Source organism: Helicobacter cynogastricus (genome assembly GCF_900197855.1).
Lineage (GTDB): Bacteria > Campylobacterota > Campylobacteria > Campylobacterales > Helicobacteraceae > Helicobacter > Helicobacter cynogastricus.
In genome coordinates this window covers 1-44373 of record NZ_FZMQ01000009.1, presented here as the reverse complement: position 1 = coordinate 44373, position 44373 = coordinate 1, and the positions used below count along the sequence as shown (strand labels likewise).

Annotated in this window: 41 protein-coding genes and 1 rRNA gene; 15 read left to right on the top strand and 27 right to left on the bottom strand. The window is 44.2% G+C overall.

All coding sequences use genetic code 11. The features are described from left to right. Positions 1–1852: ribosomal RNA gene (locus tag C6H00_RS05100) — 23S ribosomal RNA — on the bottom strand; the annotation flags it as partial. A 364-nt stretch (positions 1853–2216) separates the two neighbouring features. On the opposite strand from C6H00_RS05100, the gene C6H00_RS05095 reads away from it, so the two are divergent. Genes C6H00_RS05095 through C6H00_RS05070 form a run of 6 tightly spaced genes read left to right on the top strand, consistent with a single transcriptional unit; the run spans position 2217 to position 8816 of the window. Next, positions 2217–3635 carry a 4Fe-4S binding protein gene (locus tag C6H00_RS05095; RefSeq protein WP_104749940.1) on the top strand — a complete coding sequence of 473 codons (1419 nt, stop codon included), beginning with the start codon at positions 2217–2219 and terminating at the stop codon, positions 3633–3635. 2 nt (positions 3636–3637) lie between these two features. Beyond that, on the top strand, positions 3638–4240 hold the full coding sequence (locus C6H00_RS05090; protein WP_324728552.1) for a molecular chaperone TorD family protein: 603 nt from the start codon (positions 3638–3640) through the stop codon (positions 4238–4240). 9 nt (positions 4241–4249) lie between these two features. Beyond that, a complete protein-coding gene (locus tag C6H00_RS05085) occupies positions 4250–4459 on the top strand; it encodes a hypothetical protein (protein WP_104749938.1) in 210 nt (69 codons plus the stop codon). A gap of 18 nt (positions 4460–4477) precedes the next feature. Continuing rightward, positions 4478–7288 (top strand): formate dehydrogenase subunit alpha, encoded by a 2811-nt coding sequence (locus C6H00_RS05080; protein ID WP_104749937.1) that lies wholly within the window; start codon positions 4478–4480, stop codon positions 7286–7288. A 1-nt stretch (position 7289) separates the two neighbouring features. Beyond that, positions 7290–7931, top strand: a complete 642-nt coding sequence (gene fdh3B, locus C6H00_RS05075; RefSeq protein WP_104749936.1) for a formate dehydrogenase FDH3 subunit beta — start codon at positions 7290–7292, stop codon at positions 7929–7931. Positions 7932–7940: 9 nt separating this feature from the next. Beyond that, a complete protein-coding gene (locus C6H00_RS05070) occupies positions 7941–8816 on the top strand; it encodes a formate dehydrogenase subunit gamma (protein WP_104749935.1) in 876 nt (291 codons plus the stop codon). A 41-nt stretch (positions 8817–8857) separates the two neighbouring features. Here the strand turns inward: C6H00_RS05070 and C6H00_RS05065 are convergent, their stop codons facing one another. Next, positions 8858–10084 (bottom strand): hypothetical protein, encoded by a 1227-nt coding sequence (locus C6H00_RS05065; RefSeq protein WP_104749934.1) that lies wholly within the window; start codon positions 10082–10084, stop codon positions 8858–8860. A gap of 74 nt (positions 10085–10158) precedes the next feature. Between C6H00_RS05065 and C6H00_RS05060 the strand changes: the two genes are divergently transcribed. Further along, on the top strand, positions 10159–10377 hold the full coding sequence (locus tag C6H00_RS05060) for a YdcH family protein (RefSeq protein WP_104749933.1): 219 nt from the start codon (positions 10159–10161) through the stop codon (positions 10375–10377). Here the strand turns inward: C6H00_RS05060 and C6H00_RS05055 are convergent. From C6H00_RS05055 to hemH, 12 genes are all read right to left on the bottom strand, one after another. Next, the gene (locus C6H00_RS05055) at positions 10374–11204 is read right to left on the bottom strand and encodes a J domain-containing protein (protein WP_199769192.1); all 831 of its coding nucleotides are present in this window, start codon (positions 11202–11204) and stop codon (positions 10374–10376) included. The genes C6H00_RS05060 and C6H00_RS05055 overlap by 4 nt on opposite strands. 17 nt (positions 11205–11221) lie before the next feature. Next, the gene (locus C6H00_RS05050) at positions 11222–12592 is read right to left on the bottom strand and encodes an MATE family efflux transporter (protein WP_104749932.1); all 1371 of its coding nucleotides are present in this window, start codon (positions 12590–12592) and stop codon (positions 11222–11224) included. 91 nt (positions 12593–12683) lie between these two features. Beyond that, positions 12684–13073: a 30S ribosomal protein S9 gene (gene rpsI, locus C6H00_RS05045; protein WP_104749931.1), complete on the bottom strand. Its 390-nt coding sequence runs from the start codon at positions 13071–13073 to the stop codon at positions 12684–12686. Then, positions 13070–13501 (bottom strand): 50S ribosomal protein L13, encoded by a 432-nt coding sequence (gene rplM / locus C6H00_RS05040; RefSeq protein ID WP_104749930.1) that lies wholly within the window; start codon positions 13499–13501, stop codon positions 13070–13072. The genes rpsI and rplM overlap by 4 nt, the downstream gene beginning before the upstream one ends. A gap of 73 nt (positions 13502–13574) precedes the next feature. Continuing rightward, positions 13575–14036, bottom strand: a complete 462-nt coding sequence (locus C6H00_RS05035) for a hypothetical protein (protein WP_104749929.1) — start codon at positions 14034–14036, stop codon at positions 13575–13577. 6 nt (positions 14037–14042) lie between these two features. Next, entirely contained in the window at positions 14043–16574 is a 2532-nt protein-coding gene (gene polA / locus C6H00_RS05030) for a DNA polymerase I (RefSeq protein WP_267891997.1), read from the bottom strand. A 2-nt stretch (positions 16575–16576) separates the two neighbouring features. Then, positions 16577–17206, bottom strand: coding sequence for an FAD-dependent thymidylate synthase (thyX, locus tag C6H00_RS05025; protein ID WP_104749927.1), 630 nt, complete (start codon positions 17204–17206; stop codon positions 16577–16579). After that, positions 17206–18462, bottom strand: a complete 1257-nt coding sequence (locus C6H00_RS05020; RefSeq protein ID WP_233704428.1) for a type 1 periplasmic-binding domain-containing protein — start codon at positions 18460–18462, stop codon at positions 17206–17208. The genes thyX and C6H00_RS05020 overlap by 1 nt, the downstream gene beginning before the upstream one ends. A 53-nt stretch (positions 18463–18515) precedes the next feature. After that, a complete protein-coding gene (aspA, locus tag C6H00_RS05015; protein ID WP_104749925.1) occupies positions 18516–19928 on the bottom strand; it encodes an aspartate ammonia-lyase in 1413 nt (470 codons plus the stop codon). Between the two features lie 64 nt (positions 19929–19992). Further along, positions 19993–22815 carry a cytochrome c biogenesis protein CcsA gene (gene ccsA / locus C6H00_RS05010; RefSeq protein WP_104749924.1) on the bottom strand — a complete coding sequence of 941 codons (2823 nt, stop codon included), beginning with the start codon at positions 22813–22815 and terminating at the stop codon, positions 19993–19995. Then, positions 22805–23440, bottom strand: coding sequence for a SoxW family protein (locus C6H00_RS05005; RefSeq protein WP_104749923.1), 636 nt, complete (start codon positions 23438–23440; stop codon positions 22805–22807). The genes ccsA and C6H00_RS05005 overlap by 11 nt, the downstream gene beginning before the upstream one ends. 10 nt (positions 23441–23450) lie before the next feature. Further along, positions 23451–24467 (bottom strand): ferrochelatase, encoded by a 1017-nt coding sequence (gene hemH, locus C6H00_RS05000; RefSeq protein ID WP_104749922.1) that lies wholly within the window; start codon positions 24465–24467, stop codon positions 23451–23453. A gap of 196 nt (positions 24468–24663) precedes the next feature. Between hemH and C6H00_RS04995 the strand changes: the two genes are divergently transcribed. The 3 genes from C6H00_RS04995 (at position 24664) to C6H00_RS04990 (ending at position 26563) form a co-directional block, all read left to right on the top strand. Then, the gene (locus C6H00_RS04995; protein WP_104749945.1) at positions 24664–25350 is read left to right on the top strand and encodes a 16S rRNA (uracil(1498)-N(3))-methyltransferase; all 687 of its coding nucleotides are present in this window, start codon (positions 24664–24666) and stop codon (positions 25348–25350) included. Positions 25351–25358: 8 nt separating this feature from the next. Next, positions 25359–26126: a hypothetical protein gene (locus tag C6H00_RS08540; protein ID WP_158655733.1), complete on the top strand. Its 768-nt coding sequence runs from the start codon at positions 25359–25361 to the stop codon at positions 26124–26126. A 92-nt stretch (positions 26127–26218) separates the two neighbouring features. Further along, complete coding sequence (locus C6H00_RS04990) at positions 26219–26563, top strand: glycosyltransferase (protein WP_233704427.1); 345 nt, start codon at positions 26219–26221, stop codon at positions 26561–26563. A 4-nt stretch (positions 26564–26567) separates the two neighbouring features. On the opposite strand, the gene C6H00_RS04985 is transcribed toward C6H00_RS04990, so the two are convergent. Beyond that, positions 26568–27881, bottom strand: coding sequence for an NCS2 family permease (locus tag C6H00_RS04985; RefSeq protein ID WP_104749920.1), 1314 nt, complete (start codon positions 27879–27881; stop codon positions 26568–26570). A gap of 91 nt (positions 27882–27972) precedes the next feature. On the opposite strand from C6H00_RS04985, the gene tilS reads away from it, so the two are divergent. After that, positions 27973–29001 carry a tRNA lysidine(34) synthetase TilS gene (tilS, locus tag C6H00_RS04980; RefSeq protein WP_104749919.1) on the top strand — a complete coding sequence of 343 codons (1029 nt, stop codon included), beginning with the start codon at positions 27973–27975 and terminating at the stop codon, positions 28999–29001. Here tilS and ybeY read toward each other — a convergent pair. The 12 genes from ybeY to C6H00_RS04920 all read right to left on the bottom strand — a co-directional run bounded on the left by ybeY (position 28970) and on the right by C6H00_RS04920 (position 40485). Next, the gene (gene ybeY, locus C6H00_RS04975; protein ID WP_233704430.1) at positions 28970–29335 is read right to left on the bottom strand and encodes an rRNA maturation RNase YbeY; all 366 of its coding nucleotides are present in this window, start codon (positions 29333–29335) and stop codon (positions 28970–28972) included. The two genes, tilS and ybeY, sit on opposite strands and share 32 nt — an antisense overlap. Positions 29336–29556: 221 nt before the next feature. After that, positions 29557–31188, bottom strand: coding sequence for an MBL fold metallo-hydrolase (locus C6H00_RS04970; RefSeq protein ID WP_199769191.1), 1632 nt, complete (start codon positions 31186–31188; stop codon positions 29557–29559). Then, positions 31188–33050, bottom strand: a complete 1863-nt coding sequence (dnaK, locus tag C6H00_RS04965; protein WP_104749917.1) for a molecular chaperone DnaK — start codon at positions 33048–33050, stop codon at positions 31188–31190. The genes C6H00_RS04970 and dnaK overlap by 1 nt, the downstream gene beginning before the upstream one ends. Before the next feature lie 26 nt (positions 33051–33076). Then, on the bottom strand, positions 33077–33622 hold the full coding sequence (gene grpE / locus C6H00_RS04960) for a nucleotide exchange factor GrpE (protein WP_104749916.1): 546 nt from the start codon (positions 33620–33622) through the stop codon (positions 33077–33079). Next, positions 33622–34431, bottom strand: a complete 810-nt coding sequence (locus tag C6H00_RS04955) for an HrcA family transcriptional regulator (protein WP_104749915.1) — start codon at positions 34429–34431, stop codon at positions 33622–33624. The genes grpE and C6H00_RS04955 overlap by 1 nt, the downstream gene beginning before the upstream one ends. Positions 34432–34654: 223 nt before the next feature. Then, positions 34655–35164 (bottom strand): isochorismatase family protein, encoded by a 510-nt coding sequence (locus C6H00_RS04950; protein ID WP_104749914.1) that lies wholly within the window; start codon positions 35162–35164, stop codon positions 34655–34657. 44 nt (positions 35165–35208) lie between these two features. Beyond that, positions 35209–35949 carry a tRNA pseudouridine(38-40) synthase TruA gene (truA, locus tag C6H00_RS04945; RefSeq protein ID WP_104749913.1) on the bottom strand — a complete coding sequence of 247 codons (741 nt, stop codon included), beginning with the start codon at positions 35947–35949 and terminating at the stop codon, positions 35209–35211. Beyond that, positions 35949–36989, bottom strand: a complete 1041-nt coding sequence (locus tag C6H00_RS04940) for an LptF/LptG family permease (protein ID WP_104749943.1) — start codon at positions 36987–36989, stop codon at positions 35949–35951. The genes truA and C6H00_RS04940 overlap by 1 nt, the downstream gene beginning before the upstream one ends. A 7-nt stretch (positions 36990–36996) precedes the next feature. Next, on the bottom strand, positions 36997–37629 hold the full coding sequence (locus tag C6H00_RS04935) for a protein-L-isoaspartate(D-aspartate) O-methyltransferase (protein ID WP_104749912.1): 633 nt from the start codon (positions 37627–37629) through the stop codon (positions 36997–36999). After that, entirely contained in the window at positions 37629–38672 is a 1044-nt protein-coding gene (locus C6H00_RS04930; protein WP_104749911.1) for a ribonucleotide-diphosphate reductase subunit beta, read from the bottom strand. The genes C6H00_RS04935 and C6H00_RS04930 overlap by 1 nt, the downstream gene beginning before the upstream one ends. Before the next feature lie 51 nt (positions 38673–38723). Next, positions 38724–39719, bottom strand: coding sequence for an A/G-specific adenine glycosylase (locus tag C6H00_RS04925; RefSeq protein WP_104749910.1), 996 nt, complete (start codon positions 39717–39719; stop codon positions 38724–38726). Continuing rightward, positions 39694–40485 (bottom strand): glycosyltransferase family 25 protein, encoded by a 792-nt coding sequence (locus tag C6H00_RS04920; protein ID WP_104749942.1) that lies wholly within the window; start codon positions 40483–40485, stop codon positions 39694–39696. The genes C6H00_RS04925 and C6H00_RS04920 overlap by 26 nt, the downstream gene beginning before the upstream one ends. 87 nt (positions 40486–40572) lie before the next feature. On the opposite strand from C6H00_RS04920, the gene trpD reads away from it, so the two are divergent. The 4 genes from trpD to C6H00_RS04900 all read left to right on the top strand — a co-directional run. Continuing rightward, positions 40573–41583 carry an anthranilate phosphoribosyltransferase gene (gene trpD, locus C6H00_RS04915; RefSeq protein WP_104749941.1) on the top strand — a complete coding sequence of 337 codons (1011 nt, stop codon included), beginning with the start codon at positions 40573–40575 and terminating at the stop codon, positions 41581–41583. Further along, positions 41576–42934 (top strand): bifunctional indole-3-glycerol-phosphate synthase TrpC/phosphoribosylanthranilate isomerase TrpF, encoded by a 1359-nt coding sequence (gene trpCF / locus C6H00_RS04910; RefSeq protein WP_104749909.1) that lies wholly within the window; start codon positions 41576–41578, stop codon positions 42932–42934. The genes trpD and trpCF overlap by 8 nt, the downstream gene beginning before the upstream one ends. Next, positions 42934–44133: a tryptophan synthase subunit beta gene (gene trpB, locus C6H00_RS04905; protein WP_104749908.1), complete on the top strand. Its 1200-nt coding sequence runs from the start codon at positions 42934–42936 to the stop codon at positions 44131–44133. Before trpCF ends, trpB begins: the two co-directional genes overlap by 1 nt. A 50-nt stretch (positions 44134–44183) precedes the next feature. Further along, the coding region (locus C6H00_RS04900; RefSeq protein WP_158655732.1) for a hypothetical protein at positions 44184–44373 on the top strand (190 nt) is incomplete at its 3' end.

The window sequence follows — 44373 nt, the reverse complement described above, 5'->3', positions numbered from 1 at the left end:
CTTAACCTTCGAGCACCGGGCAGGCGTCACACCTTATACTTCCTCTTACGAGTTGGCAAAGTGCTGTGTTTTTGGTAAACAGTCGGGAGGGACTCTTTGCTGAGACCTACTTGCGTAGGCACACCTTATCGCGAACTTACGGTGCTAGTTTGCAGAGTTCCTTAAAGAGAGTTCTTCCACGCGCCTTAGAATACTCATCTCATCTACCTGTGTCGGTTTGCGGTACGGACAATTGCAACTAAACTTAGAGACTTTTCTTGGCACGATAGTATCAGTGATTCTCTTCTTAGTCCGAAGACCTTAAAGAGCCTGTCAGGTTTCAAATACAGGAGCGGATTTGCCTCTCTCCCAATCTACACCCTTCGACTAGCACTTCCATCAGCTAGCTCACCTAACTTTATGCGTCCTCCCATCGCACATTGCAATTGGTATAGGAATATTAACCTATTTCCCATCGCCTACCCCTTTCGGACTTGGCTTAGGACCCGACTAACCCTACGATGACGAACATCGCGTAGGAAACCTTAGATTTACGGCGGATACGATTCTCACGCATCTTATCGCTACTCATTCCTGCATGCTCACTTCTGTGCGCTCCAACACTCCTTACCGGTATGCCTTCAACGCTGCACAGAACGCTCTTCTACCACTGCTCCTAAGAGCAATCTACAACTTCGGTGTCTATCTTAGCCCCGTTATATTTTCAGCGCATGATCACTAGACCAGTGAGCTGTTACGCTTTCTTTAAAGGATGGCTGCTTCTAAGCCAACCTCCTGGTTGTTTGAGTAACCACACATCTTTTTCCACTCAGAATAGAACTTGGGGACCTTAGTTGGTAGTCTGGGTTGTTTCCCTCTTGACGATTGATTTTATCACCCACCGCCTGACTCCCAAGATACAACAAAAGGTATTCGCAGTTTGACAGGGTTTGGTACTGCGGCGAGCAGCCCTAGCCCAATCAGAGCTCTACCCCCTCTTGTTATGACTTGAGGCTATACCTAAATATATTTCGAAGAGAACCAGCTATCACCAAGTTTGTTTGGCCTTTCACCCCTATCCACAGCTCATCCCAGCCCGTTTCAATGGGCACGGGTTCAGTCCTCCACAAGCTGTTACACTCGTTTCAACTTGGCCATGGATAGATCACTTGGCTTCGGGTCTGCAGCGTCTGACTAAAGCGCCCTATTCAGACTCGCTTTCGCTACGGCTCGTTTTCACTTAACCTTGCCAGACACCACAACTCGCAGGATCATTATGCAAAAGGCAGTCCATCACCCTGATAAATCATAGGGCTCTGAATGATTGTAAGTAGATGGTTTCAGGTTCTATTTCACTCCGTTACCCACGGTTCTTTTCACCTTTCCCTCACGGTACTTGTGCGCTATCGGTGTAGTAGTAGTATTTAGGGTTGGAGAGTGGTCTCCCCGGCTTCAGCCCGGATTTCCCGTGTCCTGGCCTACTCTGGATACGACTATCTAGGGTTTTTCTTTCGCATACAGGGCTATCACCTTCTATGGCTTGCTTTTCCAAGCAACTCTGCTAGATAAACCCCTTGAATGTTGTCGTCCTCAACCCCGAGTGCAAGCACCCGGTTTGCCCTGTTCCCCTTTCGCTCGCCACTACTCAGGGAATCTCGTTGATTTCTTTTCCTCTAGCTACTGAGATGTTTCACTTCGCTAGGTTCGCTCTCTAAAAATAGAGTAATCCATATTGCTATGGATTGGGTTGCCCCATTCGGACATCTGCGCATCAATGCTTCTTGACAGCTCCACGCAGCTTATCGCAGTCTAGTGCGTCCTTCATCGCCTCTACTACCCAAGGCATCCACCATCTACTCTTAACATCTTGTTTGTTTCAGTTAGCATATCCGCTAAACTGCCTTGATAAGATTTCTACCGCCTTATTGAGTATAATTCTTTGGCTTTGTAGTTTTTACCTTTACATAGGCTATTGACAATAACAAGTCAAAAAACACTAAGCAAAGACTTTCCAGCGACACACTCCAAAAACGCACCTCTTAGGCAAAACCTCAAAAACACGCTTCAAGAAAAAGCCTTCAAGCCATTCACATTTGCTTAGGCAAAAGCGCATTATATCGGTGGAAAGCTTAAGGGGGGCTTAGGGGATTATTCTTTCGTGAGGAAAACTTTTTGAATTTTACCAAACACTCAAACAGGTACAATACTCATTTAACTAAACATCTTAAAATGTGTCCATGTTTGAATTTGTCTATATAAGGAACTCTGCTTATCCAGATGTGCCCTTGCACGATCACATTGAGGTTTTAGAGCATATGGGCGATGGGGTGGAATGTGTGGTGTCTAATATGCCCTTTAGCGGGGCTAAGAGGGTGGCTAGGGAAATTAATTTTTTAATTGAAAATAGCGCACAAACTCCTTTAGAACTCGCCCAAAGTCTTAGCCTAATCTATGAGGCGCATGGATTACAATTTGATCTGGATCGCACCCACCACGCCCCCACGCCAGAGGGCTTGTTGAGCGAATTTTTTAGCTACGATAAAGAGATTTGCCAATACCACCAACGGCGCATAGAGTGTTGTGCCAAGTGTAGCGAGGTCTGCCCCACTGAGGCAATCACTAAATTAGACCCTCAAATTGCCCAAGATAAGGGCATGGAATGTGCGGACAACCGCCATTTGATCATTGACCACCAAGCTTGTATTGATTGTGGTAAGTGTATTAGTGTGTGCCCTAGTGGGAGCTTGAGTTATGGGGGTTTTAATTTGGAGTGCGTCCAAGAGGTGGCTAAACTCTATAGGGGTTATATCCCCCTTTTGCTCGATCACCAAGCAGAGTTACCCAGCACCCCGCTTAAAAAAGAGATTTTACCCCTCTGTGTCAACCTCAATATCTTAGAACAGGTCGCCCTACTCACTCTTTTACAAGAGAGCGGGGCGCAGGTGGTGCTGTATGCGCCCCAATTAGAGGAATTGAGTATAGGCACTCTGCAGAGCGTGGCATTACTCAATGGCATTTATGCCAAACTCTACCAACAAGAGGCGATCTTGCTGGCTAGCGATTTGCAGGGCTTGCAAACATGTTTGCAGCGCGCCCAACGCCTAGAATCCACCCACTTCACCCCCCCCACCACCCCCACACGCACCAAGCGGGATATATTTGCCAAGCGCCTAAAGCACGCCATAGGGCAGGGGGATTATGGGCGCGTGCCCTCTGCTAGTTTTATCCGTTATGGGCATATAGAGATTAACTCTAATTGCACGCTGTGCCTCTCTTGTGTGGGGGCGTGCAACACGGGAGCACTTAGCGTAGATGGCAACGCCTATACTTTACTTTTTAACCCCAGTTTGTGCACCACTTGCGGGTATTGTGAGGCGACCTGCCCTGAAAAGGATTGTTTGCACTTGGAGCGCGATGGGATCGCCCTAAATCCCGCATACTTTGTCCCCAAAATCATGGCGCAAGATAGCTTGTTTAAATGCAAAATGTGCGCTAAACCCATTGGGACCACTAAGAGCGTGGAGAAGATCGCAACAATTATGATCCCTAGATTTCAAGGCGATGCGCGTAAAATCGCCACCCTTTACGCCTGCCCTGATTGCAAGGTTAAAATCATGCTAGAAGACATGCTAGACATCAATTCTATTTTAAAATGAATATGGATTGCAATCTCACCTATGCGCGCGCGCTTTACTACCGCCTATGGCATTACATGGTGGTGTTTGTGCAAAATGAGGTCATTTTTGATGAACTCAAAGCCCTAGCCAATCACCTAAAAGACTTCCCCTTTGATCCCAACACAGCGCAAGGCTGGCAAGAGTTGCATGCCTTTTTGCAACAAGGACTAGAGCCCTTTAAGGAGGAGCAAAACGCGGTGTTGTTCTCTCCTAGCTATCATCTTGTGCCCTTGAGCGCGTCTTATTATTTAGAAGGTCAGGACAATGGCAAAAAACGCCTAGAAGCTATCGCACTTTTAAAGCAATCAGGTTTACATCTAGAGAGCCACACGATCACTAGCCCTGTGGCTGAGGATGATTTAGCTTTTTTAACTCTGATGATGAACGCGTTTTTACAACAACTCTTAGAGGATCAGGGCTTTTTTAGCCTGCATGAAAAACTCTTTAAAGACTTTTTCCATCTCTTTGGCGATGCCTTTTTAGATGCGCTCCAAGAGCACCCTAAAAGCCTATGTTATCAAAGCTTCGCTATAATTTTGGGTGCATTTATGCAACATGAGAGGTTGTTTTTCAACCTAGTTTAGGAGGTTGTCATGGAGAATAGACGCGAAGCTCTTAAAAAGCTGGGAGTGCTGGGCGCGGGGGCTTTGGCTGGGCAGAGCCTATTAGCCACCATGCCTGAAAAACCCTTTAGGAATACCGATCCGGATAGTCATGGCGTGGTGGTGGGCAAGAGCAATAAAAAAGAGATTCTTTATCACAAAACCCCCGCTTGGGAGATTTTTTATAAAAGCGTGTGGTAGTTTGAGAAAGGAAGTAACATGGGTAAGTTAAGTCGGCGTTCTTTTTTAAAAATGGGCGCAATTGGGGCTGGGGCTGGGGCAACTCTGGCCTTTGCCAACACCAAAGCGAGCAAAAAAGAAGATAAGGTCATTGATCCTAATGAGGGAGTCAAAAGAGTTAAAACCATTTGTAGTATCTGTTCGGCAGGCTGTGGGATCATCGCTGAGGTCAAAGATGGGGTGTGGATACGCCAAGATGTCGCCCAAGATCACCCCATTAGTGCGGGCAGCCACTGCTGTAAGGGCGTGGATCAAATTGACTTAGTCAAGTCTAAAATGCGCCTCAAATACCCCCTTAAAAAAGAAGGTGGGGTGTGGAAGCGCATTAGCTACGAGCAAGCCATCGATGAAATCAGCGCGAAAATGCTCAAAATGCGCGAAAAATACGGGCCTGATAGCATGATGTTTATGGGGAGTGCTAAAATGAACTCCCAACAGGCCTATTACTGGCGCAAGTTTGCCGCCTTTTATGGGACGAACAATATCGATCATGTAGCCCGCATTTGACACAGCACCACAGTCGCCGGTGTGGCGAATACATGGGGTTATGGTGCGATGACAAACCACTTTGGGGACATTGTCGGGCATTCTAAAGCGATCTTGATGATCGGGCTTAATACGGCTGTGAGTAATCCTATTGGCTTTAAGCATTTCTTGCAAGCCAAAGATCGCAATAATGCTAAACTCATCGTGATCGATCCGGTCTTTACCAAGAGCGCAGCTAAGGCAGATATTTATGTGCGCATTCGCTCAGGAACTGATATTGCCTTTATTTATGGCATGTTGCATTTGATCTTTAAGCATGGCTGGGAGGATAAAGAGGTCATTAAAAACCAAGCTTTTGGGATTGATGAAATCAAAAAAGAAGCCCTCAAATACACGCCCGAAGTGGTGGAAGATATTACGGGTGTGCCCGCTAGCCTGCTGATTCAAACCACGCGTGTTTTTGCCACCGCTAAACCCGCTACTTTGGCTTGGGCACTTGGGATCACCCAGCATAGCGTGGGGAGTGGGAACACGCGCATGCTCTCCATCTTGCAACTCGTGCTAGGCAATATGGGCAAAAAGGGCGGGGGTTGTAATATCATCCGCGGGCATGATAATGTGCAGGGCTCTACGGACATGTGCTGTTTGGCAGACAATTTGCCCGGCTATTATGGTCTGAGTGAAGCCAGTTGGCGTTATTATGCCAAGTGCTGGGGGGTGAGCTTTGAGAGTTTGCAAAAACGCTTTTTTGCCCCCGAGTGGATGCACCAAAAGGGCTTTAGTATCTCACTTTGGCATGAGGGCGTGTTGCAAGAAGCTAAAACCCACTCTAGCGCCCCCATTAAGGGGCTTTGGGTGCAAGGAAATGGGGTGAGTTCCCTCGCGCACAATGTCAAAATGGCGCAAGCGATGGAAAAGCTGGATTTAATGGTGATTGCCGAGCCCTTCTTAAATGAGGGGGCGATCCTCACAGATAAACCCGATGGAATCTATGTCCTGCCTGTGGCGACTCAATTTGAGTGTGAGGGGATTGTAGTCGCCACGAATCGGGCTGCGCAGTGGCGATCCCAAGTGGTTAAACCCCTCTATGAAGCCAAGCAAGATCACGAACTCATGTTTGAAATGGCTAAGAAGTTTGGGTTTTATGAGGAATACACCAAAGCCCTACTCTGTGATTTTGATCAAAATGGGGAATTGGTGCAGGTGCGCAAAAGCTTTAGCTGGCCCGAAGACGCCACAAGAGAGATCGCGCGCACGGTCAAAGTGATCGGACTTGGGGGCTGGACACCTGAGCGGCTCAAAGCCCAACAGGAAAATTGGCATATGTTTGATTACATCAGCCAAGAGGGCTATGGGCCTATGAAGGGGCAGTATTACGGCTTGCCCTGGCCAGCTTGGACACCAGAGCACCCGGGCACGCCCATACTCTATGACATCAACACCCCCACCAAGCAGGGGGGCATGGGCTTTAGGGCGCGCTTTGGGGAGGAATACAAGGGGCAGAGTTTATTAGCCGATAAGAGTGTTACAATCAAGGGATCGGCGATTAAGGGGGGTTATCCTGAGATCACTAAGGCTAATATTGAAAAGGTGCTAGGGATCAAGCTTAGCGACCATGAGCGCGCCATTATGGGGGATAATTGGAAGGTAGACACCAGCGGACTCATTCAGAAAAAATGTGATGAAAAAGGCGTGTGTGTCTATGGGAATGCCCGGGCGCGCGCCATTGTGTGGAATTTTATCGATCAAATCCCCTTGCACCGCGAACCCTTGCACTCCCCGCGTCCGGATTTAGTGCAAAAATACCCCGCCATTAAGGATCAAGTGAATAACTTTAGGGTGGATGTGCGCTTTATCAGCGAGCAGACCAAAGAGGAATGGGCAAAAGAGTTTCCTATTGTGCTAGCTTCTATGCGCTTGGTGAATTTGAGCGGGGCGGGCATGCTGGAGCGCACAAGTAAGTATCTATCCCACATCACGCCCGAGATGTTCTGTCATATCCACCCGGATTTGGCACTCAACCACGGAATTAAAGATGGGGAAATGATGTGGGTGCACTCGCCCGAGGGGACTAAAATTAAGGTCAAGGCGATCTTTAGCCACTCAGTAACTCCCGATCGCATTTGTATGCCCTATAGTTTTGCCGGGATTTTACAGGGTGTGGACTTGAGTCATCGCTATCCTGAGGGCACCAAGCCCTACACCATTGGGGAGAGCTCGAACACGATCACCAATTACGGCTTTGATCCAGTAACCCAAATCCCTGAGTTTAACGCCGGCTTGTGCCGCATTGAAAAGGCTTAACATGGCAACAAATTTAGCACCTGCAAAACAAATCCCCAATGCCAACCGCATGAAGTTTTATTGCGATGACAACCGCTGTATTAGTTGCTTTGCCTGCTCTGTAGCCTGTTCGCACTCTAACGATCTAGAGGTGGGGCTTAATCGGCGCAAGGTCATTACCCTTTATGAGGGGATAGAGGGCAAGGAAAAGTCTATCTCGATCGCTTGCCAGCACTGCACAGACGCGCCCTGTGCGCAGGTGTGCCCTGTGGATTGTTTTTATATCCGCGAGGATGGAATTGTGCTCCACAATAAAGAAACCTGTATTGGGTGTGGGTATTGCCTGTATGCCTGCCCCTTTGGTGCACCCCAATTCCCCAGAGACGGGGCTTTTGGCGTGCGCGGGGTGATGGATAAATGTACCATGTGTGCGGGCGGACCTGCACCCACGCACTCTAAAAAAGAAATGGAGCTTTACGGGGTCAATCGGATCGCCAGTGGCCAAGTGCCCATGTGTGCGGCGACTTGTTCGACTAATGCGCTTCTAGTGGGCGATGCGCTGAGTATCGCGGATATTTATAGACGGCGTGTCATGGCCAAATACGCCAACGCTCAAGATGCACAGACTAAAGCCACACAACAAATACAGGGCGCAACGCCTTAAGGGGGCATTATGAAAAAAGGCATTTTTTTAATCGGCTCCAGCTTGGGCGCACAGAGCACCCCTCTAGATCAAGAGCGCATTTTAGGCATTCTGTCCTATGGGCAGAGAGATACGACCAAGCTAGGCGAGCTTTGGACACTTTGGCAGGGGCATTATTTTTTATGGCTCTTTTTAGCCATGGTGCTAGGAGTTACCTTTGCTTTTCTTTTGCACTATCTGGTCATTGGTCCCAAAAAATTTGCCCATAGTGGTCAAAAAGTCCCCTTTTTTAGCCTGTTCAACCGCATTATCCACTGGGTAGCAGGAATTAGCTTTATTTTGCTCGTGCCTACCGGGCTAATCATGATCTTTGGGGATTTCTTTGGGGGCGGGGCGTTTGTGCGCTTTTGTAGAGTTATGCATAGCGTGGGCTGTGTGATCTTTATGGTGGCGGTGTTGCCCATGTTTTTTATGTGGTTTAAGGACATGATCTTTAGGCTAGCAGACATCAAATGGTTAGTGATCATGGGAGGCTATCTCTCCAAAGAGAAAAAGCCCGTGCCGGCGCATAAATTCAATGCGGGGCAAAAAACTTGGTTTTGGATCGCCACTTTGGGGGGGTTAGTGATGATTGCTAGCGGGCTTATTTTGTATTTCAATACAGCAGATTTGAGCGCGATCGCTGGCTTTTTTGGGCTTTACCAAATCTCGCTTTTGCGTTTAAGCGCGCTGATACATAACTTTTTAGGACTGGTGCTCGTGGGCTTTTTTATTGTGCATTTATATATGTCCATCTTTGCCATTAAAGGTTCTTTACGCTCCATGATCGATGGGCAAAAAGAGCTTGAGGAGGTCAAAATCTTGCACAGCTTGTATTTGAAAGAAAGGGGCAAGTTACATTCTTAGAAAAGGCTAGTCTACTTGATAGAAGTGTGGTGTGTACGACCTTAGTGTCTTTTGCGTTGGAGGAAATTTAGGAGGTCGTAGCTGTCTAGAGAGACGGTGAAGTAGACCTGATAAGAGTCATAGATTTGAGTGTAATTGCTCATGGTATTGTAAACAAATTGGGTTTTGATACTTGCAAAAGAGCTTCTAAATTCGTAGTAAATATCTAGGCGGTTATAAAGAGGCGCTTGGAAAAAGGGGACACCGCGGTAAATGGGAGTGGGGCAGTAATCTTTTGAGCAGATGAGGTTGACATTTCCGTATCTATCATAGAAAAAATCTTCGCCATGCTTGCTCACAAAGAGCAGATCGCTTAGACCAAAGCCTTTATATTGGGCGTGGCCTTCTACAAATAAGCCTGTGCCTACCTTGAAAGGCACATCAATACCGCTTTGGCGCAATCTCTCCAAGTCGCCCAAAACACCTAGTGATAAATTTAATTTTTGCATGAAGGGAAGAGCGTTGAGCAAATCGGTTTTGGCATAAAGCTGGTAGTAAAATCTGTCTAAAAGATAGACAGAGCCTGCAGTTTTTCCTACATGAGGGAGAGATGGCCAGTTGAGCAGAAACTGATCTTCCACATGGAAAAGTTGCGCATTACCTCCTAAAATAAAAAACCTTTTGAGAGCAGAGAGTTCGCTATAAGCCGTAAAACTAAAGCGATCCATCGCATTGCCCAAAGAATTACGCCCATATTTGCAGGTATAGCAATTCCCTCCAAACCAATCGAGCAAAAATTCAGCTTCAACATGGGTATTTTTGTAGGGATTATTGGGAGGATTATATTGGAGTAAAAAGCCCCGAGCATTAGGGTCGATAAACCAATAATAGGGAGCAAAGACATTGAGAGGGTAATGACCAATGAGGTATTTTCTAGGAAAAATACCCCCATAAAAATTAAAGGAGCGTCCTCTGGCTTGGTAATAAATAGTAGGGCCCCATTTGGAGGGAAAATTCATTTGATAAGTGTGGAGATTTTGGAAAAGAAAAGCTCCTACCATCACTTTTTGCTCTACAGAACCTAAATTGAAAGCAAAACCCACCTCTGGAGTTAAACGCGTGCTTAAAGTGGTGTTGGTATTATACCAGTAGGGAGTTGAACCTTCATGATCCATGATAAAAAGATTGAGGCCAAGGTTATAGCGCAAATAATCCTTAAAGCCCTGCGCTTCGCTAAGAATTGCAAATATAAGCGTAAAAATATAGACACGCACAAGTGTCCAGCTCATCCATATCCTTTTAAGCCGATGAAAAAGCCCATTATACTATAATGCCTACGCAATATTTAGCATAAGGATAGCGCATGTTCCACGAATATAGAGACGAGATCAAGGCATTGAAAAATAAAAATCCTCACTTCAATAAAATTTTTGAGGAACACAATGCTTTGGACGATGAGATCTCCACTTTAGAGACACACAACGCAGATGATCTGAAAGTTTCCACTCTCAAGAAAAAGAAGCTACATCTTAAAGATGAAATCTTTCATATGATTCAGGAGTATAAGGCAGGATTGATTTAGAGTTGTTTCAAAATTCCGTAAGCCTCTACAATTTCCAAAAAGCGTTGTTTGTAGAGGCTCGAGTCTGTTGTGCAAGCATCGGGGTGGTAGAGTTTAGCTAGTTCTAGGTAGCGGTGTTTGATTTCTTCCTTTGAGTGCATGACCCCTAAGCCTAGCGTACGTAGAGCTTTTAGAATGACTTCCTCTTGTCTTGTTAGATAAAGTGCCTGAGTGGGATAGATGAAGTGGATGCAGGCGTGCTTAAAATAGGAGTTTTGAAGTGCCATGAGAGGCTCAAGCGCGTCTAGATGGGCGTGGGTTTCATGCAAAAAATCACTCTTATTGCTTTTATCCTCAAAGGGAGTTTCTAGCAGGATATGAGGTGCAAAAAGACTCTGCAAAAATTCCCTTGCAAGAAAGTGTGTGTAATAGAAGACCACTCTTGAATGTAGATAAATCGCTTGAATCTCAATTTTGTGCACTAAGGCAAAAACAAAAGCATGGTGGTATTGTGAGCTCTCTTTGAATACAACGGGAAGATGCGCATGAGCTAAAATTTTCTCCAGAAGAAGTTGAGCATCTAGCTGGTTGTAGAAAGGATGTAGTGCGTATTTAGCATAAAAGAGACGATTAAGTAGATAGGTTTTTTTTAGACTCTGATCTTCTAGTAAAATCAGAGTATGTTTAAATTTGACATGTTCCCTAAAGTGTTTTTTGATGTAAAGAGTCGCTTGCTCGTAAAGGAAGGGTTCAAGACAAACCTCTATAAACTGATCAGAGGCGGGTACTTGTTGATTATAAATAAGCGAGGGCACAACCCCCCTACGGATCTTAGTTTTGATTTGCATATGCTAATTATAACACTCTAACCTAGTCTATTCTTAAACAAGCCCATAGAACCAAATGTCCCCTTCTTGATTTCATAACGAATCACCAGTATCACCACCATTAAGGCTAAAAACTGCGAAAGAGGGTAAGTGGCCCAAATCCCTGCTAAACCATAAAAATGACTAAGAATAGGGAGCAAAATTGCAATAAAGAGAATTGTTTCGCAAATCGTGATCAAGAAGGCACTTTCTGTACGCTGAATAGATTGAAAAAACACCGCACAAAAGAGATTGATTCCTAGAAGAATATGTCCCAGATAATAGATATTCATGGCATGCTTGGTGTCCTGCACAAATAAGCTATCTCCTAACATGCGTTCTTGATCGATATATAATTTGATGAGGTGGTGATCAAAAAGATAGAACACAACATAGAGTCCCACCCCCATAAAAAACGCCGCCTTTAGACCGAATCTGAAAGCCATCTGCAAGCGATCCAAATATCCTGCTCCATGACTAAAGCTGGCAATGGGCTGAATGGCTTGACCAATGGAGAGTAAAGTTGTCCAAAAAATAATCCCATTGTACATAATGATCGCATACATCGAGACTCCCCTTTCTCCTGCAGTTTTCATGATAATCCAGTTAAAAAGTAGCATCACGATTGCAACACTTAGCTCTGAGACACTCTGAGGTAAGCCACTTTTTGCAGAAGAGATAATGCTAGCCCAGTTAAAGCGGCGCACAAAATAAAGCTGGCCTCTCTTGAATAAAAAATGAGACATAAGAACACAAAAACCCACTGCATGCCCGGTAACCGTGGCAATAGCACTGCCATGAATACCCACTTCAAAAACATAGAGCAAGAGATAGTTAAAAAGTACATTTGTGAAAGAACCTATTAACATGGCAATCATAGCTAAAGCAGGCCGTTTATCGTTGACCACAAAAACATCAGCTAAAGGATGTAAAACCATAAAAATAGCACCCATCAAAATCACTTTAAGGTAAATAGATGCCATAGGCAAGAGCAGATCGCTACTGCCCAACATTTTGGCAATAGAATCGCTAAAGGGCACTAAACTCCAACTAATTAAAATGATGCTTATAGCAACGAAATAAAACACGGAGCTGAAAACTAAGCGCGCCCGTTTGGCTTGGTTTTTGCCTAAAAAATAAGAGGCGATTGAGGCAGCCCCCAATCCAAAAAGCAATTCAAAGGCAATTAAAGTAGGGAATATGGGCCAACACACTCCAATAGCAGCAACAGCATTTTGTCCTAACTTGTTTCCTACAAACATACCATCAATCATAGAATAAGTTGAAAGCGAGATCATAGAAAAGGCAAGGGGGATAAAGTAGTAAAAAAAGAGTTTAAAAATGGAGTCTTTGTGAAGATCGATAGCCATCGGCCACCTAGTACCGGTTAAAGTTTAGAATCATCAAGCAACCCGTTAAAAAGGGTCCAACAATAGGACACAACCCCCTCCCTCATACGCCCTAGCGTTTGGAGAATTGAGGGCTACGGCGCGCCTTGCGTTTCCCATATTTTTTACGCTCCACAACTCTAGAGTCGCGGGTGAGCAATCCTTTAGGCTTTAAAATAGCCCTAAAGGCGACATCATAAAGATTGAGGGCTTTAGAAATACCATGTCTTAAAGCCTCTGCTTGGGCACTATAGCCTCCTCCAAAAACTACCGCCTTTACACTCACTAAACCTTCTTGCTTGGTGAGTACCAAAGGTTGCATCACTTTCATCTTGATGGATTCGTGTCCGCCCAACCAAGCATTAAGATCCATTCCATTAATATCTAAAGTCCCACCTCCAGAAGTCAGCCAAACTTTGGCGATAGCACTTTTGCGCTTCCCTGTAGCGTAAACCTTATTCATTGGGCATCCTTCTTAGAAACTTGAGCTGTGTGAGGGTGCTTCTCATCTTTATAAACCTTCAATTTTTTAATCATGGCGCGCCCGAGTTTAGTTTTGGGCAACATTCCCCGTACGGCTAAATAAAAAAGCTTTTCGGGGGTTTTCTCAAGCATTTCCTCTAAAGTCTTGCTTTTAGTGCTTCCAAAATAACCCGAATGAGTAAAATACTCTTTATTCTGCAATTTCATGCCTGAGAACTTAACTTTGCTCGCATTGATCACCACAACAAAATCCCCACAATCAACATGGGGAGTAAAGTAGGGATGGTGTTTGCCTCTAAGCAGAGTGGCTACGTGTGTGATAAGCCTGCCAAAGACTTGATCTTTGGCATCGAGCACCACCCAGTTGCGTTTGATCTGCGTGCTTTTCATGGATTTAGTGAGTTGCATTACAATCCTTATACAAATATCAAAACGGGTATTCTAGCACCAAAAATTTATAGATAGCTGAATTTAAGTCAAATCAAAGGAGTCTTTGGCGCATTTGGTAGAGCAGTGCCCGCTGACTCTGCTTATCTAAATGGTAGCGTTTGTCATAGGCATTTTGCACGGCGATTTTAAGAATATCAAGTTGATTTTTATAGGAATCACCTTCCCATATATCTAGCACAAAGCGATAAAGCTGGATATTTTGCACTAAAAGTTCAAAAACGCGAGTGCGATCTTTAAGATAGAGGGCTTCATTGGTACGATAATCCACGACATTAATGACAATTCTTTCAAAGATTTTAGGCGCAAGTCTAGGAGGCATTGTCTTATAGACATAGTTTTTTAACTCTTCTAATTGGGCTTCTAGGTCAAAATTGTTAGAGAAGACCAACACACCCAAGATCAAGATTTGAGCATTAAGTTTTTTACTTAAAAGCCGGGTTTGCCACCTGATCAACCATTTACGCACTCTTGACATTTTCAAAGTGTTGTTCATGTGTGCTTAAGAGTCCTTGAGTTCTCCCCAATGAGTGCCATAACCCGCGTTGCATTCTAAAGGGACTTTGAGAGGGTAAATTCCCTCCATGATAGCCTTGACTTCTGAGGCGATTTGGGATACCTGCGCTTTGGGGACTTCTAAGATAATTTCATCATGGACTTGTACGAGCATTTTGGCTTGAGGATACTTGGCAATGTGCGCGTCCACTTCAAGCATGGCAAGTTTGACTAGATCGCTAGCACTTCCTTGAAAAAGAGTGTTCACGCCCTCTCTGAGATATTCAGCCTGCAGTCTAGGGTTGGCTTTAGAAAAATCAAAATGTCTCTGATGTCCTAAAAGGGTAGTGATTTTGCCCTCCTTGAGAATCTGCTCTTTGAGTTTCTCTAGGAAGCTTTGCACACTAGGGAAAGTGTCAAAATAATGCTCAATATGATCCTTGGCCTCTGCCTGACTAATTTTTAGAGTTTGTGCCAAGCGTTTAGACCCCATGCCATAGAGAAGAGCAAAATTAATGCTTTTAGCAATATGACGTTTTGCAGGGTTTTTAAAGAGGGCTAGAGCGGTGTTAAGGTGGATGTCCTCCCCTTGCAAAAAGGCTTCAATCAGGCGCACATCGGCACTAAAATGCGCTAAAAGCCGTAGTTCAATCTGAGAATAATCTAATCCCAGTAACATCAAATCAGACGCGCTGGGCACAAAGCCTCTAGCAATTTTGCGCCCCAGTGCGCTACGCATGGGAATATTTTGTAAATTAGGATGCGCGCAACTCAGCCTAGAGCTCGTGGTGGTGTGCTGGTAAAAAATACAATGAATCTTGCCCTGCTCACTTTGAGCTAGCAGGGGTTCTACATAAGTGGATTGAAGTTTAAAAACTTCTCTGTAAGTGAGCAAATCCTGCAGGAGGGCGTAAATGTTAATGTCCTGAACATGCTGACCCTGATAGGTTTCTTGAAGATTCCTTAGACTACTTTCATCTGTAGAAAACCCTGTTTTGATCTTTTTAACTCCCTTGATTTCTAATTGGAGTTCCTCATAGAGGAATTGCGCCCATTGTTTAGGTGAATTGACATTAATGGGGCGTTTGGCGTGCGCATGAACGCGTTCTTCCAAATCTTGCAAATCTTTTTGAAATTCTCTTTGGAGTGTCTGAAAATAATCTCTATCTACACTAAAGCCATGTGTTTGCATTTTCAATAAAAGGGTTAGAATGGGGTATTCTAGGTTATGAGCTAAATTAAAAAGAGCGGGGTTTAGCGCGGTTTTGTAATGTCTGTAAGCGGTGGCAATCAGCTTTACATGGCTGGCTAAATTTTCTAGTGTGGGCAGACCTAAGGTAACCCCAAAAACACGCCCCAATGCGATAATACTAGCTTCTAAGTTGGCATTATCTAGCCAAGCCAAGATAGCGACATCTTCATAATTTTGATGGGTATCCCAACCCAAAAGGCTAAAAACTTCTTTGATTTGATAACCTACAAGTTTACGCGTATAAAGGGTTTCTAGGCATTTAGAGGCTTGTGAGTGGGCTAAATCCAAATAAAAACACTCCGTGCTAGGCTCAATGCCTATAATGGCCAAAATCTGTTGTGATCCCTGTTTGGCAATTTGCAGAACACATGTAGAGGTTTCTAGCAAAACATTTAAAACTTCTTGGGAAGTATGGCAAGAGAGGGTGGGTGTTTTAAAGAGGGATTTAGAAGTGGTTTGTTTGAGCACACTAAACATTTCATAATATTCTAACGCTTCTGTAATGTGTAACAGGGGATTTTGGTTAGGGAAAGGTTTTAGGGATGGAGGTGCACTAAAGAGTGAAGTTTCTAAGGTGGCAAGCTGGCGGCTTAGAAAAGCTTGTTGTTTATCCCTCAAAAGAGCTTGATGTAATTTTGAAGAAAGTTTGATAGGCAACATTGCTTGACTCTCTAGGGCGTGGTAGAGACTTTCCAAATTCCCAAAAGTTTGAATAAGTTTAGAGCCGTAAGTGTGCCCTATCCCCTCAACGCCCTTATAACCATCACTACTATCCCCTATTAAACCTTGATAATCCCTAAATTGATGTGGGTAGATGCCATATTTATCTAAACATTCCTCCACACCCCTAAGAGTCCCATTAGAAGGATCGCACAATAAAATACGAGGACTAACCAGTTGGAAAAAATCTTTATCCATGCTTAAAATACGCACATCGGCTTTGGGGAAGATATGACACAAACTAGCAATCACATCATCGCTTTCATAACCGGGCACACTAAAAGAATCAAGACCCATCGCCTCAATCCACTCAAAGATAATGGGGAGTTGTTCCTCAAGTCCGGGGGGCGGGGTGCGGTTGGCTTTGTAAGTGGGATAAAGGGTTTTACGGCGGTTTTCCTTACCCTCTAGGGCAAAGACAAGGTGATCGGCTTTTAATTTGTAAACCTGTTGCACCACGCGCACAAATGCGCTTAACCAAGCCGTGTTAATACCCTTAGAGGTCTGCAAATCCCGCAAATGATAATAAAACTTAAAAAGAAGACTAAAGGTGTCTACTAGATGGATTCTCAGTAAGAATCCTTCAAGCAGGCTTCAAAAAGGTATTTGTGATCCTCGGGGAGCGTGTCAAAGATGTTAAAGGCGAGTTGTCGGATTTCCCAAAGGGCCTTAGTGTCTGTGCGCAAAGAGAGAAAATTTTGCAAACTGCGCGCATTGATACTAAAAGCCAAACTTGTTTTATAACTCTCTGGCATAGCAAACTTAGCATAATCATTTTTAACATGGCTAGTGATGAGGAGGCGTAAATTCTCCAAAGCCTGCACGCTAGCTAAATCCACAGCTTCTACCCCCGTAAAGACTAAGAATTTTTGTGCCCGCTCTAAATTTTCTGACTCAAGGGGTAAAAAACTTTCTTCTTTTTTGAGCTCGCTTAGAGTGTAGCGACTAGATTTAACCGAAAAGCTTGCCATTCTATGGCGTGCGAGTTCTTGTAGGCACGCTCGGCTAATATCTATGATTTCAAAGTTGTAAAAGAGGTGTTCTAAGGTCGAGTTGTGGCGATATTTGTTGGCTACGCGATCAATAAGCTCCAAATCTTTACGCCCCCCTCCATCACTATAGGAAAAACTCTGATAACAGGTGCGAATCGCCTCATAGCAACAACTCAGCGGGGTAGCGTGTTTGAGGGTTACTTGCATTATTCTTCTTCCTCGTCATTTTGCTCCTCTAACAGGAGGGGTTCATTCACGGGGGGGCGATTAAAGGTAACGGGCACGAAACTCAAATCTTTAGACGTGTAAATTGTGTTGGTGTAAATAATTTGCCCACTTAACAAGGGTTCGGAAAAATAACGCGCCTGAATGCCATAGGTGCGTACCAACATGTTTTCTAAAGCATCCACGCTTGTATATCCGATCCAATCATAAGCTAGATTCACGCCCAAAATTAAAGCGTATTGACTCAAATAGGGGTTGATTTTGCCAATAGCACTGGCAATATAAAGATTGCGACGATCTTTGGGTTGGGTGAGCATGAACAGCGAGAGATTAAAATTGATCTGTGAGGAGAGTAACATTTGTGGACCATTATCCAACATGCTAATTTGAGAAAGCAAAAGACCTGTTTTAACTACAGGAGTGTTGAGCATTACCACTGCATTTCTGAGATACTTGGCTTGAGTTTTTAATCCAAAAGAAAAGCTACTTGCTTTCTTAAAAGTGATAGTGTCCTCATAAAGAACGGGTGCTCCTAAATCACGCAAACTCTTAGCTAACATTTCGCCTCTAAAACTATCATCATTGTAGATCACAAGGGGTTGTCGTTGGCTCAAATCCACTAACATGGCCATCTGTTGGGCAAAATCAATCCCAGCAAAACTTAAAGTAGAAGGGAGATCAACGAGCCATTGAAGTTGGCTTTTATGGACACTAGGGATAATGGTCGGCAGAGTGAGAGGAGTTTTAGAGATGAGATTTTGCACCCCATTTTGCGTAAGCAGGGCAATAACAAAGGGGAAATTTTGACTAGCAATTTCTTGATAAGCGCGTTTGAGACTATCTGGATCTTCTTGTTTGCTATCAAAAACTTTAAAAACAAAATTTTGTTCTTTGAGTGCTAAATAGGCTAAAATCGCGTTAATGGCAGTGTTGCTGTACTTGCCTACCACATCTCTGGGCACAAGTAAAGCGACTTTATAGGGGATGTCCCTTTGAATCTCTGCTCCTGCGTTCTGAGTTGTAGCAATAGGACGAGGGTTGAGAATATCGCTCACAATGGCGTAATCGTCTTTAATTTGGGCATCACGAGCACTAAGTCGGGTTTCTGAGGTGCGTGCCATGAAAGAAAATATCTGCCCGTCTGCATAGAGTTTTTTCAAACAATCGTCATTACACGGATCAAGAGGCATAACGATTTGAATAACTGGGGGCAGGGGAGAGAGAAGGCGGGGCCTCACCTTTGCATGCAAGCTGAAAGTGAGGGCGGCAAATACAAGAGGCAGGAATTGCATTAGTCTTTATGCTTTTTGAAAATATGAGGGCTAACCATGTTGTCTGGTTGGAAAATTTCAGCGAGTTGCTCTTTTGTCAGAAGTTTGCGTTCTAAAACAATGTCTTGGACAGATTTACCAGTATCTAGGGCTTCTTTGGCAATGGAGGCAGATTTTTCATAGCCGATGTGTGGGTTGAGGGCAGTTACAATGCCTATGCTATTAAAGACATAGTCATGGCAGATTTTCTCATTAGCCGTAATCCCATTAATGCATTTTTCTACTAAAGTGCGCATCGCGCGATTGAGCATGAGGAAAGAATGGAAGAGTTTGTAGGCAATCACGGGTTCAAAAACATTGAGTTGTAACTGCCCACCCTCAGCTGCCATCGATACCGCTAGGTCATTGCCAATTACAGAGAAACAAACTTGATTGACCACCTCAGGGATGACCGGATTTACCTTACCGGGCATAATAGAGCTACCCGGTTGCATGCGGGGTAAATTGATTTCATTCAAACCCGCACGAGGTCCAGAGCTGAGTAGCCTAAGATCGTTACAGATTTTAGAGAGTTTGATCGCCACGCGTTTGAGCGCACCGCTCACTTGGACATAAGCCCCTGTACTTTGACTAGCTTCAATGAGATCGTGGGCGATGGTAAAAGGCCTGCCTGTAACCTCTTGAATTTTCTTTTCAACAATGCGTTTGTAGTCTGGATGAGAATTAATACCTGTACCAATAGCTGTCCCACCCAAATTGATCACACGAGTCCAATTACGCGCATCTAAAATGTGTTGGATGTCCTTTTCTACCATAGAAACAAAGGTCTCAAATTCTTGCCCTAAGGTCATAGGCACGGCATCTTGAAGTTGAGTGCGCCCCATTTTGAGGACATGGGCAAATTCTTTTGCCTTTTTAGCAAATGCATCTTTGAGTAATTTAAGGATTTGGGTCATGTGATCTAGGCGTTCATAAATGGCAATTTTAAGCGCACTAGGATAGGTATCATTTGTGGATTGAGAGCGATTGACATGATCGTTGGGATGGCAATACTGGTACTCGCCCTTTTTATGCCCCAAATATTCTAGCGCGACATTGGCGATCACCTCGTTCATATTCATGTTGGTGCTTGTGCCCGCTCCCCCTTGAATCATGTCTACTACGAATTGATCTTGATATTCGCCATCAATAATCTTATCGCAGGCATAACAAATCGCGTCTTTAATCTTGATGTCAATCAAGCCTAGTTCGGCATTAGCAAGAGCTGCGGCTTTTTTAACTTGAGCAAAGGAGCGGATGAAAATGGGGTAGTTTAACAGCCGATCGTGGGTGATATTAAAATTCTCCACCGCGCGCATAGTTTGAATCCCATAATAGACGCTATCATCAATCTCCATTTCGCCGATAAAATCGTGTTCTTTCCTAGTTGCCATAAATCTCCCTTTTTAAAGAATTTAAACGCTCTATTCTAACCATTTAAAATTAACATGTTTGCATTTAAATTTTAGCCATTACTAGCTGGCGTTTCCAACTTGCCCAAATAATCAAAATTAGCGTGAAAGCTATGAAAAAATACAGAAAACTAGGGATAGGCACAGGATCGCCAGCTGCGTAGCTGTGCATGCCTGAAAGATAGTAATTTACCCCAAAATAGGTCATTAAAATCGAGTAAAAACCGACCACGCTCGCACTTGCAAAAACAAAAGGCATGAACTCAAAACGCAAAAATCGTAGGTGCAAGATCACCGCATAGACAGCAATGGAGATGAGTGCCCAAGTTTCTTTAGCGTCCCAGCCCCAATAACGCCCCCAAGACTCATTAGCCCAAACTCCGCCTAGAAAATTGCCCACGGTGAGCATTAAAAGCCCCAAGATCATCGCCATCTCATTGATCGCGCTCAAAGAGAGGATCGTATTATCCACATTTGGCCTTTTGGGGCTTCTCATAATAAATAAAATGAGAGTTAAGACTCCTAGAATGAAGCACAGACCTAAAAAGCCATAGCTAGCCGTGATGATGGAAACATGGATATTGAGCCAATAGGATTTGAGCACGGGGACTAAATTGCCAATTTGAGGGTCCATAAAGCCCAAATGCGCCACAAAAAGAGCAATTCCTCCCAAAAAGCTAGAAGCGCACAGAGCCAAATTAGAGCGCAAAATAAGCCCGGCAAGTACGGCTGCCCAAGAGATATAGAGCATGGACTCGTAAGCATTGCTCCAAGGAGAATGCCCACTCACATACCAGCGCAAGAGCAACCCGATCGTGTGGGCTAAAGCACACAGAGCTAATAGGGCGTAAAAACTCCAATGCACCCACGCGTGCGGAGGTTTATTTTTAAAGATAGCCACTAACACCACGACTAAGAGACACAGACCTAAGAGCAAATAGGGCAGAGTGAGGGTGTTAAAAAAATTGCTGTGATTTAAAAAGATTTCAGCATCCACCTTAGAGGATTTGAGATAAAGGGAGCTGTGTTCTTGTTGGTAAGTAGCTAGAGCTTTGAGGGTTTTATGTAAATTGTCCCATTTATTAGAGTCCACACCCGCATCAAAGCCCACAAAAAGCGCGCGTAAAAACGCCCTCGCCTCTTTGACTAAATCTGAATCTTGACTTTTGATTGCATCGGCAGGAGAGAGCCAAGTATTTCCACTCTTGTCTGGGAAGATTTTCAAAATCGCCCCACTAAAGATCATATAAACTAAATTCACGCGCTCATCGACATGTAAAACATCTTTATCGAAAGTATCGCGGTCCTTAGGGGCTTTTTGATTGATTTCTTCAACATAATTTTGTAACTTATAACCATGTGGATCAAAAACATCAATGAAAGCCACCCGCTTTTGACTCTTAGGCACACCTAGAATTTGGCGCAGGCGGGGCGTGGCGACATAGATCATTTTGATATTCTTATAATCATCTGGATAGAGCATCATGCCCAGCATAACCTGAATATTGTCCATGCCCTTAAAGCCATCTTCTTTGGTGATCTTGTGGATGAGGTCTATGCTCAAAGTGTCTAGGGGTTTAATCCGCCCCTCAAAACCTTGAATTTGGAGTCTTTGGAATAGTCCTAATTGCCCCTTAGAATGCGCTTTAAGATTTTTCATCCGCTTGATAATGGCAGCACGCAGAAGCGCGTTTTTTTTCTTCTCAAGACTTGCCTTACCCATATTGTCTAGGGGTGTGGACGCGCTTTTGCCCCCGTGCATGTCTATCAAGCCTTCTTCAGCGTGTAAATATGATCCAAAGGAAATAAACAAGCAGACCAACAGCCACCCGGCAATCTTTTGATTTTTAAGGAAAAGGGACAATCTTTGAAAACGCCCACTCTTGGAGAAAAGAAGAATGATGGCACCCAAAATTAAAATACTATAGCCCAAATAGGTAACCCCCTTGCCCGGATCCCGATTAACAGAAAGAATTGTACCCTTTTCATCGCGATCATAGGAGCTTTGAAAAAAGCGATATCCGCCGTAATCCAGCACATGATTCATAAAAATTCGATAGGGTTTGATGAGCGCGCCTTTTTCATCTAAGATCTCAACCTCAGAGGCATAAGAAGAGGGGCTCATTGATCCGGGGTAGCGATCTAACTCAAAGTGTTTGAGTTTGAGCGCAAAGGGGAGTTTTTTGGTGGTTACTCCCCAATTGATAGCAATTTGCACGCCCTTAAAGTCTGCCTGCACATCCTCGCTCACAATTCCGCTTCCCCCCACGATTTGATAAGTCTGACTCTGTCCCTCATAGCTAACTTTAAGAGTTAAAAGGGCGCGGTTATCCTTCTTTTGAGTGGTCATTTTGCGCACGCTCAAAGGCTCGATATGCAGAGGTTTTCCATAAACTTCTAAAGTTTGGGTGGGGAGGTGCTTAGAAAAGGGAGAAAGCCCACTTTTGAGCGCAAAACTTAGAGGCGAAGTGTCTTGCTTGGAAACATGAATATTTAAATAGGTGTCTGTGGTAGTGATAGTGTTGCTTGTGGCATCCTCTCTAATATGCATAGTCGCCTCAAAGCCAAAGAAACGCGTAATGCCCGCACCTATAATAATAATCACTAAGGCACTATGAAAAAACAAACTTGCCCATCGTTTTCTTTGTAAAGCCTTAGAGGCGATCATAGAGCCTATCACAAGAATAAGCAAATAAACATGCAAAGCATTAAACCACCAAGTGTGATAGACTACAGCCTGAGCAGCTGGAGTGCCATAATCATTTTCAATGAAAGTTGCTATCGCGCAGGCGGTGGCGTAAGTGATCATCACCGGAATTGCCGTCCAAAAGGAGGCAAAGAAAAAATTAAGCAGTGTTTTAAGCGGCATTGAGTTCCCTAGTGCGTTGGCGGATATAATCACGCAATTTTTCTATAAATTCTTTGTCATTGCTAATTCCTTTGTGTAAACCCTTACCTACAAATTCCAAAACGGCCAAGAATTGCTTGTAGGGCATGTAGCCAGGAAGCTCATAAATGGTCTTGCCCTCAGGGTTGGCAAATACGATGGTGGGAGTGGAGTTAACCTCGTAGATTTGGGCTAATTCTGAGGTGGGAAATTTATATTCCTTGCTTTGTTTAGCAGTTCCTACCTTGAAAGTGTGCATCTTAGAATAACTGATATTGATGTAATAGGCGCTGTAATGGGTTTTGATAAAATCCCTAAGATTACTATGTTTTTTAATATCCTGTTTAAGCAACTCGCAATAAGAACACCCATTTTTACCAAAAACAAGCAACATGTACTTGCCATTAGGCGTGATAAACTTGGTGTCTAAAAATACATCTTCTAGGCCCGCATAACTCTGCTTATCTAAATTATTCGCCTCTTCTTGGGCTTCTTTAGAAAAACCTGTGCCTGAGCTGATCATGTCCTCATTAATCTCATCGCTCTTGGCCATGACCACATGGACTCCTAGTATCAAGCTGAGCAACATTAGAAACACATAACGCATATAAATCCTTTTAGTGAGATAAACTTTCATTGTAGTCTTGAGGAGTAAATTGATAGCTTAATGCGGATTCAAAGCCGTGATTGACAATATCAACGATCGCACGCGCAAAGCTAGATCGATCGTTTAAACAAGGACACACTAAGTATTCAGGCACTCCCAAGCGCATGGCGTGGAATTTGTATTGAATCTGCAATTCGTAGAGGGTTTCGGAATTATCAATGCTAAAGGCTAGGGGGTAGATGATGATTTTATGCCGGCGGTATTGTTCAATTATCTCTTCCGTGCTAGGTTCTAGCCACTTCATGGGCCCCACTTTGGATTGGTAGGCTAATACAATTTCTTTAAAGCGTAAAGAGGTGCGCACAAAAGCGCGTTTGAGCAAACTGACATGGTGCAAGCATTCCGCTTGGTAAGGATCGCCTTCTAAAACCACCTTTGTAGGCAGACCATGTACAGAAAAAATGAGCACAAAATCTTTGGCAGATCGTTTGGCAAGGGTGTTGGAGATGGTCTCCACGATAGCTTGATTATATAAAGAATGTGTATAAAATCTCTCAACGCGCGTGATTTGTGGTGTATAGCTGAGAGTTTCAAGAGCCCTTAGGGCATCTTGCATGGAGGAAAGTGTCGTTGTGGTGGAATATTGGGGGTACATAGAAAATAATTTAAGGCGTTCAAAACCCTCAGCCTGCAGAGTTTGAAAAGTATTGCGGGCAAAAGGAGGTGTATAGCGCATAGCATAGGTGTAATGGCGACTAGGGTCTAGGGCATTGAGTTTGGCGACAAGTTTTGCGCTCAAAGAGGCGATAGGAGATTTTCCCCCTATACGCTGGTAAATGGCTTGAGATTTTTGCAATCGGTTTTTAGTGATAAAACTAGCCAAGAGTTTGCGCAATTTTGGAGGATTTACAGAGAGAATATAGGGATCATTGAACATATTAGTTAAAAAAAGCGCCACCTCATCTAAGTTATTAGGCCCGCCCATGTTTAGTAAAATAACAGCTTCCTGAGGGCTAGAAGATTTCACTCAATCATCCTATGTTTGCCACTTGGCTAAGATTATAGGGCAACAAATTTTGAGGTTGGAAAGACCAAAGCGGACATCTTAACTTCTTTTTTAATAGAGTTTGGCAACTCAGAAACGCTTATACTATGGCAATTACTCTTAGAAATGCCTTATAAAAGAGAATGTGTTAAAATGGGCACAAAATTTTGGAGCGCGCATGCGATTTAGCTATCACCCCAAAGCAGGAGAGATAGAATTGATTATAGAGGGGGAGCTTTACCGACACTTATATTTAAGTCGCCGTACACCCATGCAAAAAATTTTAGCATTCAGAAACCTTAAAGATGATCGCCTTTATTTTTATGAACAAAAAGAAGTCTGCAAAAAATATGCGCGCCTATGCCAAGTAGAGAGTCGCTATTCCCCCCAAACCCCCCTGCATAAAACCCACTTGCTTTGGGCAATCATTGCGCTTAAAAGTGTAGAAAAAACCCTTCCTTATTTAAACCAGATGGGCGTGTGTAAAATTAGTTTTTTCTATGCCGAATACAGCCAAAAAAATGAGAAACCTAATCACCATTTAGAAAAATTTCAAAAAATTTTAATTCAATCTAGCCAGCAATGCGGACGTAGCGATCTGATGGTTTTAGAATTTTTGGAAAATACAGAACAAGCCCTAAAAACCTACCCTAAAGCCGCTGTCATGGATTTGCACGGCACACATAGTAGTGCTTGTTTGCAAGATTTACAACAAGGGGTGATGATTGGCCCTGAGGGAGGCTTTTCACCAAAAGAAAGAGAGCTTTTTGATCTCAGAGAGATTTACAAAATATCCAACCCCTTTACCCTCACAAGTGAGGGAATGGCCATTTTATGCGCAGGAATAGGAAGTCAAAAAATCTAAGGAGCAACATGAAAACCATTTTACTTTACACAGAACAATATTACCCTCTGCAAACGGGATTGGCTAGCGCAGATTATGGCCTCACACTAGGGCTTGCGCAAGCAGGTTATCAAGTTTATGTTATCACAGGTACGATGTTTGGGGACATGCGCTTTACACGAACAGGCACTAAAGGGACGATCACGAGTGGAGCAATTACTAAGGAGACTATACGGATCGCTCCTAATTTGTGGGTGATTCCCTTTGAAATTTTTCATCAAGGATGGTGGCAGGGGGAATTTGATGCCTATATAGATTTTGTCTGCCATTTTACATGCGATCTGCTGATTAATTCGGCGATCCTAACTTGGAACACAGATTACATTTATGACCACATCTCTAAATGCAAGGCTAAGAAAAAAATTTTGCGCAGTCATGGCGAAGCGGGCTTAATGGCAACCTCTTGGCGCGAACGTATTAGAGATACTTTTTTAAATTTCTTAGGCAAAAGACAGAGCGATCTCGGTCACTTGCGCGACAAACTCAAAAAGGCACTCAAGCACTATGATTATCTTCTTTTTCTACACAAACGAAGTCATACCTACAATTACCTAAAATTTTATGCACGGGTGGCTATTTTGCCCAATGGAATATTTGCACGCGATATTTGTGCGCCTAAACAACACAACAACACAACAACACAACAACACAACAACACAACAACACAACAACACAACAACACAACAACACAACAACACAACAACACAACAACACAACAACACAACATTATCTCCTAAATGTTTCTAACTATTACCCTGAAAAAGGGCAAGACTTTGTCTTAAAAGCCTATCATTTAAGTGGCGCAAAAATCCCCCTTATATTTCAGGTGTTGCAATTCTTCAAGGAGGCCACACTATTTTTACATGGGAGTTGTGGCGAATGCTTTCCTATGGTGATCTTGGAGAGCATGCAATATGGCGTCCCATTTTTATGCACAGATGTGGGCAATGTAAGAGAGTTGCATAGAAAACTTGTGGTACATAGCTCCGAAGAAATGGCACAAAAAATCGACCGCCTTTTAGAAGACTCAAATTACTATAAGCAGATTACAGAGGAGTTGCATGAGAGGATTCAAGAATACAGCTATGAGCAAATTGTAAAAAATTTAGAAAACTTGTTAGGTTGGGGGGGGGGGCGTAAATTGATGGTGGCACTATGGATACTACCGCCTTGATCAACTACCCACGCGCATCTAATGCAAACTGCACCACAAACAAAGCCCCAAAGAGATAGAGCAGGGGGTGGACCTGCCTAAACTTACCCCGACAAATCTTAATGAGCGGATAGAGGATAAGCCCAATACCCACCCCATTAGTAATACTATAAGAGATAGGAATCCAAAAGAGCACAAAGAAAGCAGGTAGGGCTTCTTCTAAATCCTGCCAATCAATCTGGCTTAAATGACTCATCATCATGAAACCCACGATGATCAAAGCGGGCGAAGTGATGGCTGGCACACTGGCCAAGGCTTTAGCAAGGGGAGCTAAAAAAAGCAAACAGGCAAAGAGAAAAGCCACCACCACGCAAGTAAAGCCCGTGCGCCCCCCAACACTTACCCCCGCCCCCGATTCGATGTAGGTTGAAGTGGGCGAAGTGCCTGCAAGTGCCCCTATCGCGCTAGCGATCGCATCGGCAGAGAGCGCGCTTTTGGCGTTTAAAAATTTCTCACCTTGCATTAAATTTGCTTGTTGGGCCACTCCGATCATAGTTGCGGTCGTGTCAAAGAGCATCACTAAAAAGAAAGTGAAGATCACCGCACCTAAATCGGGCTTGAGCGCGCCTAGAAGATCCAGTTTAAAAAAAGTGGTGTCGATATGTTTGGGCAATTCAAAGAGATGATCGGGAAGTTTTAAATGCCCTAATAAAAAGGCTAAAAAGGCAGTGATGAGAATGCCCAAGAAAATAGCCGCGCGGACACGATTGACCAATAAAACGATGGTGATAAAAAGACCAATGAGCGACATGTAGGCAATGGGTTGGGAGAAATTGCCCAAAGTGATAATAGTCGCACTAGAAGACTCGACCAAATGCGCATTTTGCATGCCAATGAAGGCGATAAAAAGTCCAATGCCTGCGGTAATACCGGCCTTTAAAGAGGTGGGGATGGATTTAATGAGAGCCTCTCTAAACCCGGTTAAAGAGAGGATTAAAAAAATCACAGAAGCGATAAAAACACTGCCCAGCGCAGTATGCCACGCAACCCCCATGCCAAGAACCACCACAAAAGCAAAATAGGCGTTCATGCCCATAGAAGGAGCGATAGCGATGGGATAATTAGCCACTAGCCCCATAATCAGAGTGCCCACGACACAAGCCAATAAAGTGGCCACAAACACCCCATCAAAATCCATGCCCGCTTTTTGCAAAATAGCAGGATTAACAATGGCAATATAAGCCATCGTTACAAAGGTGGTCAAACCTGCTAAGGTTTCGACACTAAAAGAGGTGTTGCGCTCTTTAAATTGAAAAAAACGCGCTAAAAACGCTAACATGGGCTTCCCTTATTTTTTTAAGATGAACAAAATGAGCAAGTGGGACAATGGATTGAAAATTCTAGTTGGTAGAAATAAAAATGTGGCTTAAATGCAAATCATTTTAGAGGAATTGGAGGCTTTGCAAAAAGGGCGGGGGTTATTAGGATTTTCTGGGGGAGGGGATTCCGTGGCGTTATTTCATCTGCTCTTAGAACAGGAATTAAACTTTGATCTAGCCATCTTTGATCACGGCTTAAGAGAGCAAGCGCGTGCAGAGATCGCACATGCTAAAACTTTGGGCAAACTCTATCAAAAACGCGTGCATGTGGGGGGAGCAAAACTTAGTGGGGCGAATTTAGAAGCCAAATGCCGTAAGGCGCGCTATGAATTTTTTGAAAATGTGATGGACACCTTTAATTACACCCATTTAATCCTAGCCCACCATTTAAACGATAAACTAGAATGGCTTTTGATGCAACTTGGCAAAGGAGCGAGCTTGCAAACCTTACTAGGCTTTAGTGCAAGCGAAAAGCGCAAAAACTACCATTTGATCCGTCCCCTTATCTACACGCCCAAGAGTGCCCTGTTAAATTATTTGCACCGCCACAAACTCCGCTATTTTGAGGACAGCACTAACTTAGATTTACGCTTTAAGCGCAACTTGATCCGCCACACTCTAGCCACACCCTTTTTAAATCTGTCCGGAGTTGCAAGCGGGTTAGTGCGCAGTTTTAAAGCCTTAGAACAAGAAAAGCACGCCCTCTATCCGGCCCTAAATTTCCTTGAACTTGAAGGGGGTTTTGTTTTTAAAGCAGGGGGGCAAAATCTCTACTATATCGATCGCTTATTAAAAAAACTAGGTTATCTTTTGAGCCACAAACAACGCCTAGAATTAGAGAAAAGAGGGTTTAATGGGGTGTTTGTCTCTAAAAATAGCCGTTATATTGTTGGACTTGGGGGGGGCTTGGTGTATGTGGTTAAAACCTTTTTGGGCACAATGCCAATTCTGCCTAAAGTCTACAAAGAAGCCTGCAGGCTTTTAAAAGTCCCCCCGCTGGTGCGCCCAGCACTTTTTAACACCAAGTGGGCTAGCACCCTAAAAACCCTTAAAGATTTTCAGAGCGCACAATCAAACTAGAAGGTAGATTGAAGACTTGGATCATCTCTTCTTCTAATGCCCGTTGTTCTCCATTATCTTTTTCGTGATCGTAGCCCAACAAGTGTAAATAGCCATGTAAAAATAAAAGTCTGAGTTCATCTAGCAGGCTGTGCCCGCGCTTTTGCGCCTCCATTTGGGCGCATTCTACATTGATCACCACACTGCCTAATAAATTTTGAGCAGGCATCTCAATAGGAAAACTTAGCACATCTGTAGATTTGTCCACCCCCCGGTAATCTCTATTGAGCTCCTGAATGCGCCCTGAGTCCACTAAAACCAATTCCACCCCCCCGCTCTTGCCCAAATGCGCCATTAAGGGCACTAAGTCGTCCTCTAAACCTCTAATATTTGCGCGCACTTCATCGATCACATCGATTTGAAACTCCATAGACTGCCTTTAAAGAAAAACACCATCATAGCGTGATTTTGAGGCATGGATACTAAACCGCTTTTTAAATTTTAACCCTAGAGCTTTTATTTACAAGATTCTATCTCTTCACTTTGAGCGAGCAAAGTTAACAAGCTATATCTTTGCTAGTTAGCAAGCGCCCCTAAACCCTCACAACACACATTGGTGAAATGAAACCAAAACGCGCTCTCATAGACATTTGGATTGCGCCACACACGGCAATGAAACCCGATGGAAAAATCCTCAAAGGGGAGTTTACGCGCCACAACTAAGGCTAAAATTTCTACCCGCATTTTAAGCACCATGATTTTGAAACCCTCTTTAGAAGTGAGCATGGTTTCTTCAGGCTCAAGCGTTCTAAAGCTTTGAGTAGAAAAGTCTGCCACAACTTTAGCCCCTAGCTCTTGGCTAAAATCATCGTTAGTGGGCACAAAATATACAATCTGCCGATCGTGATAATTAGCCTCTTTTAAGTAGGCGATGAGTTTGATTGGGTCGTAATGATAAGTTTCTTTAAGCTTTTGAATCTCCATTTCTGGCTCAGGTAAATTTAATAGAGTTGTGGGGACTTCCTGTTGATTTGTTCCATTAGAAGTAAAGCTATAAAGGGTGTCAGGTCTGGGCTCAAGGTAGCGCGCTTGCACAGCATTACAAAGATTTTCATAATCTTTAGGGCAGTGTTTATGGTTGCGTTGGGCTATCATCTTATCCCGCTGTGCTCTCTCTTTAAACATCCCCGCATAGGGCATATAGGCTTTAGGGCGACAAACCTGCATTAAATCCTCCACTCCTTTAAAAGCCCCCTTTAAATTGCGCTTTAAAATACTCTCTTGTTCTGCGTGGCTGTAATTTTCAAAGCATAGAGGAAAGCCACTCGCTCCCCCAGCAAAGGCACTACACAATAGGCTTAAATTTTGGGGTAAAATGTATTGGTTTAAAAAATTGCTATCCACACTCAAAATGATTTCATGCCCTTCTAGGCACAAATACAGCCCGCTATCATCTCTAAAATCCCCGGATTTAAGCAGTGCAAGTTGCGTGCCCTCAGAGATTTGATAAATCTGCTTAAAATCTAAGGGGATCACATTCTTAAAGCCTAAATTTTGCAAGCCTTTCTGTGTGCTTTTGGAGTCAAAATTAGCGCAAATGATCAATGTATCTTTACTGACTAACTCTAAAGTTTGAGGGCTGAGGTGATCGGGGTGGTTGTGAGAGATATAGATCAAATCCGCTTCTTGCAAGGCCTGCAGAGCTTGTTCAGAGCTAGGATGGGCATGCCACCATCCGGTTAAAAAGGCTGATCCTAGTAGCCATGGATCGGTTAAAATGTGCAACCCTCCGCCATAAAGGGATACACAGGCATGGTTGTGGTAACGCAGGCTAAAATTGCCCCTTGTGGTGGGTTTAAAGGGGTTGTGCAAATTGCTGGGTTTGTATAGGGTTAGGGTATTATTTTTATGAGTATAGGTGGTAGGATCGATGGGAGTTTTGGTGCTCCCATTTTGATAAGTTAAAGTGTTTAAATCAAGTTTCCAAGAATGCTTGGGGCAGGCAAGTTCCCCCCCCCCCCCCCCCCCGCAGGGGCGCAAACATCCACCCATGTGATCGCAACGATTATCAATGAGCCAAATTACTTGACCTTTTTCTAACTTGGCATAATAGCCCCCCTCTATGGCGTGGACACCCTCCTCTAAGCTTGGCAACTCTAGGGTCAAAACCCCCTGCTTGGCTTCAAACGCCCCTAAGTATTGCAACACTACTCCACCTCAGCGTCAATCACATCCTCATCTTTTTTTGCAGATTGGGGATTTTTCTCCTTTTGCATCATCGCCTCGGTGAGCTTTTTGGATGCCTCAGCTAAGGCTTTGATTTTACCCTCGACCTCTTCTTTACTGGAGTTCTCATTTTTAACACATGCCTCTAAGTCGCTCAAGGCATCTTGGATTTTTTCCACTTCGCTAGCCTCTAAGTTAGCCTTGTGTTCTTCAAGACCTTTCTTAGTTTCATGCGCTAAACTTTCGGCTTGGTTTTTGATCTCAACTACAGCCTTACGGCGGGTATCTTCCTCTTTGTGCAGCTCCGCGTCTTTGACCATTTTTTCAATTTCGCTATCGCTGAGGCCACTAGAACCGGTGATTTTGATCTCTTGAGATTTGCCGGTATTTTTATCCTTAGCAGAGACGGTTAAAATCCCATTGGCATCAATGTCAAAGGTAACCTCAATTTGAGGGATACCTCTTGGTTGAGGAGAGATGCCAGTTAGATCAAATTTGCCCAAAGATTTATTGTCCTTAGCAAATTCGCGCTCACCTTGCAAGACCAAAATGGATACAGCGGGTTGGTTATCCTCAGCAGTGGAAAAAATTTGTGCCTTTTTAGCTGGGATCGTTGTGCCCTTTTCAATGACCTTAGTCATCACCCCGCCCAAAGTTTCAATGCCAAGGCTTAAGGGGATGACATCAAGCAATAAGACATCCTTTACATCGCCTTTGAGCACGCCCGCTTGAATACTTGCCCCTACAGCCACAACCTCATCAGGGTTAACCGATTTGTTTAACTCTTTATTGATAAAGCTTTTGACGCGTTCTTGCACTTTGGGAATACGCGTAGACCCACCCACCATCACCACTTCAGCGATGTCATCTCTTCTAAGCCCCGCATCTTGAATCACGCTATCAATTTTCTTAATGGTGTCCTCAATCAAATCATCAATCAAGCTTTCAAACTTGGCACGGCTGATTTTTTTAACCAAGTGTTTAGGACCGCTGGCATCAGCAGTGATAAAGGGCAGGTTAATCTCGCTCTCTTGAGCCGAGCTTAATTCCTTTTTGGCGTTTTCGCTAGCTTCTTTCAAGCGTTGCAACGCCATAATGTCCTTTTTAATGTCAATCCCACTCTCGCTCTCAAACTCTTTGGCGATGAAGTCAATAATGCGATTATCAAAGTCATCCCCGCCCAAGAAAGCATCCCCGCCAGTGGCTAGCACTTCTACGACATTATCTCCAGTCTCAAGCACGGTTACATCAAAAGTCCCTCCGCCCAAATCATAAACCATGATTTTTTCAGATTCTTTTTTATCAAGCCCATAAGCCAAAGCCGCTGAAGTAGGTTCGTTAATAATACGAAGCACATTTAAGCCCGCAATCGTGCCCGCCTCTTTGGTGGCTTTTCTTTGGCTGTCATTAAAATAAGCGGGCACGGTGATTACCGCTTCGCTAACTTGTTCGCCTAGATAGCTTTCTGCGTCCTCTTTGAGTTTCATCAAAATTTTGGCTGAAATCTCTTGAGGGGTGTAGGTTTTACCAGCAATCTCTACCGCACACGCCCCATTGCGATCCACGATTTTATAGGGCAGGCGTTTTTTAGCCTCTTGGGCTTTATCCTCATTGCTCATCAAGCCCATGATTCGTTTGATCGAATAGATCGTTTTCTCTGGGTTAGTAACTGCTTGGCGTTTGGCACTCTCGCCTACTAAGATTTCACCCTTATCAGTGAAAGCCACCACTGAGGGGGTTGTATTTTTACCCTCTTTGTTGGCGATAATCTTTGCCTCATTGCCCTCATAAACCGCCATCGCGGAGTTTGTTGTTCCTAAGTCAATACCAATGACTTTTGCCATTTTTAGATCCTTTGTGTTGAATTTAATTATTTATTATTTTTAGCGATGCTCACCATCGCAGGGCGCAACAAGCGTTCTTTATACTTGTAGCCTTTTTGGAAAACCTCGACAATCTGCCCTTCCTCTTTATGATCGGCTTGCACATGCATGATCGCATTGTGCAAGTGGGGATCAAAATCAGAAGTGCATTCTACGCATTCAATGCCATGTTTAGCCAGCACCTCGTGCATTTTTTGCAAAGTGAGCTCCAAACCCTCAGAGATGGCACTACTTCCCTCCTGCTTGGCACTTTGCAAAGCTGCATGCAAGGTGTCGATCACGGGCAATAAATCTTGGGCGATCTTTTCATAAGCGTATTCTAAAGCCATCGATTTGTCTTTTTCTAGGCGTTTTTTGACATTTTCAAAATCCGCATGTGTGCGCAAATACAAATCCTGAGCTTCTTTAAATTTGGCTTGATAGTCGATGGCGACTTCTTGCGTGGTCTCTACCGGGCAGGTGTGAGTTTCCCCACAACTTTGATAATCTGCCTCTTGCTCTGTCTCAATATCTTTATCTTTTATATCTTGCATTAGCATACCTTTCTAATAGAATGATAAAAGCCCTCAAAATCCTGTTCAAGCCCACCCACACAAAACATTTTCATCTCTTCATCTTGGGTTTTTATTGGGCGCAACACCCCTAAGAATCCCAAAGGCAAAACCTCCTCAAAATGCAAACCTTGCTCTAGGTGTCTAAATAGATTCCCCCCCACAATCTCTAAAAACAACGCCTCTAATTTTTTGGAGTTGATGGCTTGTAAGAGTTTTGCCAATACACAGAGTCCAAAGTAAAGCTGTTCTTGATAGTAGGCCTCTATTTGTTTGGCTAAACTGGTGGCGCACACAGATAAGGCAATGTTTTGAATGGTCTTGCACTCCAACCCAATGAGGTCTCTTATGAACGCTTCTAGTTTTTTGTTATAGTGGAGCAACATCTGTGTAGCTTCAAAATCTAAGATCAAAAAACGATCGTTGTGGTTATAGACTGCTTGTAACACGCCTTTTTTATAGTGCTCCACCACACTAAAAATTTCATAGCGTTGGCTTGCCTCTTGCAATTTTTGCAAATCCACTTCTAAGGGTGTGCTCCAATCAAGTTTGGTGCGCCAATAACTTTTGAGAGCTCCATTAGTGGGGATACGCCCACTGCTGGTATGACTTTGGCGCATCGCACCATCATTAGTGAGCATTTTAAAGTAATTGCGGATTGTGGCTGAAGAAATTTGTGCATTCTGCCCCTCTTTAAGAGCCAAGCGTAAACTCTCAGAGCCCACAGGCGCATGGCTACCTAAATAGGTTTTAATAAACGCGTCTAAGAGCCACTCTTTTTTGACACCCATGGGCTTCCTTTCTAAAAACTGGGCGCAGTATAACATAAATTTTAAAAAATTTAGCATTCTTTTTAAAATATTGCTAAAAATACGCGGTTTTTAGGCGTTTAAATTCAAAACTTGATACAAGTTATATCAACTTATATAAGTAATTTTACTAAAAATTCTTGCCATAAACAACAAACATTAAGGGTTAAAAACTTCAGTGCAAATCCCCTCCTGCTCCTAAGAATCACTTGATGATTTTAGAAATGGCTTTAAAACTAGGGTGTGTGTAAGTGTGCATGCTCTCAAAGGCGACAATCTCACTAGAGAGAATCCTAGCTCCCAAGCTTCTTAGATGTTCTAGGGCCAATTGCTTATTGCTCTGATCCCTAGAACTGGTGCAATCGGCTAAAAGTGTGGGGGTAAAGCCCGCCTTTAAAAAATCTTGAGCGGTTTGAAAGACACAAACATGGGCTTCAATGCCTAATATAAAAAGGGGCACGCCCTGTGGGATTTTGGCTTGTAACACCTCATAAGCACTAAAGGCTTGCTTTTGCTCGATACTAAAGGGGTATTTAGCCAGCGCACTTAGAGTTGCGCCCAGCTTGTCGGGGTTTTGCTCTGTGGCTAGAATGGGAAATTTTAATTCTTTGGCGATTTCTAAGAATTTGAGACAATTAGTCAAAAGTGCCTCTTTTTGGGACATCACAGGAAAAAGTTTTTCTTGAATGTCGACAACAATCACATGAGGGGTCATGGAAAGCTCCTTAAAATGAGATAAAAGATTGTAATTTGCTTGTATTAAGTGATTGCAAATGGGGGGTAGCCTACACGCACCAAATAAAGCCCTTGTGGGGGGGCTAAAAGATGATGATGGCGCGCACGCGTGGCAATTTGGGCTTTCAAATCCTCTAGGGATAATTTGCCCAAAGAGTGCGCCAAAGCCGCGCTTACCATCAAGCGCACTTGCGCGCGCAAAAAAGAGGGGGCGCGTATTGCTATGACTATGCAAGGATGGTTGTATAGGGCGCGCTGATAAACCTTTGTACTATGAATCGTGCGCTGTGTGTGCCGTGTTTCGCGTTTGCAGAAAAATTTAAAATCATGTGTGCCTACAAAGAGATTTAGGGCTTCTTGAATAAGCTTAAGAGGTCCATAGGCACAATGGGCGATAAAACGGCTTAAAAAGGGAGAGGGGGGCGTGTTCGTACATACATAGCGATAGAGTCGCCATGCAGCGTCAAAGCGCGGATGAAAATTTGGAGAGACTTCTTGGATACCCCGACATAAAATGGAGGGGGGTAGTTTAGAGGGGAGATGTCTTTGCAGGGCTTGCAGGCTTAAAGGCGCGCTAAAAGAAATTACTTGATAGAGGGCATGCACTCCTCTATCTGTGCGCCCGGCACATAAAATAGGGCTAGAAATGCCTAATCTAGCTAAAGCTTGCTCAAGCGCGCCCTCTACACTGGGCAAATTGGGCTGTTTGGCATAGCCATAAAAGGCACTCCCATCATAGGCTAAGAGCATTTTAAAACGCCCCATTAGTAAGAACGCACTACCTTATAGCGATAAAGTCCATAAGAGCCTAACATCCACACAATAGGCAAGCCAATTGTGCCTATCAAAGGCATGTCCTGGCTAATAATATGCATACTTAAGAAGTAAATTCCCACTGCTATTAATACATAGACATAGGAAAGATTCTTAGCATAGCGCGGATTAGCAATCCCAAACAAAGGAATACAAAACAAACTAGCTAAAGGGAAGAGGGCGACTAAAATCGCTTGAGAAAAACGGCGTTGTTGGTGTTTATTAGGATCAGAGCCAAAAGCCCTACCCCAATACTCTATGAAATCATGCCCGCGCAAATACGCCGCATCGGTGCGCTCAGAGAGAGTGGGTTTATTCTTTAAAATAAGTTCTTTAAAATGCACTTTACGCACCTGATCATTGGAGGCAAAATATGCATTGCCATAGTCTAATTCTAGCTCAAAAAGGCCGTTTTGGTTGCGAATGCGCCCCTCTTTGGCGATGATAAAACTCTCTGTGCTCAAGCCACTATGGGAAAAGAGTACCAGATCGCTAAAAACTCCATTTTGACTCTTGCCCACATACACCAACCAATCGCCCAGCTTTTGCCCAAATTCCCCCGCTTGGATATTTACATCTACTCTTTCTTTTTTATCATGCAAAAATGAGTAATACGCGCTCTTGGAGGCGGGCACTAAAATTAAAGAAAACACCAATAATAGCGCGCTCACTGCTAAACAAAGGGGTAAGAGCGCGCGCACAATGTGCTTAGGGGCGATACCCAAAGAGAAAAAGACCAAAAGCTCGTGATCGTAGGACAAACGCGCTAAACCAATTACACAAGCCCCAAAAAAGGTGATGGGGATGATGAAAAAGAGAGTTCCGGGCAGAAGATAAAAATAAAGTTGCAAAAGATCGAGCGCACTTAGTTTGACAACAAGTGTAACGGTGGCGATACTAATGAGCATCACAATAGAGGCAATAAAAAAGAGAACCACAAAGAAAGAGAAAAAGACCTGACCTACTGCATTGAGCATGTAGTTTTTAGCAATTTGCACGCTAAACCCCTCTTTCAACCCCGCTTACAATGGGGACAAAGAGGCAACTATCTAGCACACTCTCCACAATCAAAACCCCGTTTTTTTTGATAAAGCGGGTGATCTGTTGGCTTTGCAGATCGCCAATGGGCGCGACTAATAACCCCCCCTCTTCAAGTTGCGCACTCAAAACTTGGGGAATAGCTGGGGTGCAAGCTGAGAGCAAGATTCGATCATAGGGAGCGTATTGTTCCCAGCCCTGTTGCCCATCACCTAATTTGGTGTGGATGTTGGTAACTTTGAGCTTTCTAAAACGCTCTTTGGCTTCTAATAAGAGTTTTTCAATGCGCTCAATGGTGAAAACCCGCCTAAAGAGTTTGGAGAGCACCATCGCTTGATACCCGCTCCCACAGCCAATCTCTAGCACGCTATCCACTTGATAGGGCTGTAAGAATTGCGTCATTTTAGCCACAGTCAGAGGAGAGCTGATAAATTGATCCGCACCCATAGGGAGGGCATCTAGGCTGTAGGCAAGTTGTTTAGAAGGGACAAATTCAACGCGGGGGATCGCACAAATCGCTTCTTTAATGGGAGCTTCTAGGGGGAAATGCTTGGCAATATCTGCGCACATGTGCGCGTTTTGGATGCGGTGCATTAAAAGCCCTCAAAACTCAAACTGCCTTTAGAGTAATTGCTCACCCTAGCCTCAAAGAAGTTTGAGCGTTGGCTATTAAAGCTAGAGAATTGATCCACCCAGCGCATGGGGTTTTTGGTGTGGTAGATTTTAGGCAAACCAATAGCATGCAAGCGCGTATCTGCAAGGTATTCAATATAAGCGCGCAGAGTAACAGGGTTGAGGTCTAAAATCTCATCTTGGGTAATGACTCTCCCCCAAGTGCTCTCTAAATCCACCGCCTCTTTAAACATCTCTAAAATTTCCTCTACTAGGTCTTTACTGAAGAGATCGGGGCGTTCTTTCTTAAGAGTGTGGATCATGCTCTGAAAGAGGGCTAAGTGAGTAACCTCATCGCGCTGGATAAAGCGAATCATCTGCGCAGAGCCTAGCATTTTGCCGCTTCTAGCTAGCGCGTAAAAAAAGCTAAAACCACTATAAAAATAAATGCCCTCTAAGATTTGATTAGCCACAAGGGCTTTGAGCAAGTTGCGCTCTGTCTGCGTGTGCGCTAAATCCATATAAACCTGCGCCACGCAGTCATTTTTATTCTTCAACGCCTCATCAGTGCGCCACATTTCATAAATCTCATCGCTATTAGCACTAATGCTCTCCACCATCACCGCATAACTATGGCTGTGCAAGGCTTCTTCATAGGCTTGGCGCACTAAGCAGAGATTGATCTCAGGGCTGGTGATAAAGGGATTGATATTGTCAATCAAGTTATTTGTCTGCAGGCTATCCATAAAAATAAGCTGGGCTAGAGCGCGATCGTAGCCGATTTTCTCTTGCGTGCTGAGTTTGAGATAGTGGGTTTTATCCCCATGCATGCTTACTTCTTCTGGAAACCATGTATTGTGTAACATCGTCTTCCATATCTTATGCGCCCATTGGTATTTGATCTGGTTGAGATCGAACATGCCCGTAGGGTTGCCCCCAAAAATGCGGCGATCTTTGGCAGGTTCTGCAGATTGAGGATTATAAATTTTTTTGCGTCCAAGAGACCCATTTGTTTCTTTTTGCATGGCACATCCTAAAAATAAATTTGGATTTTTCCCGTTATAACATGAGTTAGTTTAAAGCCCCGCGAGTTTTAAAATCTTAGCCGTGAGCGCGCTAATGGGGATATTTTTGAGCTGATCTAGGGCTATTTTTTGCAAATGCGCTTCTTGTAAATCCTGCACGCTTGCCTGATACACCTGTGCGCGCACGCGGTATTTAGTGTAGCTATGACGCACTTGACCTAGAAAAGGCAAAGGGGTCATTTCTTGATTTTTTAGCAGCGGGATTTGATAAAGATGGGCATAAAGTCCCTCATCTTTGTAGCTCAAATAAATATGCCCCTCTTGCACACAGATGCCACAAAGTAGATTTAGAGGGATGCTAGGGGTTTTTTTAGCAAGGCTAAACTCTTGGATGTTATTTTTACCCTGACATGCAAAACTCAAGGGGCATACATGGCATTGAGGGGTTTTAGTGCACACCAACGCCCCCAAATCGATGAGGGCTTGGTTGTGATCAAAGGGATTATTTGTATTGAGCCAAGTATCCGCTTTAGCCTGCAAGAGGAAGGCTAATCCCTTTTGTTTGGGCGCGATGGCAAAAAAGCGCAACAACACCCTAGCCACATTGGCATCCACCACCCCCACCGCCTCTCTAAAACCAAAACACAGCACCGCGCGCGCGCTATAATCCCCCACCCCGGGCAAAGCGCGCAAAAGCCGATAGTCTTTGGGCAACTTGCCCCCGTATAATTGTGCGCATATCTGCGCGCTTTTGTGCAAATTCTTAGCTCTTGTGTAGTAACCCAAACCCCTCCATAGCAACAACACCTGATCTAGGGGGGCTAGGGCTAAAACCTTGAGAGTGGGAAAAGCCTTCAAAAAGGGATCAAAAAATCTTTGCAAAACCACGCTAATTTGTGTCTGCTGAGACATGATTTCAGAGACATAGACCTCATAGGGCGCGTTAGGACCATGCAGATGGCGAATGGGCATGCTCTTACGCCCGTAGCACTCATACCATTCTAGCAGTGCCCGGTGCGTTCTATCTTCTTTGTTGGAATCTGACATAGTAGGGATAGAGTTTTTTAAAAAATCTAATAGGCGCAGGACAGGGGACATTGCGATCTCTAGTGATATTGCCTGTAGTGCTATTCTCACGAATCACAAAGGGCTTGATCACATAATTTTTGACCCCATGCAAATAGGTATTTTCCATCACACAATCTACAGGCATGACCCATTTTTGACTGGCCTTTAAAAATTTAGAGGCGGCTTTTGGAGTGATGATATAGCCTTGCGTGCCACTCCCCCAAGTGGGCTCTTTGATTTCAAACACACCAAGAACAGCCGTCATCTCTAAAGGATAGTTAAATAAATGCATCAAGCGCACCCAATGCAAAAGAGACATATGGGGCTCGATATAATCAAGACTTTCAAAAAAGTGGGATTCTAGGGCGATGTCGTCTTCTAAGATACAAATAGGCTCTTGCAAAGCGACACAACGCTGCCACAAGGCATAATGGCTAGCAAAACACCCCAGTTCTCCTAAACTCATGGGCACGCCCTCTTGTTGGAGCGCGTACCAGCAAGCTTGCAAATAAGACAGCCAATTTTTAGGTGCAGAAGTTTGCACACTAGGGTGGATAAAAAAGGGGTGTAGGTGTTTAGCCACGAGCGGATCTAAACCCTCTGAGGTTTTAGAATAGATCGCCTCAAAAACCTCAACTGGATGTTTGTTTTGCTCTAAAGATTGCAATAAACCTTCAATGTTGCGCTCTTTAAGCTCCCACTGCGTGCAAGTGGCTTTAGATAAGTGGATCACAAAAATACGCATGCGCTCTCCCAAAACTCACATTATAGCAATACTCCACCTTGTGTGTGCTATAATTCCCCCTCCATGCAAGACACACAAGAAAAGATTATGCCTCTTTATCCTCATTTACTCAACCATCTTTGTGCCAAGCAAGACCTACAACCCTCCCAAGTTGACGCGCTGTTTAAAGGCATTCTCAAGGGAAATTTAAGCGATATTGAATTGAGCGCGTTACTCATCGCGCTTAAATGCAAGGGGGAGAGCCCCCTAGAGATTTCTAGCGCGGTGCAGGCGTGCTTACAAGAGGGGCAGAGTTTGAGCTACCCTTTTGAAGTGGTGGATAATTGTGGCACAGGTGGAGATGGGCTTAAGAGTTTTAATATCAGCACCATTAGTGCCTTTGTGTGTGCGAGCTTGGGCGTGAAAATGGCTAAAGCGGGCAATTATAGCTCTAGTGGGAGTGGGAGCGCGCAACTTTTAGAACAGCTAGGTTTTAATCTCCGTCTAAGTGCTAAACAGATTACTAAAAGCCTAGATTTAACCCATTTTGCCTTTCTCTTTGCCCCGCTTTTCTACCCCAGTTTTGCTAAAGCCGCGCCCCTAAGAAAAGCCCTGCAAACCCGCACTATTTTTAACTTGCTAGGACCTTTGCTAAACCCCCTGCGCCCGCAAGCCCAACTTTTAGGCGTGTATGATCCCAAGCTCTGCTACCCGCTCGCTTTGGCTTTACAAAATTTGGGCGTGCAGAGGGCGTTAGTGGTGCATGGTGCTAGCAGTGATGAGATCGCTCTGCATGGAACAACTTTAGTCTGCGAACTCAAAGAGGGGCAAATACAACAATACGAGTTAAACCCTAGTGATTTTGACTTAGAGAGTTATCCCTTAGAGGCAATCCAAGTAGAGAGCATAGAGCAGAGCGCGCAAATTTGCCTAGAATTATTGCAAGGGCGAGGCACGCCCGCCCAAAGAGCAAGTATTATTGCCAATAGCGCGGGGGTGTTGGTACTAGCAGGCAGGGCTAATAGTTTTAAAGAGGGAGCACAGCTAGCCAAAGAGCACTTAAAAAGCCAACAAGCCTACACCCATTTACAAAGGATGATTGAACTAAGCCATGCATGACCTGCTAAAAACTATGTTAGAACATAAAAAATTAGAAATACAAGCCCTAAAGAATCGCTATAACCTGTCTGAAAATCTTAAACCCGCGCAAAGAGATTTTTACCAAGCCCTGCAAGAGAGGCGCACTAGCTTTATTTTAGAGTGCAAACAAGCCTCCCCCTCTAAGGGCTTGATTCGAAGCCCCTTTAATTTGGCTAAAATCGCTAAGGTTTATGAAAAATACGCCACTTGTATTTCTGTGCTCACTGATGAAAAATATTTTAAAGGCTCGTTTGAGAATTTGCACCTTGTAGCCACCCACACCAGCAAACCCCTTTTGTGCAAGGATTTCATCATAGACCCCTTTCAAGTGCGCTTGGCGCGTTATATGGGCGCGGATGCGATCTTGCTCATGTTGAGCGCGCTTAAAGATGAAGCCTACAAGAGCCTTAGTAATCTAGCCAAATCGTTAGGGATGGCAGTTTTAACCGAAGTGAGCAATAAGGACGAAGTCAAAAGAGCGCTAGATTTAAACGCTCCCATCATTGGGATCAATAACCGCGATCTCAAAACTCTTAAAGTAGATTTGAACACCACTTTAGAACTCAGAGCGTTAATCCCAGAGGATAAGCTTGTCATCAGCGAATCTGGGATTAGCACCCATGCCCATGTTAAAAAACTTTGCCCATCAGTGGATGGCTTTTTAGTGGGAAGCTCTTTAATGGCGCAAAAAAATCTAGAAAAGGCATGTAAAAAGCTTATTCTAGGGGAAAATAAAGTCTGTGGGCTCAAAAGAGTCAAGGACGCTAAAGCGGTGTATAAAAGTGGTTTTATTTATGGCGGTTTAATCTTTGATCCTCACAGCCCGCGCTATATCCCTCCCAAAAAGGCTGCCAAACTCATTAAAAAAGTGCCCAAACTTGACTTTGTGGGGGTGTTTGTAGAAACTGACATCAAAACCATCATTAAGAGGGTTTATAAATTGGGGCTAAAGGCGGTGCAATTACATGGCAATTACAGCCCTAAGCAAATGGCACTGCTCAAAGCCTCTTTGACATGCCCGGTGTGGCAGGTGGTGCGTGTCGCGCCCAAAGCGCACAAACTAGACACGCACGCCCTCCATGCGGATTTGGTGCTCTATGATAGCAAGGGGGCTAGGGCGGGGGGCAATGGGGTTGTTTTTTCTTGGGAACTCTTAGAGGGACTAGAACACCCCTTTATGTTAGCCGGGGGCTTGAATGCGAGCAATTTAGAAAAGGCGGTTGGCGCGGGGGCTTTAGGCTTGGATTTAAACTCAGGGGTGGAGAGCGCGCCGGGTAAAAAGAGCGCGCAAAAAATCGCCCAAGTGGCAAAAATGTTACGGGAGTATTGATGGATCGCTATTTTGGAGAATTTGGGGGGGCTTTTGTGCCCGAGTTATTAGTGCCCGCTTTAGAACAGTTAGAACAGGCGTTTGAAGATTGCCTGCAAGATTCAAAGTTCCAAGCCACATTTAACAACCTTTTAAAGGATTTTGTCGGGCGACCCAGCCCGCTAACTCTAGTGAAAAACTTTTGCCCTAATCCTAAGGTAAAAATGTATCTCAAACGCGAGGATTTGATCCATGGGGGGGCGCACAAGACTAATCAAGCCTTAGGGCAGGCGTTACTGGCTAAACAAATGGGCAAAAGGCGTGTGATCGCTGAAACGGGCGCAGGACAGCATGGGGTAGCCACAGCGATTGCTTGCGCGTTGTTAGGGTTAGAATGTGTGATTTACATGGGAGAAAAGGACATACAACGCCAAGAGCCCAATGTTTTTCGCATGCGCTTATTGGGCGCACAGGTGGTGGGGGTTAAGAGCGGGAGTGCTAGCCTTAAAGACGCGATTAATGAAGCGCTAAGAGATTGGGCGAGTTCTTATCCTAGCACGCATTATCTGCTAGGCACTGCTGCAGGTCCCCACCCCTATCCCCAAATGGTTAAGCATTTTCAAAGTGTAATCGGCATGGAAGCGCGCGCGCAGATTTTAGAAAAAGAGGGCAGATTGCCTGATAGTGTGATCGCGTGCGTGGGCGGGGGCTCAAACGCGATTGGGATTTTTGCCGGATTTTTGGAGGATAAAAGCGTGGGGCTAATAGGGGTTGAGCCCGGAGGGTTAGGGCTTGACACAAACAAACACGGGGCGACTTTGTGTAAGGGTAGTGTGGGGATTTTACACGGGTGTAAGAGTTATATTTTACAAGATGAGGAAGGGCAGATACAAGAAAGTCATAGTATTTCTGCGGGACTGGATTATCCGGGTGTGGGGCCTGAGCATAGTTATTTAAAGCAGAGTGAGCGGGCGGAGTATGTGGCTATTAGTGACAAGGAGGCATTAGAGGCGTTTGTGCATTTAAGCCAAAGCGAGGGGATCATTCCGGCTTTAGAGAGCGCACACGCTTTAGCCTACGCTTATAAACTCGCCCAAAAATGCCAAAAAGAGAGCTTGATCCTTGTCAATCTAAGCGGACGGGGCGATAAGGATTTAGCCAGTGTGCAGGGGGCTTTGGCTGGGGGGGGGGGGGGTGAGTTATTAAAAAATTTGTGCTAGAATTCGGGCTTTAATTTTGAGGAGGAGAAAAATGAAAAAAAGGAGTTTGCGTGAACTCTATTAAGCTTGAGCTAGATAAGTCGGATTTAGAGAGTTTACAAAGTAAGCCAAAAATCTGTGATTTTAGTATAGGAGATGTGAAATTGCGCCTCTCCTTAGAGAAGTGTTCTGAATATAAAATCATCGCGTGTGTTTCAAAATGTGGGGGGGGGGGGGGAACTTCTAGCCAAAATCTAGACG

Bases quoted from the DNA above. Each gene is read 5' to 3' on its own strand.
- C6H00_RS04950 (WP_104749914.1), bottom strand. From the start codon at position 35,164: ATGACCCCTCATGTGATTGTTGTCGACATTCAAGAAAAACTTTTTCCT.
- dnaK (WP_104749917.1), bottom strand. From the start codon at position 33,050: ATGGCAAAAGTCATTGGTATTGACTTAGGAACAACAAACTCCGCGATG.
- thyX (WP_104749927.1), bottom strand. From the start codon at position 17,206: ATGCAAGTAACCCTCAAACACGCTACCCCGCTGAGTTGTTGCTATGAG.
- ybeY (WP_233704430.1), bottom strand. From the start codon at position 29,335: ATGGCGCATTTGGGCAAGAGCGGGGGGGTGGAATTGGTTTTAGTGGAC.
- C6H00_RS04935 (WP_104749912.1), bottom strand. From the start codon at position 37,629: ATGCACCGCATCCAAAACGCGCACATGTGCGCAGATATTGCCAAGCAT.
- C6H00_RS05055 (WP_199769192.1), bottom strand. From the start codon at position 11,204: ATGCAAATCAAAACTAAGATCCGTAGGGGGGTTGTGCCCTCGCTTATT.
- aspA (WP_104749925.1), bottom strand. From the start codon at position 19,928: ATGGCAACTAGGAAAGAACACGATTTTATCGGCGAAATGGAGATTGAT.
- C6H00_RS05090 (WP_324728552.1), top strand. From the start codon at position 3,638: ATGGATTGCAATCTCACCTATGCGCGCGCGCTTTACTACCGCCTATGG.
- C6H00_RS05085 (WP_104749938.1), top strand. From the start codon at position 4,250: ATGGAGAATAGACGCGAAGCTCTTAAAAAGCTGGGAGTGCTGGGCGCG.
- C6H00_RS05095 (WP_104749940.1), top strand. From the start codon at position 2,217: ATGTTTGAATTTGTCTATATAAGGAACTCTGCTTATCCAGATGTGCCC.
- trpCF (WP_104749909.1), top strand. From the start codon at position 41,576: ATGCATGACCTGCTAAAAACTATGTTAGAACATAAAAAATTAGAAATA.
- C6H00_RS04920 (WP_104749942.1), bottom strand. From the start codon at position 40,485: ATGCGTATTTTTGTGATCCACTTATCTAAAGCCACTTGCACGCAGTGG.
- C6H00_RS05035 (WP_104749929.1), bottom strand. From the start codon at position 14,036: ATGAACAACACTTTGAAAATGTCAAGAGTGCGTAAATGGTTGATCAGG.
- C6H00_RS05005 (WP_104749923.1), bottom strand. From the start codon at position 23,440: ATGCGTTATGTGTTTCTAATGTTGCTCAGCTTGATACTAGGAGTCCAT.
- fdh3B (WP_104749936.1), top strand. From the start codon at position 7,290: ATGGCAACAAATTTAGCACCTGCAAAACAAATCCCCAATGCCAACCGC.
- C6H00_RS08540 (WP_158655733.1), top strand. From the start codon at position 25,359: ATGAAAACCATTTTACTTTACACAGAACAATATTACCCTCTGCAAACG.
- tilS (WP_104749919.1), top strand. From the start codon at position 27,973: ATGCAAATCATTTTAGAGGAATTGGAGGCTTTGCAAAAAGGGCGGGGG.
- C6H00_RS04955 (WP_104749915.1), bottom strand. From the start codon at position 34,431: ATGGGTGTCAAAAAAGAGTGGCTCTTAGACGCGTTTATTAAAACCTAT.
- rpsI (WP_104749931.1), bottom strand. From the start codon at position 13,073: ATGAATAAGGTTTACGCTACAGGGAAGCGCAAAAGTGCTATCGCCAAA.
- C6H00_RS05070 (WP_104749935.1), top strand. From the start codon at position 7,941: ATGAAAAAAGGCATTTTTTTAATCGGCTCCAGCTTGGGCGCACAGAGC.
- truA (WP_104749913.1), bottom strand. From the start codon at position 35,949: ATGGGGCGTTTTAAAATGCTCTTAGCCTATGATGGGAGTGCCTTTTAT.
- trpD (WP_104749941.1), top strand. From the start codon at position 40,573: ATGCCTCTTTATCCTCATTTACTCAACCATCTTTGTGCCAAGCAAGAC.
- C6H00_RS04985 (WP_104749920.1), bottom strand. From the start codon at position 27,881: ATGTTAGCGTTTTTAGCGCGTTTTTTTCAATTTAAAGAGCGCAACACC.
- C6H00_RS05050 (WP_104749932.1), bottom strand. From the start codon at position 12,592: ATGGCTATCGATCTTCACAAAGACTCCATTTTTAAACTCTTTTTTTAC.
- C6H00_RS04930 (WP_104749911.1), bottom strand. From the start codon at position 38,672: ATGCAAAAAGAAACAAATGGGTCTCTTGGACGCAAAAAAATTTATAAT.
- C6H00_RS04925 (WP_104749910.1), bottom strand. From the start codon at position 39,719: ATGTCAGATTCCAACAAAGAAGATAGAACGCACCGGGCACTGCTAGAA.
- rplM (WP_104749930.1), bottom strand. From the start codon at position 13,501: ATGCAACTCACTAAATCCATGAAAAGCACGCAGATCAAACGCAACTGG.
- C6H00_RS05065 (WP_104749934.1), bottom strand. From the start codon at position 10,084: ATGAGCTGGACACTTGTGCGTGTCTATATTTTTACGCTTATATTTGCA.
- trpB (WP_104749908.1), top strand. From the start codon at position 42,934: ATGGATCGCTATTTTGGAGAATTTGGGGGGGCTTTTGTGCCCGAGTTA.
- C6H00_RS05060 (WP_104749933.1), top strand. From the start codon at position 10,159: ATGTTCCACGAATATAGAGACGAGATCAAGGCATTGAAAAATAAAAAT.
- grpE (WP_104749916.1), bottom strand. From the start codon at position 33,622: ATGCAAGATATAAAAGATAAAGATATTGAGACAGAGCAAGAGGCAGAT.
- ccsA (WP_104749924.1), bottom strand. From the start codon at position 22,815: ATGCCGCTTAAAACACTGCTTAATTTTTTCTTTGCCTCCTTTTGGACG.
- C6H00_RS04995 (WP_104749945.1), top strand. From the start codon at position 24,664: ATGCGATTTAGCTATCACCCCAAAGCAGGAGAGATAGAATTGATTATA.